Source organism: Parabacteroides leei (assembly GCF_023369805.1).
In the GTDB taxonomy this organism is placed as follows: Bacteria; Bacteroidota; Bacteroidia; order Bacteroidales; family Tannerellaceae; genus Parabacteroides; species Parabacteroides leei.
In genome coordinates, this window is sequence record NZ_JAMBQG010000022.1 from 1 (window position 1) to 57,671 (window position 57,671).

46 protein-coding genes and 2 pseudogenes (1 of these 48 running past the window's edge) are annotated in these 57,671 nt (G+C 45.7%); 39 read left to right on the top strand and 9 right to left on the bottom strand.

What is annotated here, in order from left to right; translation table 11 throughout:
• Positions 1-635: 635 nt before the first annotated feature.
• The 16 genes from M1P97_RS22140 to M1P97_RS22215 all read left to right on the top strand — a co-directional run bounded on the left by M1P97_RS22140 (position 636) and on the right by M1P97_RS22215 (position 17,032).
• Complete coding sequence (locus M1P97_RS22140; RefSeq protein ID WP_249390229.1) at positions 636-1,553, top strand: tyrosine-type recombinase/integrase; 918 nt, start codon at positions 636-638, stop codon at positions 1,551-1,553.
• Positions 1,554-2,024: 471 nt separating this feature from the next.
• The gene (locus tag M1P97_RS22145; RefSeq protein ID WP_249390230.1) at positions 2,025-3,392 is read left to right on the top strand and encodes a DUF3575 domain-containing protein; all 1,368 of its coding nucleotides are present in this window, start codon (positions 2,025-2,027) and stop codon (positions 3,390-3,392) included.
• Between the two features lie 16 nt (positions 3,393-3,408).
• Positions 3,409-4,329: a DUF5119 domain-containing protein gene (locus tag M1P97_RS22150; protein ID WP_249390231.1), complete on the top strand. Its 921-nt coding sequence runs from the start codon at positions 3,409-3,411 to the stop codon at positions 4,327-4,329.
• A 30-nt stretch (positions 4,330-4,359) separates the two neighbouring features.
• Positions 4,360-5,313: a fimbrillin family protein gene (locus tag M1P97_RS22155; RefSeq protein ID WP_249390232.1), complete on the top strand. Its 954-nt coding sequence runs from the start codon at positions 4,360-4,362 to the stop codon at positions 5,311-5,313.
• A gap of 36 nt (positions 5,314-5,349) precedes the next feature.
• The gene (locus M1P97_RS22160) at positions 5,350-6,306 is read left to right on the top strand and encodes a fimbrillin family protein (RefSeq protein WP_249390233.1); all 957 of its coding nucleotides are present in this window, start codon (positions 5,350-5,352) and stop codon (positions 6,304-6,306) included.
• A 60-nt stretch (positions 6,307-6,366) separates the two neighbouring features.
• Entirely contained in the window at positions 6,367-7,659 is a 1,293-nt protein-coding gene (locus tag M1P97_RS22165) for a fimbrillin family protein (RefSeq protein ID WP_249390234.1), read from the top strand.
• A gap of 22 nt (positions 7,660-7,681) precedes the next feature.
• Complete coding sequence (locus M1P97_RS22170) at positions 7,682-8,806, top strand: fimbrillin family protein (protein WP_249390235.1); 1,125 nt, start codon at positions 7,682-7,684, stop codon at positions 8,804-8,806.
• A gap of 31 nt (positions 8,807-8,837) precedes the next feature.
• Positions 8,838-10,010 (top strand): BF2992 family fimbrillin-A clan protein, encoded by a 1,173-nt coding sequence (locus M1P97_RS22175; RefSeq protein ID WP_249390236.1) that lies wholly within the window; start codon positions 8,838-8,840, stop codon positions 10,008-10,010.
• A 28-nt stretch (positions 10,011-10,038) separates the two neighbouring features.
• Positions 10,039-12,810, top strand: a complete 2,772-nt coding sequence (locus M1P97_RS22180; protein WP_249390237.1) for a BACON domain-containing protein — start codon at positions 10,039-10,041, stop codon at positions 12,808-12,810.
• A gap of 6 nt (positions 12,811-12,816) precedes the next feature.
• The gene (locus tag M1P97_RS22185; RefSeq protein ID WP_249390238.1) at positions 12,817-13,098 is read left to right on the top strand and encodes an HU family DNA-binding protein; all 282 of its coding nucleotides are present in this window, start codon (positions 12,817-12,819) and stop codon (positions 13,096-13,098) included.
• A 96-nt stretch (positions 13,099-13,194) separates the two neighbouring features.
• Positions 13,195-13,683 carry a hypothetical protein gene (locus tag M1P97_RS22190; protein ID WP_249390239.1) on the top strand — a complete coding sequence of 163 codons (489 nt, stop codon included), beginning with the start codon at positions 13,195-13,197 and terminating at the stop codon, positions 13,681-13,683.
• 228 nt (positions 13,684-13,911) lie between these two features.
• On the top strand, positions 13,912-15,015 hold the full coding sequence (locus tag M1P97_RS22195) for a Fic family protein (protein WP_249390240.1): 1,104 nt from the start codon (positions 13,912-13,914) through the stop codon (positions 15,013-15,015).
• A gap of 455 nt (positions 15,016-15,470) precedes the next feature.
• Positions 15,471-15,914, top strand: a complete 444-nt coding sequence (locus M1P97_RS22200; protein ID WP_007659352.1) for an HU family DNA-binding protein — start codon at positions 15,471-15,473, stop codon at positions 15,912-15,914.
• Positions 15,915-15,966: 52 nt separating this feature from the next.
• The gene (locus M1P97_RS22205) at positions 15,967-16,185 is read left to right on the top strand and encodes a hypothetical protein (protein ID WP_007659354.1); all 219 of its coding nucleotides are present in this window, start codon (positions 15,967-15,969) and stop codon (positions 16,183-16,185) included.
• Positions 16,166-16,576, top strand: coding sequence for a D-Ala-D-Ala carboxypeptidase family metallohydrolase (locus M1P97_RS22210; RefSeq protein WP_195372552.1), 411 nt, complete (start codon positions 16,166-16,168; stop codon positions 16,574-16,576). The genes M1P97_RS22205 and M1P97_RS22210 overlap by 20 nt, the downstream gene beginning before the upstream one ends.
• A gap of 12 nt (positions 16,577-16,588) precedes the next feature.
• Complete coding sequence (locus tag M1P97_RS22215) at positions 16,589-17,032, top strand: hypothetical protein (RefSeq protein ID WP_195372551.1); 444 nt, start codon at positions 16,589-16,591, stop codon at positions 17,030-17,032.
• Between the two features lie 22 nt (positions 17,033-17,054).
• On the opposite strand, the pseudogene M1P97_RS22220 reads toward M1P97_RS22215, so the two are convergent.
• Positions 17,055-17,240: pseudogene (locus M1P97_RS22220) on the bottom strand (YdeI/OmpD-associated family protein); the annotation flags it as partial.
• 512 nt (positions 17,241-17,752) lie between these two features.
• Here M1P97_RS22220 and M1P97_RS22225 point away from each other — a divergent pair.
• Together M1P97_RS22225 and M1P97_RS22230 are read left to right on the top strand one after the other, a co-directional pair.
• Positions 17,753-18,352 (top strand): DUF1062 domain-containing protein, encoded by a 600-nt coding sequence (locus M1P97_RS22225; protein ID WP_195373599.1) that lies wholly within the window; start codon positions 17,753-17,755, stop codon positions 18,350-18,352.
• A gap of 46 nt (positions 18,353-18,398) precedes the next feature.
• On the top strand, positions 18,399-19,127 hold the full coding sequence (locus tag M1P97_RS22230) for a nitroreductase family protein (protein WP_249390241.1): 729 nt from the start codon (positions 18,399-18,401) through the stop codon (positions 19,125-19,127).
• Positions 19,128-19,216: 89 nt separating this feature from the next.
• On the opposite strand, the pseudogene M1P97_RS22235 reads toward M1P97_RS22230, so the two are convergent.
• The 4 genes and pseudogenes from M1P97_RS22235 to M1P97_RS22250 all read right to left on the bottom strand — a co-directional run bounded on the left by M1P97_RS22235 (position 19,217) and on the right by M1P97_RS22250 (position 23,383).
• Positions 19,217-19,555, bottom strand: a pseudogene (locus M1P97_RS22235) (type II toxin-antitoxin system RelE/ParE family toxin).
• Positions 19,545-19,808, bottom strand: coding sequence for a hypothetical protein (locus tag M1P97_RS22240; protein WP_075559932.1), 264 nt, complete (start codon positions 19,806-19,808; stop codon positions 19,545-19,547). The pseudogene M1P97_RS22235 and the gene M1P97_RS22240 overlap by 11 nt, the downstream one beginning before the upstream one ends.
• Before the next feature lie 80 nt (positions 19,809-19,888).
• Positions 19,889-21,655, bottom strand: coding sequence for an ABC transporter ATP-binding protein (locus tag M1P97_RS22245; protein ID WP_249390242.1), 1,767 nt, complete (start codon positions 21,653-21,655; stop codon positions 19,889-19,891).
• 3 nt (positions 21,656-21,658) lie between these two features.
• The gene (locus M1P97_RS22250; protein WP_195373583.1) at positions 21,659-23,383 is read right to left on the bottom strand and encodes an ABC transporter ATP-binding protein; all 1,725 of its coding nucleotides are present in this window, start codon (positions 23,381-23,383) and stop codon (positions 21,659-21,661) included.
• Positions 23,384-23,538: 155 nt separating this feature from the next.
• Between M1P97_RS22250 and M1P97_RS22255 the strand changes: the two genes are divergently transcribed.
• The 5 genes from M1P97_RS22255 to M1P97_RS22275 are packed head-to-tail and all read left to right on the top strand — an operon-like array spanning position 23,539 to position 32,448.
• Positions 23,539-25,092, top strand: a complete 1,554-nt coding sequence (locus M1P97_RS22255; protein ID WP_317243436.1) for an alpha-N-arabinofuranosidase — start codon at positions 23,539-23,541, stop codon at positions 25,090-25,092.
• Positions 25,093-25,143: 51 nt separating this feature from the next.
• Positions 25,144-26,634, top strand: a complete 1,491-nt coding sequence (locus M1P97_RS22260) for an arabinan endo-1,5-alpha-L-arabinosidase (protein ID WP_249390278.1) — start codon at positions 25,144-25,146, stop codon at positions 26,632-26,634.
• A 20-nt stretch (positions 26,635-26,654) separates the two neighbouring features.
• Positions 26,655-29,819 (top strand): SusC/RagA family TonB-linked outer membrane protein, encoded by a 3,165-nt coding sequence (locus tag M1P97_RS22265; protein WP_249390243.1) that lies wholly within the window; start codon positions 26,655-26,657, stop codon positions 29,817-29,819.
• Between the two features lie 13 nt (positions 29,820-29,832).
• Positions 29,833-31,713, top strand: a complete 1,881-nt coding sequence (locus M1P97_RS22270; protein WP_195373577.1) for a RagB/SusD family nutrient uptake outer membrane protein — start codon at positions 29,833-29,835, stop codon at positions 31,711-31,713.
• 18 nt (positions 31,714-31,731) lie between these two features.
• Positions 31,732-32,448 (top strand): DUF3823 domain-containing protein, encoded by a 717-nt coding sequence (locus tag M1P97_RS22275; RefSeq protein WP_195373575.1) that lies wholly within the window; start codon positions 31,732-31,734, stop codon positions 32,446-32,448.
• 92 nt (positions 32,449-32,540) lie between these two features.
• Here the strand turns inward: M1P97_RS22275 and M1P97_RS22280 are convergent, their stop codons facing one another.
• The gene (locus tag M1P97_RS22280) at positions 32,541-35,939 is read right to left on the bottom strand and encodes an InlB B-repeat-containing protein (RefSeq protein ID WP_249390244.1); all 3,399 of its coding nucleotides are present in this window, start codon (positions 35,937-35,939) and stop codon (positions 32,541-32,543) included.
• A gap of 159 nt (positions 35,940-36,098) precedes the next feature.
• Positions 36,099-36,872 carry a DUF4469 domain-containing protein gene (locus M1P97_RS22285; RefSeq protein ID WP_249390245.1) on the bottom strand — a complete coding sequence of 258 codons (774 nt, stop codon included), beginning with the start codon at positions 36,870-36,872 and terminating at the stop codon, positions 36,099-36,101.
• A gap of 376 nt (positions 36,873-37,248) precedes the next feature.
• On the opposite strand from M1P97_RS22285, the gene M1P97_RS22290 reads away from it, so the two are divergent.
• The 5 genes from M1P97_RS22290 (at position 37,249) to M1P97_RS22310 (ending at position 44,986) form a co-directional block, all read left to right on the top strand.
• Positions 37,249-41,448 (top strand): hybrid sensor histidine kinase/response regulator transcription factor, encoded by a 4,200-nt coding sequence (locus M1P97_RS22290; RefSeq protein WP_249390246.1) that lies wholly within the window; start codon positions 37,249-37,251, stop codon positions 41,446-41,448.
• An 84-nt stretch (positions 41,449-41,532) separates the two neighbouring features.
• Complete coding sequence (gene gluP, locus M1P97_RS22295; protein WP_195373567.1) at positions 41,533-42,744, top strand: glucose/galactose MFS transporter; 1,212 nt, start codon at positions 41,533-41,535, stop codon at positions 42,742-42,744.
• A gap of 190 nt (positions 42,745-42,934) precedes the next feature.
• A complete protein-coding gene (locus tag M1P97_RS22300) occupies positions 42,935-43,690 on the top strand; it encodes a hypothetical protein (RefSeq protein ID WP_195373565.1) in 756 nt (251 codons plus the stop codon).
• Complete coding sequence (locus M1P97_RS22305) at positions 43,665-44,045, top strand: GtrA family protein (protein WP_195373563.1); 381 nt, start codon at positions 43,665-43,667, stop codon at positions 44,043-44,045. Before M1P97_RS22300 ends, M1P97_RS22305 begins: the two co-directional genes overlap by 26 nt.
• A gap of 5 nt (positions 44,046-44,050) precedes the next feature.
• Positions 44,051-44,986 (top strand): glycosyltransferase family 2 protein, encoded by a 936-nt coding sequence (locus M1P97_RS22310; RefSeq protein WP_249390247.1) that lies wholly within the window; start codon positions 44,051-44,053, stop codon positions 44,984-44,986.
• A 76-nt stretch (positions 44,987-45,062) separates the two neighbouring features.
• On the opposite strand, the gene msrA is transcribed toward M1P97_RS22310, so the two are convergent.
• Complete coding sequence (gene msrA, locus M1P97_RS22315) at positions 45,063-45,569, bottom strand: peptide-methionine (S)-S-oxide reductase MsrA (RefSeq protein WP_195373559.1); 507 nt, start codon at positions 45,567-45,569, stop codon at positions 45,063-45,065.
• A 64-nt stretch (positions 45,570-45,633) separates the two neighbouring features.
• Here msrA and M1P97_RS22320 point away from each other — a divergent pair, with 64 nt between their 5' ends.
• The 7 genes from M1P97_RS22320 (at position 45,634) to M1P97_RS22350 (ending at position 53,005) form a co-directional block, all read left to right on the top strand.
• The gene (locus M1P97_RS22320; RefSeq protein ID WP_195373555.1) at positions 45,634-46,824 is read left to right on the top strand and encodes a uracil-xanthine permease family protein; all 1,191 of its coding nucleotides are present in this window, start codon (positions 45,634-45,636) and stop codon (positions 46,822-46,824) included.
• A 139-nt stretch (positions 46,825-46,963) separates the two neighbouring features.
• The gene (gene potA / locus M1P97_RS22325) at positions 46,964-48,346 is read left to right on the top strand and encodes a polyamine ABC transporter ATP-binding protein (RefSeq protein WP_195373554.1); all 1,383 of its coding nucleotides are present in this window, start codon (positions 46,964-46,966) and stop codon (positions 48,344-48,346) included.
• 11 nt (positions 48,347-48,357) lie between these two features.
• Positions 48,358-49,158 (top strand): ABC transporter permease, encoded by an 801-nt coding sequence (locus M1P97_RS22330; protein WP_195373553.1) that lies wholly within the window; start codon positions 48,358-48,360, stop codon positions 49,156-49,158.
• Positions 49,155-49,943, top strand: coding sequence for an ABC transporter permease (locus tag M1P97_RS22335; RefSeq protein ID WP_195373552.1), 789 nt, complete (start codon positions 49,155-49,157; stop codon positions 49,941-49,943). Before M1P97_RS22330 ends, M1P97_RS22335 begins: the two co-directional genes overlap by 4 nt.
• A gap of 20 nt (positions 49,944-49,963) precedes the next feature.
• Entirely contained in the window at positions 49,964-51,292 is a 1,329-nt protein-coding gene (locus tag M1P97_RS22340; RefSeq protein WP_249390248.1) for an ABC transporter substrate-binding protein, read from the top strand.
• 11 nt (positions 51,293-51,303) lie between these two features.
• Positions 51,304-51,909, top strand: coding sequence for an HAD family hydrolase (locus M1P97_RS22345; RefSeq protein ID WP_195373550.1), 606 nt, complete (start codon positions 51,304-51,306; stop codon positions 51,907-51,909).
• A 103-nt stretch (positions 51,910-52,012) separates the two neighbouring features.
• Positions 52,013-53,005 carry a FimB/Mfa2 family fimbrial subunit gene (locus M1P97_RS22350; RefSeq protein WP_249390249.1) on the top strand — a complete coding sequence of 331 codons (993 nt, stop codon included), beginning with the start codon at positions 52,013-52,015 and terminating at the stop codon, positions 53,003-53,005.
• A gap of 114 nt (positions 53,006-53,119) precedes the next feature.
• Here M1P97_RS22350 and M1P97_RS22355 read toward each other — a convergent pair whose 3' ends face one another.
• The gene (locus M1P97_RS22355; RefSeq protein WP_195373548.1) at positions 53,120-53,803 is read right to left on the bottom strand and encodes a queuosine precursor transporter; all 684 of its coding nucleotides are present in this window, start codon (positions 53,801-53,803) and stop codon (positions 53,120-53,122) included.
• A gap of 329 nt (positions 53,804-54,132) precedes the next feature.
• Here M1P97_RS22355 and M1P97_RS22360 point away from each other — a divergent pair, with 329 nt between their 5' ends.
• The 4 genes in view from M1P97_RS22360 to M1P97_RS22375 are tightly spaced (at most 46 nt apart) and all read left to right on the top strand, a layout consistent with a single transcriptional unit that may run on beyond the window.
• Entirely contained in the window at positions 54,133-54,663 is a 531-nt protein-coding gene (locus M1P97_RS22360) for a DUF4255 domain-containing protein (protein ID WP_195373547.1), read from the top strand.
• 13 nt (positions 54,664-54,676) lie between these two features.
• Positions 54,677-55,480: a hypothetical protein gene (locus tag M1P97_RS22365; protein ID WP_249390250.1), complete on the top strand. Its 804-nt coding sequence runs from the start codon at positions 54,677-54,679 to the stop codon at positions 55,478-55,480.
• A 46-nt stretch (positions 55,481-55,526) separates the two neighbouring features.
• The gene (locus M1P97_RS22370; RefSeq protein ID WP_249390251.1) at positions 55,527-57,353 is read left to right on the top strand and encodes a phage tail sheath family protein; all 1,827 of its coding nucleotides are present in this window, start codon (positions 55,527-55,529) and stop codon (positions 57,351-57,353) included.
• A gap of 27 nt (positions 57,354-57,380) precedes the next feature.
• On the top strand, positions 57,381-57,671 hold the 5' end (the start) of the coding sequence (locus M1P97_RS22375) for a phage tail sheath family protein (RefSeq protein ID WP_195373544.1). 1,206 nt of this gene lie beyond the right edge of the window; 291 of the gene's 1,497 nt are visible here — the first part of the coding sequence; it begins with the start codon at positions 57,381-57,383; its stop codon lies off the right edge, out of view.

Genomic DNA, 57,671 nt, shown 5'->3' on the forward strand with positions numbered 1-57,671 from the left:
ATCGCCCAAGAGGAATACCATGCTGAATTTTCGTTACAATGTTTAGTTTCTCTTCAAAACTGTGATGTCTATACATAAAAAATGCACCCCTAAAGTTTTATGTCTAACTTTTGGGGTGCACTTCAAATGACGGATTGAGGGGATTTCTCTTTTTAGGGGAGACATTAGGATAGGTGAACAAGAAATCATCGTGATGATTTTAGAATAGATGATAGAGATAAAGCAAAATCTACAACAATTAGCCAATCAAAAATGATCTGTTCAAAGAGAGCTTCTAGCTTTTGGGAAGCTGTATCAACCCTGTTTTAGAGTATAATCCCGAAGATGATTCCCTAATATTTTGTAGTGTTAAAATTCTCATCACAATGATTGTCCCACTTCATTGTGATGAGTGCGTGAAGTCATTGTGATGACTCTGTCGGGACATTGTGATGATAGGGAAGAATCATTGCAATGATTTCCGAAAGGAGGGGTGATGAAGGGAGGAAAACAGAGTGATAAGGTGGATTTTTCTTCCGGAACAGCTGTTTGAGTGAAAACCGCTGTTAGCCTGATCTGTAAAAATCGAACATTCTGAAAGTAATGAATGTTTATCTTTATCTTTTTGATTAATCCGAATAAATGGAGGAAGAGTTATGAAGAAAAGAGATTTTTATGGACAGATGTTGTTGCAGGAAGAGGATAAACGTTCTTGTGGCGATGAAAGTACGGCTGATCTGTATCGGGCAGTGCGTAATCATTTTATATGTTTCTCGGGTGGTAAGGAATTGTACCTGAAAGATGTGACACCGGCTTTGGTTGAGGCGTTTCTGAAATGGTTGCGTGAGAAAGGGCTGCGTGTCAATACGGTGAACAGTTACATGAGTAACCTTCGGGCGATGTATAACCGAGCCCGTCGGGAGTCAAAGGAGAAAACGGGAGAGTCGCCTTTTGCCGGGATTCACCTCAGACGGGAAGAGACGCACAAACGTGCTGTGCCGGTGGAAGTGATAAAGGAAATAGCTGCTCTGGATTTGAAGAGTGAACCGAAGAAACAGCTTGCTATCGATCTGGCATTGTTTTCGTTTATGGCTTGCGGCATTCCTTTTGTGGATATCGTGCATCTGACGGGTGAGAATTTGGTGGAGAACGGTACGGTATTACAATACCACCGGCAGAAGACCGGGGCATTTGTCCAGATGGAAGTGACTTCGGGGATGCAGATGCTGATCGACCGGTATAAAGACGAAGAGAGGCGTTACCTTTTCCCTGTATTGCCGGAAGATGCGACCCACGAACAGTATAAAGCCTGTCTGGCGACGGAAAATCGTTACCTGAAAGAAATCAGTGTGATGCTGGATTTGCCGGAAACATTGACGACCTATTCGTTCCGCCATGCCTGGGCTTCGGAGGCGTACCGCTTGCATGTCGCTATCGGTGTGATCAGCCAGGCACTGGGCCATACGTCGGAGAAAACGACCCGTATCTATTTGCAGAAGTTTGACGTATCGGAAATAGCCAAAGCAAACCGGCAGGTTTCCGAAGCGGTCGGCAGCTGTTTACGGGTGGGGTAAACCTTATTTATATAATAAGGGAGAACATCCTCTTTTAGTCTTACAATCAGTGTTTTATAAATAAGAAAAATCCTGAATTGTAATGAAGTACGTGGCAAATGTAAGAAGAAAAAAATGAAAAAACAAGGAGTGTAGGGTGTTTTCTTAAAAAACGCATATTTATTTTACTAAATTTCACAAGTTAACCTATTTTTTAGCCATAGAATATGAATTTCATTACAAGATGGTATAAAACAGGCCCGGACTGCCATCGTTTTTTAATCTGTTAAGAGAAAACTGTTATTTCCGCAGTTCCGTTTCTTCCTCCAAAAAGACTCAAAAAGACATCAATCCTTCATTTTTTACCTCCAAAATTCCTTAAACGGACACTTTCGGAGAGGGCTTTTTTCACCCTCTACCCTTATTATATAAATAAGGTAACTTTTTAGAGGTAGATCAGAAAATCAAAGGCTGGTATTGATATAATTATATATGTATAGGATAAAAAGATCACAAAGAGAAGCGTTTTGCCTGTTGTTACTTTTCAGCCTGCTTTGGCGGGGAGTGACAGCCCAGACAACGACCTATCATAAGGCGGAGTCCTTTTTATTCTCTTTCAAAGAGAACAGCGACATGTTCCTTGCAGATTATGGTGATAACGCCTACCAGCTGGAGCGGATGGGACGACTTTTGGATGTTTCCCGCAACCGTCTGCAGAAAGGTGGCTCCCACCTTTTGATCGTTTCGCATGTGAATGCTTACGGCGGTGAAGAAGAGTCGGTGATAAATGAAGCTTCCCTTCGTGCGAACCGTATCCGTTCTTACTTGAAGACCCGTTTCGATATCCCTCATGAATGCGTAGCCTTTTATATCGACCGTAGCGGCAGTTATCGTGACCGGATACATGTCTATGAGGTGTATAAACCGCTTCCATGGTTTGCTAATACTTCGATCCATTACAGTGATAGCCGTTATCCGGTTGCGATGAAAGCGGCGGTCGACCGATATGGTGCCGTTCCTTATGTCGATTTGTACCGTCGTGGAGAGGCTGGTGGTTACGATCGTGAAGTGTATCGTATAGACGACCCGCTTTTCGACCGGACGGAACTGGAGGATTATCGGCTGGCATCGGTGGTCGACACCTTGAGAAAGGGGAAAGGTGAATCGGACCCCCCGGCTGTTTCTTTAGCAACGGCGGTGACGACACGTGAAGCAATGCGGATAAAAACAGAACAACCCGAACAACCAGTCGTTGCAAGGAAACCGGAACGCAAAGCTGCATATCTTGCCGTTAAAACCAACCTGCTCCCGTGGTGCACTATAGTCCCTTCGGTGCGTCTGGGAACCGGTGAAACAAAGATGGAAACCGGATCTTTTATGCCGAATCTGGCACTGGAATACTTTTTTGCCGACCGTTGGTCGATTGCCGTATCAGGCATGTATTCCGATTTCTCTTATAAGAATAAGGTGCGCGACCACTGGTCTGTCTCTTCTTTTTCCGTCGAGCCCCGCGTGTGGTCGTTGCGTCCCGGTGAGTTTATGTGGCTTAATACCGGGTTGTTTTGTGAATACGGTGACTTTGACATACAGGGCAGCGCGATTGATCCTGATAAGGATATTCTCTATGGGCGTACCGGTCGTTTCTGGACGGCAGGTGGCAGTTTAGGTTGCCTGATCCCTTTCGGGAAAGGTTTCTGTATGGAGGCAGGGCTACGGGTAGGTTATCGTTCGGTATCGGAGGGAAAGAAGTACCGTTACGATAAAGTAGATGACAAGAATTATCTGGAAACCCGTTTTTCATCGACAGGTTTTATGGTGGGTTTGAATATCAATCTGGTATATCGTTTTCAAATCAGATAAGGAAAGGAGTGTAAATATGGGAAAACAAAAAAAACGTAGAATAAGAAAATGGATGATATGCTTGGTATGCGGCGTATTCCTATCGGCATGTACTTACCATACGCCGGATGAAGATTGGGAGAAAAACGGAAGGGTGCGCCTGCTTCTCGATTGGCAAATCCGGGTACGACCTTCGGTTATGACTTATCATTTTTATAAAGATGGCACAGGCAGTCCCGTTGTGCGACGTGGAGACACTTGGGGATATGAAGGTACACTTCCGGTGGGACATTATAAAGTGGTAGTCTGTAATACCGACTGCGAGAATGTTTTGCTGGAAACAGAAAACGGATATGAGGAGGCTTGTGGGAGAGCCAGGCAGGTATCTTCCCTGAAATCGTCACAGGTCTTGATCGAACAACCCGGTAACCTGTACGGTACCGGTTGCGAAGAAATCGATGTCGGGGGCGAAAATTTTGTCGTACGGGAGTTGAGTCCTGTCAGTCTGGTGCGAAGGTTGGAGCTGAATATAAAGGTTACAAGCGGGGAGACGAGCGGAGTGGTTCAATGTGAGAAACTGACAGGCAGACTCAGCGGTCTGTCTCTAGGTGTATACCTGTCGAATGGTAAACCTTTTACCGGAACGCCTGCCTTTGTCGTATTTGAGCCTGAACGAACTCCTTCCGGAATATATACCACGACACAGAACCTGTTCAACCTGTCGGAAAAGGAAACCGGTGGCAGTTCGGTCAGTCTCCTGCTGGATATGGAATTGTCAGACGGAAAAGAAGTAGCCACGTCGGTCGATATCACGGAAGAGATTGGTAAAGCATTCATAGAGAACACGTTTTCGGTGATACTTGACCTGACTGTCAGGTACGACGAAATAAAGGGCTTGACTGTCCAGTTGGCGGAATGGAAAAAAGGAAATGAGGGTTCGGGTATTGTCGATCCCTGAAAAAGAATAACAATTAAACACTGGTATGATATGAGAACAAATGTATTTTTTGTAACAATTCTGTTGGCAGTCGCTTTTCTGGCGGGTTGTACCAACACCGAAGAGCCGGTGACGGCAAGTAGTGGGGAAGCGATCCGTATAACGGCGGGTATCGGAGGAACTACCCGTGCGGTAATAGACGCCGGTTATGGCACGGATCTGAATGTGTCGTTTGCCCGGATTGATAACCTGCCTGCCTGTATGAACTGGAATACCCCGTCGCTCGATGCTATCCGCACCGGCGGTACAGGTAATACGGCGATCACCTTCGAGCAAAAACAAAACTATCTGGCGGCAAATGGAGTCTCGGCCCTGATCGGCTACTATCCCCGCAAGAGTCCGGAAACAGGGACGGCCAATCCGCTGAGCGTTGTTTATACTATAACCGGAGATGAAGATATTATGGCAACGGAGATACGGACGGGCTGGTTGGCCGCCCCGTTTGAGGCATTCACCTTTAACCATCTGCTTACCCAGTTACAATTCATTTGCGTGGGTTCTGCCGAAGCCGTAGCCAAATGGATGGGAGTCACTTCCATAACGGTAAAAGATATAGCCACGGAATTGACACTTTCGCTCGATAAAACGACGGGCGCCGGTTTAAGGGCTACCGGTGCTGCCGACAAGAGCCTGCGTATAAAGAACTGTCCGGCGGTTGTCTCGGTAGTTGGTCAGGCAACTCCCCAAATCGGCTACCTGCTGCTTTATCCGGCAACAGATATGGGAACAGCCCAGGCAATTAACCTGGAAGTGACAGCAACTTACAACGGAGGGATAAAAACATTGCCTGTCCCTATAACGAATATTGATGGTGGAGTACAGGCGGGACAATCCCACCTGGTCACGCTCACTTTTGCGGAGGATGGCACGGTCATGGCGGAAGCAGGTATTGCCGTATGGCAGCCGGGTAATGGAGGAGGTGCCGTAATAACCCCCGGAGAATAAAGGAATTGTTTCAGACACCGAATTACATTGTTATCGATGAATAAATTAATGATAAAAGTATTTGCTTTCCTGCTTCCGGCAATAACTGGCTGTTCGGATGGTAGTGGCCGTGAGCCGCTGCCTGCTGCCGAAACGATGGTCAGTCTGGAAGGGGCGATCGGGCTGTCTACGCGTGTTGTGATCAATTCGGGTTATGAAGCGGATCTGGATATCTGTTTTGCGCGTCAGGACGAAATTGGCAATACCTATGGTAGGTGGAGCCTGCACAAAGCCGTCCGTAGCGGAGGAGGCGGGAACCGTCCGATTCAGTTTGATATCCCCCAGTTGTATCCGGCTGATGGAAGCCATATTCGCTTGCATGGTTATTACCCGGTGGAGAATGATGTCGATGCGTTGACGGGTAAGGTTACTTTTACTTTGGATGGTATGACGGATATCATGGCAACGGGATGCCTGTCGGCAACCGCTTATGCTCCTGTACGGACCTGCCTGTTCCGTCATTTGCTGACGCAGGTCGGATTGGTTTGTTATAGTGACTGTGCAGCGTTGTGGGGAGAGATCGTGAAGATCGAAGCTATGGGAGTCCATACACGTCAGGAGCTCGATTGTGCGGGTGGATCCCCCCTGTTGACAGATGTTTCTTCCGCTGAAGCGATAAAAAATGTGACCGTGCAGGGGATAGAGGAATTATCCGTTCCGCAGGTGGATGAAGGGGGAGAGGTGCCTGAGGCACAAGGGTATGTCCTGCTTCCCGTATCTCTGCCCGTAGGAACGGGCGGGAATCCGCTCCGGTTGGAGATAACCACGACGAAAGATGGAAAAGGAAATGGGATAGAAACGGTGACACCTGTATCTGTCACCGTAGAAAACGGTTTCCGGGCAGGTAAACGGCACGTCATTTCGCTTTTTTTCACTGCGGGCACCGGTATTCGAACTTCTTTTATTGGTGTGGAACCCTGGACGGATCAAGATGCCGGTGAACTGCCTATCTGAGAGGATGTCTAACGTAATTAAAAATGATTTTCTATAGTGTATAATTAAAAACAAACGAAAATGAAAACAACGACAATGTGGGTTATAGCTATAGCCCTTACGGCAACAACAGGTTGCTCTGAAACAGAAACAGAAGTGATCGACTCCGGCGACGACGATCAGGTCGCTTTAGGTATTTCACCTAATCTGAAGGTGGAAGCCGGAACCAGATCGGCCACAAAATCGGTCGTGAGCGGTGACCTTATTACCTATACCGATTATACGACTGAGGCACCTGGATTAGGCGTGTTAATAACGAATAAGACTGTAAATGGCTGGTATACACCTGATGGAACGGATTACACAGGCCACCATGTTTGGTATATGGGCGATGAAAGGGGAACTAACTGGATTTCCATACAAACCAAAGGGGGCATTTTTGCGGCAACGAACGAATCTCCCTATTATCTGACGAAAGATATAGGGAGAGTATATGCTTATTATCCGTATGACGCAACAGTGACCAATACGCTTATGACTGTAAATACGGAGTCCGACCTTAAAATACCGGTAACAGTTCTGGCCGTCGGAGAGATAGACGCTCAGAGAAACAATGCGAAGAAATATTGGAACATGGGTGCGTGGGCATCTACAGCGAGGGTTGACCAGGTCAACCTGTCCCTGGCGGCAGAAAAAGACTACCTGTATTTTGCGGCTGACGGCGGACGCAACGTAAATAACGGGCGCGCCGACGGGCATACACCTGTTACACCGGATGATGAACCTGATAATCTGGATACGGACAATCCCGGTTACAAGATCAACCTGGATATGAAACATGCGATGGCGATGGTCTCTTTCCGGGTGTACGATGGCGGCCGTCTGAGTGATAACGATGTGAATTTTACGAAGTTTACCATAAAGAATCATACCGGTGGATCCAATCTGTTCAAGACAGGCAACGGCAAAATGTCTTTGACGGACGGTACGATAACAGGAACAGTTACGACGGCGGAATTAAGCCGGACGATCGTCAATTACGTCCTGATGCGGCAAGTGGATGCTTCGGAAGGGCAGTATGCCTTTATACAGACCGGGACTACGACCGGCGGGATAAATGGTAAGACAGTCTCCAAATCGGTCAGTGCCATAGTGTATCCTGTTACTTTCGGAGAAGATGAAATCGACCTGGAGATTACGCTTCAAGAAGGTAGTAATCCTCCCGTTGTGTACCCCGTAACGCTGAGCGGTAATCAATGGGAACCCAACAACAATTACATCTATACACTTTCCGCAGGCCGTAACAAACTTACGGTGATGGATGTCAGTGTTGAAGCCTGGTCGGACAACGAACAGGACGAAATACCTCTGTAATCATATCCAAAAAATAAAGCCCGTGAAACAATTCATATATACATTTTCGACAGCCGTTTTCTTCCTGCTGGCTAACGCTTGTACGGAGGCCACGATCTTTATGGGCGACGGGGGAAACGAAGGCAAAGGCGATGTGGAGGAGGGTGTTCCCCTGAGCGTTAAGAATCTGGGCTTATCGGTTGAGATAGAATCGAGAAGCATTGCGACGGGAGGGGCTGTAGCTGGTGTGGCGAACCCCAATCCGCTTATGCAGGTGGGGCTTTCAGTCACAAAAGCGAACGGTTCCGCCTATGCCGGGGGCATTCATACACAGGTGTTTGTGTACAATGCGACTGCTGTTTCGCCCGGCTGGGAGTTGGCAGAGGGTGAGGAGAGACTTTTGTTGTTTTCGGAGAAAGGGACCGTATACGGGTATGCCCCGGCGGAGAAAAGCGTGTCTTTATCGGGAACACCGAAAGTACCCGTGATGAGTGGTGTAAAGGTGCTCGATAAGCAGAAGTTTTACTTCAGCGACACCCATGATCCGGTAGATGCATCGACCGATGTGCAGTGGGAAACCGACCAAGATGATTTCCTGTATTGTAAAGTGCCGACGGAGGTGGACCGCTGGCATCCCGAAGTTTCTTTGACGATGAACCATGCCTTGGCTAAAGTCAGTTTCCGTGTATTGGAAACGGATGGCGGTTCGGAGTTTGCCGACAGCCGGGTGAAGAAGGTCGTACTGAAAAGTAACGGCGGTTTTAAAAAGTCGACTTCCGCGAAGCTGAACCTGGCAACGGGGGAGCTGAACGGTACGATGCCGGCGGTGGGTGAGTTGTGGTTTACGGCTGATGGCGACCTGCGGAGAGTAGGGACGGAGGTTGGCGCTGATGAAGATGATATCCGGAAGGTTGCAATACAGGTTTTCGGAATGGTTATACCGGTGGTGGATGTCCCTGTGACGTTGGAACTGACGCTCGACAATGGTTCTGTTTTTACGATGGCTCCGGCGGCAGGAGGTGGTGGGGCAAGTACATTTATTGCCAACTGGCTGAAGGGAAACAATTACATCTATAACATCCGGCTATCTCCGCAGGGTATCAGCATAGACAATGTTGAAGTTGTCGGCTGGACGGAGGGCGGTACAACTGATGTGCCCGTGGAATAGTGAAACGAAATAATGCGAAAGACGAAATAAAATGGAACGGAATCGAGTACAGTTATATCTATTGTGGCTACTGGCCGGTATATTGCTGCTTGGGTGTACGGCGGGACCGGTAGAGGAGATCGTACCGGAAGAGAGTCGGCCGGTAGCCCTCAGTTTCGGCAGGCCCAGTCTGGGTGTGCCGGAACTCCTGACCCGTGCCGGAGAGGTTGCCACCCCACCTCCGACTCCTTTGCCAGCCGGGGCGACCGTACGTATCGGAGCTTACTTCACCGGTAGTGTAGGAGATACGCCGTCCGATGCTTCCTTCTCTACAATGGCCCCCTCGTTCGAAGCGACCTACGTGGTAGGGAATGACGGCAGTTTATCCCCTTGTTGCGTGAATGGGAACGGAGAGCAAACGGCGGGTACAGCCAAAGGTTTGACCGTCAGGGGAGGTATGTACGATTTTTATGCTATCTCCCCGGCACGGCCGCTATTGAAAGGAAATGACGGTTTTTATAAGATAACCGGTCTTCCTCACAAGGAAGATGTAATGACTTCTTTTGTCCGTGGTGTGGCTGTGACGAAGACTGCCAGGCGGGTGACACTCGGAACTTTTAGCCGGAAATGTGCGATGTTGGTATTCAACGTGGCTCCTTCACCCGATAATGCACTTCCTTTCGATCAGCTATACGGAACATCTCTTGTAATAAAAAAGATATCATCTTCGGGTACTGTCCTGTTGGCAGGTACGGATACGGGTATTCTTCCTACGGGAGGCGGTACGGGGGCGGATGCGGAAGTTACATTTGCAGCAGAAGAGTTTGAACCGGTCGATCCCGGTTCTGATCCGGATAATTGTGGTCTGAACAAAACAAAAGGCGTTGTCCTTCCTAAAGACGACCAACCTTTCGAGGTGGAAATAACCGTGGTAAGAGACGATGAGACAGCGATCCTCAGGGCCACTATCGACCGGAATATCTCTTTCGACGAAGGCAAGCGGTATATTTTTACCCTCGAAGTGAAAAACAATGAAAGTAGCCTGATAATGAAGGTGCTCGATTGGTATGATGAGATCGTATTTGAAGACGGGAGTGTGGGAGGTCCCGACACTCCTTATCCTCCCGATCCCGATATCAACGAAGGAATAGGCACAACCGTTACTGTTGCCCGATGGAAGGAAATACCCTGGAGCGGCAACGGAAATGTCGGTGGAGATAGTTGAACGAAATAGATTAAAAAAAAGAAATACAATGAAACGAGTAAATAAAACAAGGCTGTTTGCACTGTTGTTTCTGCTGGTTGCAGGCGGTTGTACGGAAACGGTTGTGGAAGAAGATGATATTCCGCTTCATGCTCAGAAAGAAGTAGATGCCGGGTTTGTCCTGAATGTGCTGACTAACCGGACTCCTGTTACCCGTAGCATCACTTTTACTCCGGACGGCACGATCGAGTCGGATACGCTGGCAGTAGGTGTAGGGGACTCGGTACGAACGAGAGCCACCGCTCCGTTGTCAGAAATGCAGGAAAGCCGGATCGCCAGCCTGTGGGTCGGGCAGTATGATGTGACAACCGGTACGCGTTTATTCAACCAGTATATCCCTTCTATGACCGGTACAACAGTCAACCTGAAACTGAAACAGAGTCAGAATGGCAGCAGGAGCCGTGTCTATTTCGTGTCGAATGCCGGTGACCTGGGGGCGATAGCTACTGAAGCGATCTTAAAAAAACATACGTTGACATATACTTCTACGGCTGAGGGATTGCCTGACGATAATTTATGTAAAATGATGGGATCTTGGGAAGGCGAAGTGTCGGACGTCGGTGTAAGAAATATAATGGTGGAACTAACCCGTCTTCTCGCTACGATTAAGTTTACTTATTCAACAAGTACAGATTTTACGTTTAGGCCTACTTCTGTAGTTTTGAAGAATGCCCCGACTGTATCGCAGGTGGAAGCACCAACGGAACAATTGACAACAGGGGATATCCGTTATAATACATATACGGGTACGGTCAGCCAGACAGGCGCTACCATTTATTGGTATCTGCCGGAGAATATGGCTGGTACTGTCGGTGGTGACAACGTCGTCAATTCGGAGAAAAAGAAGACTGGTCGGGGTGTCACGAATGCAACCTGTATCGAACTGACAGGTACAGCGGTACAGGGTGGCGTAACTTATGGGAATGTTACTTTCCGTTTTTATCCGGGTAGTAATGAGAACAATTACGATATTGTGCGTAACTCCCGTTACACGATGAATGTTACTTTGGTAGGTATAGATGTTTCCGACGAGCGTATAACCGTCGGTGAGATACCACCTATCGTGGTTGATCCGGAGGAAATGCCAGCTAAAAAAGGTGGTGAAAAAGAGATACAGATTACAGCCCGGCCGGGTCAGTCGTGGGTATTCGATATGCCTAGCTGGTTGTCAGCGTTGTTGGATGGCCGGAATATTCCTTCGGGTGCAACCATTACGCATCAGGGGCCTGCCAATGTGGTGTTTAAGGCTGAAGAGGCTAATCCGAAAGCAGAGAGTCGCAGTGTCTCCTTTGATATAGATATAAATGGCACGAATCAGTCTATAACAATCTCCCAAAGTGGTTCTACCTTGGTAAAAGGGGAGGATATTTCATTGAATGCGGAAGCTGGCTCTGATGGTGTTTCCTCTTTTACAGCCACCGAGGGTTTGCAGTGGTTAGCGACTTTAGAAGGAGATGGCTGGCTGAACTGGGCGGCTACAAATCCGGGGATATCGGGTAGTGAAGCATCTGCAAGTGCACAACCGTTAAAGGTAGAAGCTACTACCAGTAACCCGCTGTCACGGACACGTACCGGTAGAATAATTGTCAAAGCCGGGGCTTCGGTGGGTTATGCCGGTTATACGGATCTGAAACAGGAAATAACTGTTGAGCAGGCGGGGGCTATTGTAACCGGATCAACCGTGAATATAAATGCGGAAGCTGTAAATAATCAGGCATCAACCTTTACTGCCACAGCAGGTTTGGACTGGGTAGCTAATGTCACGAATGGTAATTGGATCACACTCACCGGAACAACGTCGGGTTATCCGACCACCGGAAATTTACAGAACATAACTTTTGATGTTTCTGTTAACCCGTCTTCAACTCAACGAAGTGGTGAAGTTGTTGTTCGTGCGGGGGATGTGGCTGGTGGTCCGACGGGAACAATTACGGTAAATCAATTAGGCTCTAACTTTAGCGTATCTGATACAGAGTTAATGTTGGCGTATGTTGCTACTTCTGGTTCTGTAATAGTAAAAGGAACAAACGGTTTACTTTGGACAGTAAGTCCGTCTGAGAGTATAAATGGTATCACACCTGCTACTATCTCTCAAATAGCAGATGGTAATGCGCAGGTATTAAACTTTGATGTTACTGAAAATATTGGTACTGTAGTTCGTGAAGCTATTTTCACTGTCGCTGTAACAAATGGAGATCATTCTAAGCGAGTAAGAGTGAGACAGAAGGCCCGTGTTACTGTAACAATAGATCAGAGTGTGTTGCAAAGCTATTCTGCTCGATTATTATTTGGTTATAATTGGTTAAGTCATCCGCCATTTGATGCTGATGGAACAAATAAAGCCGCATCTCATGGTATTACTAATGTGAATTTATCATCATCTCCTCCTACAATGACAGGGTCTTATACTATACAGATACAGGAAGGACAAAATAGAGCCTCTGCCAGTTATTCAGATATGCGACATTATTGTGATACTTTAACTGAAGATGTTTTTAATGATTGGCGTTTACCAACTCAAATAGAGTTGCATGGCATATATCAAAAAGTTGCACAAGAAGGTTCTATAGGTGCTAGTGCTAGCGCGTTTATCAGCAATTGGTATTGGAGCAGTTCGGTTTATCTTGAGGCTCCTGCCGATTATCGTTGTGTATTGACTTTTGGTGGTGTTGATGGTATTCCTGCCGGTGCTTTTGGTGCTCTTGGTTTGGGTACCAATTCTTATGTACGTTGTGTAAGAGATATTCAATCTATAAGATAAGAAATTATGAATAAAAAAGATTTAATTAGTGCATTAGCTGTCAAAATGAATGTTACGCGACAACAATCATGCAAGTTTATCAACTGCTTTCAAGATGTATTAACTGAGGCATTAAAACAAGATTCGTCTGTGATGCTCCAAGGGTTTGGAACTTTTTCTGCTTGGAAACAAAAGAAACGGGAAGGACGTAATCCTCGTACAGGTATTTCTTGTGTAATCGCTCCACGTAAAAGTGTTAAATTCAAACCCGGAAAGTATTTGCTTAGAGATTTGAACTCGTACGAATAGAGGTGCCTGGTGGGAGACAGGGGGACTTTATAGGAAAACTCTGTGTCTCCTTCTTTTGTCTTTGATTTTTTCCTTTAATTATTAATGCCTATCAAAATGAAAAAACAAAACAAATTAGAGGCTCTGTTTCCCAATGGAAAAGTGCCTAATGTGAAGGATTTTAACCGTAGTCTTGATAAAATGTCGAAGGATGGTCGTAACCATTTACTTGAAAAGATTTACAAAATTGCATTTACCGTATGGTCTACCTTGCCTAAAAAACATCAGAAGTTTATCGAAGAGGTAATTGTCCATGATCGTCAGTCATACGTAGACTTTATACAACAAAGGACAGTTATGGTTTGTCTTCGCTGTCCGCTCAGGTTTCCTGTTTTGTTTATTCGGATGTTGCATTTGACTGAAGTTGTTGAACGGACTGCGCAAACTTCTATAAATCATATTGCAATGTCCGTCCTGATTTGTTTTCAGATTTGTGGTAAGATAGGTACGGTTGCCGGGCATATCAGTAAAGGGGGGATTACAAGTGGGGAGGTGCTGGTGTTGGCAGGGAAGGTGAGGGTGGGGGATTATTCTGCTTTTTTTTAGTAAACTGGAATGTAAGTTGATAAAATCAAGAACTACAAATGAAAATTATTACGATTTAGTATTTGCATCATACAGTGAAAGGGTTAGATGAATAAATAACGAATTTTGTTTATTGAAATAGGGACTATCTACAATTTTGTGTAAACTCGAAACTACAGCATTTATTTCTGGTGCCATAGCTTTGTTCATTGGAAAATCACTATATTTACCGCAAAATATACGGAGAATATGAATGCTATCTACATTTGGCAACGGACAGACTGGCCTAATTTTACCTGGGATGATGCAAAGCTATCCTATAAATTAGGTAAGGTACGAGGGCTACAAGGTAAACTTGTAGGTAAAATGAGTGCGTTAGGCTTTGATCTGAAAAATAGTGCAATACTTGATACATTGACGGCTGATATCACCAAATCTTCAGAAATTGAGGGAGAAATATTAAATAGTGATCAGGTACGTTCTTCTGTAGCTCGTCATTTGGGTATAGAAACTGAAGGGCTACCTGAAGCTGATCGTTATGTCGATGGAGTAGTGCAGCTAATGATGGATGCGACTCAAAATTATATGGAGCCGTTAACGGATGAACGTCTTTTTAACTGGCACGCAGCGTTGTTTCCAACAGGTAGAAGTGGTATGTATAAAATTACGGTTGCAGATTGGAGACGAGGTGTAGAACCTAAGCAGGTTATATCGGGTGCGATGGGAAAAGAGAAAGTTCATTATCAAGCTCCTGATTCGGATAATATACCTTTCCAAATGAAGTTGTTTTTGGATTGGGTGAATGATGATCAGAAGATAGATCCGGTTTTAAAAGCTGCTATTGCTCATTTGTGGTTTGTGACTATCCATCCGTTCGATGACGGGAATGGACGTATAGCTCGTACTATAATGGATTTATTCTTAGCCCGTGCCGATGAAATGCCACATCGTTTTTATAGTATGTCGGCAGAGATACGTAAGCAGCGTAAAGGCTATTATGAGATATTGGAGAAAACACAAAAAGGTGGTGTCGATATAACGGGGTGGCTTGAATGGTTTCTTGATTGTTTGGAAGTGGCATTAGTCAAGACTGAAAAATCAATCAGTACGGTTTTACAGAAAGCAGCTTTCTGGGATAGGTATCGGTTAGTCTCCATGAATGAACGGCAAATAAAAATGGTGAATTTGTTTTGGGATGGTTTTGATGGAAAATTAACCTCTTCTAAATGGGCTAAGATTGCAAAATGTTCTGCTGATACGGCTTTACGTGATATACAGGATTTGATGACAAAAGGTGTGTTGCGTAAAATGGATGAAGGTGGAAGAAGTACCAATTATGAACTTGTAATGTGATTGTTTGCGGAGATTAACGTCTGTATTTGCCGTATAATATGCGGAGAATATAAGAGCTAATCTCCGCATACAGTATACTGGCATCACTTGTTTTCTATGAATGACTTATATTCTGTTATTCGATACCCTCTCGGGTATTTATTACGTGATTATATTAAAAAAGAGTACCCGAAAGGATATCAAATTTGTTACGAGAAGTCATTAAATAACCTAAATCTGTCCCTAAGAATCTCACATAATAATCATTATTTTCCTGATAAACGTTAAATAAGAATCTAAATCTATCGGTGTGATGGTTCGTGAAAAATGGTATTTTAAGATTTTGGTTGTTCCTAAAGTCTTATTATATACTGTTTTATACGATACTCTCGCGCCGATCTTTGCATATATTCCTACCTGTACCTTTGTATCGTTCCCCTGGAAGCAGTAGTATTAATCATTAAAATAGAAAAGCTATGACACTGAAATTTAGAAAGGTGCAGCGCAAGGTTCTTAGCGGTGACGATAAGGATAAGGTGAAGACTTATGCGATGGCGCGGTCGTCGAACTATTGCGATATGGATAAGTTGTGTGAATTGATCTCCAGCCGCTCGGCTATGTCGAGTGCTGATGTGAAGGCGATACTCGATTCGTTAAATTGGGCGATGAGCCTGGAGCTTCGTTCGGGTAGTATTGTACAGGTGGGTGAGTTCGGTAGTTTTCGTCTTTCGATTCGTTCGAAAGGTGCGGAGACGGCGGATGCTTTCAATGCTTCCCTGATAAAAAAGGCACGGGTGATATTCTCGCCGGGTACCAGTCTGCGCTGGATGAGTGAGATCGTGAAGTTTGAAGAGGATGAAGATACGAAACCTAAAAAAGAAGAAGGTTCCGGTGGAGATGACAGACCGGAGATTGAATAATTAAAAATGGTAAATTGAAGATTACTTGATTGAAAGAGGAAAGGGGGAACGTATGAAAAAAAGACTGACTATTCAATTGGTAATGGCAATCCTGCTCGTAATGAGTGGGATTGTTCTTCTTTTCTCCGGTTTCTGGATTGCTCCGAAAGGGGAGATTCATAATAGTGTGCTGGTGGCTTTCGGGGAAACCTGCACATTTGCCGGGGCTTTGTTTGGGGTGGATTATTCGTATAAAATTAAATCGGTACAAAATGAAAGAGAGGATAAGTAGGGATTTTACCTGGGAAGAAATGACGTATAGCCGGGTGGCGGTAGAGAACGGGTTGCTGAATGAGCCGCCGTTTGAGGTGAAGCAGGCTATGATGGAGTTGGTGAAACGGTTGTTACAGCCGTTGCGGCTGGTTTATGGGAAGCCGGTTGCGATCACAAGCGGTTACCGGAGTCCGGAGGTGAACAGGTTGGTGGGTGGCGTGCCTTCGAGCCAGCATGTGAAAGGGGAGGCTGCGGATTGTTATGTGCCTGATCCGAAGGAATTACTGGATGTATTGCTTTATTGTAAGTTACCTTTCGATCAGGCGATTCTTTATAAACGAAAGAAGTTCCTGCATTTGTCGTTTCGGGTAAATGGAGAGAATCGTTATCAGGTGATTATTAATAAATGAAGGGGGATAGGTATGGATATGTGGGGTAGAAGTTTGCTTGTTTCGGTTGGTTTGTTGGTTGTTTTGCTGCCCGGCTGTAGTGCCGGGCGGCGTAGTGTGCAACATCGGGAGATAAGGAAAGAGGTGCATAACATTCATAGTGATAGTCTGTTGTTGAGAAGTCTGTATCAGGCTTCCCGCAATAAGGTGATCAATATAGAGCATATCGTGTTTGATAGCTGCCGGTTGAATGGGGTACAGTCTGTTACTCATGTCGCCATTAAGGAAAAGGGGGAGGAAGTTGTTGAATCGGTTGTTAGTTCTGGTTCTGTAGATGAGAACTGTTTTGCCGGTTCTGATTCTTTTCAGAAAAGTAGTACTGTGGAGTTTTCTCATCCCAAGTGGATATTGGTGATTGGGGTGTTGTTGTTGGTTTGTTCGTTATATATAGGTATAGCATTTAGAAAACAGAAGTAAAATTCGTACCAGTATTTGGGGATTAATAGTATTTTCCAATCCCCCCGAATCCAGTTATAATTTTATTTTCTTTCGTTTTATTGATAAAGTTGTTTAATCGCTTTTCAAATTTTTCAGATCGTTTTCTTGCTGCTTCAACGTATGCAATTCGGATACGTTTATATGGATCGGAAAAATGTTGATAGTTTTTCCATGCTATTTTATCTTCTGTCGTCATAGGGTTATTTCTTTGTAAACTCAATCGGCTCGATGTTATAATTTAGGGTTCTGATGTCGCAGTCTTCGTAATCTATTCCATAACGCATTCCGCTGACGGATGGACGGAAGATGGAGATGTTTAGCACTGTTTTCAACAGTCGTATTTAAAATAATACATAGTTGATTATCACTGCTAGAGTAAAGTTATATCTTTTGCTTATTGACTAAAATAAGCAATAAATTATTATCTTTGTCTCGAAATTATAAATATTCACGTTTTGGGAGCAATTCTTAAATTTATACTGGTTTAATATTAGCCTCATAAACCGCAGGCTGATAATTCTTTCGTTTGAGTAGTCCTACTTGAACAGGTTTCTTATTTAATTTTTTCATTCACAGCATTGAACTTTAAGGGTATAGGCCTTTGATGTGGTTGTTTATGGCGACTTCTGAGTTTGCTATAACTGTAATGCTGTGGATTATAATCAAATATTTCAAAGAATATCAAGCACAGTATAAAGAATGGAAACTGAATATATATGGGAGATAAAGCCTAAAAATACTCCTGCCTTAAAAAGAAAATGTAATCATTGTAATTGCGACCGGTTTTATTGTAGTAACAAATTCAGAATGAATGCGCAAAAAAGGAATATCGATGTCTGGCTGATTTATAGATGCGTAGAATGTGATAGTACATATAACCTAACGATTTTGTCACGAACAAAACCTGAACAGATAAAGAAAGAGTTGTTTCGTAAGTTTTCGGAAAACGATGAAGAACTTGCATGGGAATATGCTTTTTCTTCCGAAATAGGGCGAAAAAATAGTGTCGAGTTAGATTATAGCAGTGTCGAATATGAGATATTGTATGACGATATTTCGATAAATGACATTTTGAATGCAGATGATGAGTTTGTAATATTCAAGATTCAAACTCGTTTTGAGTTCGGGGTAAAGTTGTCTTCTGTCATTCGAATTTGTTTAGGGTTGTCTGCAAATCAGTTAAATCGGCTGATAGAGGCAAAAGCGATATTCAGTCCTGAGGGTTATTCGCTAAAGAAACATAAAGTAAAGGATGGAGATGTCGTGCTGGTAAACAAACATATTGCGAGAATGTTCTAATTTTGTAGTGATATAGAAAAGTGTTTTAATTAAATAAATCAGCATTATGAATTTAGAAGAAGTTCTCAATTACCGCCGTTCGGTACGGGCATATGATAAAGAAAAACCGATAGATCCGGAAAGGGTGAAGCATTGTCTGGAACTGGCGACATTGGCTCCCAATAGTTCGAATATGCAGTTGTGGGAGTTTTACCATATTACGGAGCCCGAATTGTTGGCGGAAGTTTCAAGAGCTTGTCTTGACCAGAAAGCGGCTTCGACTGCTTCGCAAATAGTTGTTTTCGTTGTACGGCGAGACTTGTACAAGAAACATGCTCGGTTCGTTCTCGATTTTGAACGGGAGAATATTCGCAGGAACAGTCCGAAAGAACGTCAGGATAAACGTATCAAAGACCGGGAATTATACTACGGGAAATTGATGCCGTTTGTTTATGCCCGGTTCTTCGGAATTTTAGGGTTGTTCAGGAAACTGCTGGCTAATACCATCAGTATCTTCCGCCCGATGATGCTCGAAGTATCTGAAAATGATGTGCGTGTGGTTGCCCATAAATCGTGTGCACTTGCTGCCCAGACGTTTATGATTGCGATGGCAAACGAAGGGTATGATACTTGTCCTTTAGAAGGGCTGGACAGCCGACGGTTGAAAAAGGCACTGAAGTTACCTCACGGGGCTGAAATAAATATGGCTATTCCCTGCGGAATACGAGACGGAAATAAAGGTATTTGGGGGGAACGGTGCAGGCTGCCGTTTGAGGATGTTTATCGGAGGGTTTGAGGTTGCTCGTTTACTGATTAACCTTTTTGTTTCTAAATAAAAACTTGATGGAGACTGTCTTATTCGTTGAATGGATAGTCTTCGTCTTGTCATAACAAAAAACGCTTCATAAGATCTATTAATTCTTTATCTGATATAGTATCCTGATCGGCTTTATCGTAAATATAGAGTAAAGTGATTACTCCGTCTTCTACACTGACAATTGCTGTGTGGGTAATCACTCTGGCTCCATGACTTTAACCTTTTCCTTTGGAGGCAATAGACATACGGACTTTGTGAAGTCCGTTTCCTAAGTCGGCACCGAGGGTGGGATTTTGCTCAAGCTCTTTTACTAGTGCTGCTAGATCGCTTTTTAGTGAATGGTATTTTTTACTCAAGCGTTTGAACTCTTTGTCAAACTCTATATATGTGTCTATCCTATATTTCATTGAGTAATTCATTTACATCTTTGAACATACCCTTAGTCTCTTTTCCATCCTTGCGAGCTTTAATGGCTAATAATCCATTTTTTATACTATCCAGCATCTCTTCCTTGGTTGGCTCCCGGTCTTCTTGGTCAACATTGGAGGCCGCTTGTTTCATACGGCGGATAGAAGTTAAAGCTTTTTTGACGAGTGCTTCATCATCGAGGATAGTGGCAATTTCCTGTAAGAGGGTAAGTCTTAATTCTACTGCTGTCATATATAACTCCTTTCTATTAAATAAATCTTCTCGCAAAGATATACTTTTTTAAGGATGATATATAGGTAAATACAATTAAATTACTTGAACTGCTCCTGATTTAGCGAGTAATATTTCCCTTTTAAGCGGAGAAGTTCTTCATGATTTCCCCGTTCTACGATCTGTCCGTGTTCGAGTACCAGGATCACGTCTGCGTTTCTGATGGTAGAGAGGCGGTGGGCGATGATCAGGCTGGTGCGTCCCTGCATCAGTTGGTCGAGACCTTTCTGGATGAGTATCTCGCTACGGGTATCGATATTGCTAGTTGCTTCGTCCAATAATAGGATAGGAGGGTCGGCAATAGCGGCACGGGCGATGTTGAGCAACTGACGTTGTCCCTGGCTGAGGTTGGCACCGTCGTTTTCCAGCAAGGTGTTGTATCCCTGGGGCAGACGTTTGATGAAAGAATGGGCGGCAGTCAGTTTAGCTGCTTGTACAACTTCTTCATCGGTCGCGTCCAGATGTCCGAAACGGATATTTTCGCGGACAGTTCCTGTGAACAGGTGAGTGTCCTGCAAAACGATCGCCATGGATTGGCGCAGGCTGTTTCGTTTGATTTGTTGTATCGGGTGACCGTCTATGGCGATTTCGCCCGACTGGATATCGAAGAAACGGGGGAGCATGTTTAATATGGTTGTCTTCCCAGCTCCGGTGGCACCGACCAATGCTATTTTACAACCGGCAGAGGCATGGAGCGAAATACCTTTCAGAATTGTTTTCTCCGGTTTGTATCCGAAATAAACGTCTTTCATAGAAACATCTCCCTGTACCTGTTGTAAGGCGATGGCTTCGGGGGCGTCCGGTGTTTCCGGTGCTTCGTCGATCACTTCGAAGATACGTTCGGCTCCGGCGATGGCTGCCTGGATACTGTTGTAAAGGCTGGCCAATTCATTGATCGGACGCCCGAACTGGCGGGAATATTGCAGAAAGGCTGCAAGACCACCGACATCGAAACCACGAAAGATGGCGAGTAGGGCACCTACAATCGTGATAAAGACGTAATTCAATGTGTTCAGGTTCTGCATGACGGGCATCATCATACCGGAATAGAACTGAGCTTTCTCCGATTTACCTTTCAGGTCGTCGTTGAGCATGTCGAAATCGGACTGTACTTTCTTTTCGTGTCCGAATACTTTGATCACCTTCTGGCCGCTTATCATTTCTTCGATATACCCGTTCAGAGTGCCGATAGACTCCTGCTGGGCTTTGAAGTATTTGCGGCTTCGCTGAACGATCCCTTTGGCAAATAGGAACATCAGCGGGACGGTGATCAGAGTTACCAGAGTAAGTATCGGACTGATATATAACATCAGACAGAAGATACCGATCAGGGTAAGAGCACTCGACAACATATCCGACAGGCTGTCGGTCAGTGCATCGCTGATCTTGTCTATGTCATTCGTGTAACGGCTCATCAGGTCGCCGTGCTGGTGTGTGTCGAAATATTTGACAGGCAAATGTTCCATTTTCTGGAAAAGATCGGCACGCATACGGGTAACGGTGCGCTGGCCTATTTTATTCAGCAGGATATATTGAATATAGACAGCGGCAACTCCTGTCAGGTAAATGGCGGCAAGGATAGCTAATACCCTGATCAATCCGTGAAAGTCTCCGGGAAGGATATAATCATTGATAATCGGGCGCAACATGTATGACCCCAACAGATTAGCCACGATACTGACAATGATCAGGAAGCCGATCACGAACAATAGACGCTTGTCGCAGGACAGGTACGAAATCAGCCGGAAGAAAGTTTTCTTTCCTTCCCGGGGCTTTGCATTCTCTTTTAAATGATCTCCGTGTGCCATATCCTATAATAATACTTGTTGTGAATGATAGATTTCCTGATAAACGGTAGATGTTTCGATCAATTCATCCGGAGTTCCTATGGCGTTGATCTCGCCGTCTTCAAGTACGATCACCCGGTCGGCCGATTGCATCGTATTGATCCGCTGGGTGATGATAAATACAGTCGTGTCGTGTAACAACGCATTCAGGTTGTTCCGTATTTTCAGTTCTGTTTCCGTATCGACAGCACTCGTACTGTCATCCAGGATCAGTATCTTGGGTTTACGGAGCAAGGCACGCGCGATGCAGATACGCTGTTTTTGTCCGCCGGAAAGATTGATGCCTCCGCGTCCCAGCAATGTATTGTAACCGTCCGTGAAGGACTGGATAAAATCGTGTGCTTCGGCGGCACGGGTGGCTTCTTCTATCTCTTCCATCGATGCGTCGGGTTTTCCCCATTTGAGGTTTTCGACGATCGTTCCGGTGAATAGTTCGTTTTTTTGAAGGACCATGCCGATCCCCTGGTGAAGCTCATCCAGGTTATAGTCTTTTATCGGGATGTTGTCGATCCGGATTTCTCCGGCAGTAACATCGTACAACCGTGGTATCAGTTGTACCAGGGAGCTTTTGGCAGAGCCGGTAGCACCGACCAGCGCAATCGTTTCGCCGGGTTCGGCCCGGAAGCTGATATGCTGTAGAATGTCATTTTCTCCACCGATGTAACGGAAACTGACGTCATTAAATGTAACTTCTCCTTTCTCTACCCGGTGTTTGTTTTGAAGTCCTTCCCGGGTGTTTGTCAGGGAGGGTTCCGTATCGAGCACTTCCATGATCCGTTTAGAGGATGCGGAAGCACGGGCGTACGACATGATGATCATGGAAAGCATCATCAGAGACATCAGTACCTGAAAGACGTAATTGACGAATGAGATCAGTTCGCCCACCTTCAGTTCGCCGTCCATCACCTTTTGTCCGCCCAACCAGAGGATGGACAGGATGGATAAATTCATGACTAACTGCATGACCGGAAAGATGGAAACGACGATGTTGGAGGCACGGATCACCATATCGCGCAGTTCTTCACTGCTTTTGACGAATTTATCCGTCTCAAAATCTTCTCTGACAAAAGATTTGACGACACGGATATTGATGAGGTTTTCCCTGACCACTCCATTCAGTTGGTCTACTTTCTGTTGTACTTTCAGGAAATAAGGAAAACCTTTGCTCAGGATCAGGTAAACACTTCCTCCGAGGATCGGGATAGCTGCTATCAGGACCAATGCCAGTTGTTTATTGATGCTGACGACAAAGAAAACGGCCATGACGAGCATCAGTGGAGAGCGTAATAAAAGTCTCATCGACATCAGAACGATCTGCTGTATGCGGGATATATCGCTAGTAAGTCTTGTGACAAGCGAAGCCGAACTGAATTTATCGATATCGAAAAAGGATAGTTGCTGTATTTTATTGAAGAGTGTTCCCCGTAGATCTGTACCGAAGCCGATTCCGATGCGGGAAGAAATGTAAGTATTCACAATACTGACCAATAATCCTCCGACGGATACCAACACCATATAGGTCCCAATTCGGGTAATAACCGACAGGTCGCGCGGCATGACCCCGTTGTCAATGATTTCAGCCATGAACATCGGCTGAATTGTTTCACACAGCACAGTGATCAGTACAAGAAGCGGGCTGATCAACAATCCCACTTTATATCGTTTAAGAATTTGCCAGTATTTTCCCATATCTTTGTTACAAAGATAGAACATAATTGGGAAATGATATGTTCAACGTGTTAAATACACTTTTATCCACCACAAAAAGCAATATATCCACCTCGTTGTAAAGTGTTCGTTCTACATTTGCTCTCGTTAAACACGATACCAATAATTTAATAGACATGAATACACAACGAAGTTTGTTAGCCGGGTTATTGCTTTTTGCGGCAATCCCATTTATCTCCGCACAGGAGAAAGCTCAGATGGTTGTTAATGCCGATCTGGGAACTGAGACGATCAGCCGACATATCTACGGACAGTTTTCCGAACATTTGGGAAGATGTATCTATGATGGCCTTTGGGTAGGGGAAGACTCTAAGATTCCTAATACGAACGGAGTGAGGAATGATATCATCGCCGCCCTTAAACATATTAATATACCTAATCTGCGCTGGCCGGGCGGTTGCTTTGCCGACGAATACCACTGGCGTGACGGTATCGGTCCACGTAGCCAACGTCCGAAGATGATCAATACTCATTGGGGAGGCGTTACGGAGGATAACAGTTTCGGAACACACGAATTCCTGAATCTTTGTGAGGAACTGGGAACGGAGCCTTATATCTGTGGAAACATGGGTAGCGGTTCCGTAGAGGAAATGTCGAAATGGGTAGAATATATCACTTTCGACGGGGAAAGTCCGATGGCGAACCTGCGTAAACAAAACGGACGTGAGAAACCGTGGAAGGTACAGTTCTGGGGTGTGGGAAACGAAAACTGGGGCTGTGGTGGAAATATGTCCCCCGAAGGATATGCCGAAAATTACCGTCGTTATGCCACTTATTGCCGTAATTACGGAACCAATCATCTGTTTAAGATTGCCGGTGGCCCGAATGTGGACGACTATAACTGGACAAGTACTTTAATGAAGAATATCCCGGGTCATATGATGAACGGTATCTCATTACATTATTATACGTTCGCCGATAGTTGGACCAACAAAGGGAATGCCACCGGATTTGATGATAACGAATATTTCCGTACAATCGAAAATGCTGTACATATCGAAGAATTGATCGAACGCCATACCGTTATTATGGACCAGTACGATCCGGAAAAACGCTTAGGTCTAGTCATCGACGAATGGGGTGCCTGGTATAATGTAGAACCGGGAACAAACCCGGGTTTCCTTTATCAGCAAAACACATTGCGTGATGCCTTGTTGGCCGGCGTTTCCCTGAATATCTTCCATAAACATTGCGACCGGGTGAAGATGGCGAATATCGCCCAGATGGTAAACGTATTGCAGGCTATGATCCTGACAGGAGGAGAAAAGATGGTCTTGACACCGACATACCATGTCTTCGATATGTATAAAGTACATCAGGATGCCACCTTGCTTCCTATCGAAGTAAAATGCAACGAATATGAACGCCTTGGACGTAGCCTTCCGGCAGTCAGCGCATCCGCTTCAAAGGATAAAAACGGAGCGATCCATATTTCACTCGTTAATATAGACCCGGCAAACGATATCGAACTGTCTTGTGCTGTACGTGGAACGAATGCCGCAAATGTAAGTAATGCACAGATCATTACAGGAGAGAATGTACGTGCGTGCAATACATTCGATAAACCGGAGAATGTGCGTTTGGTAAACTTCAAAGGGGCAAAATACAAAAACGGGGAACTGACCGTGACGATCCCTGCCAAATCGCTGGTAACTATCGAATTGAAATAATTTAAACACGTATAATTTATGTGTAAGGCAATCATTAAGGCAACCATTTTAATGGCTGCTGCAACCCTTGTTGTCTCCGGATGCAGCTTCGGCAGGCAGCCGATAACACCGGAAAAGAACCCTAATCCGTGGAAAGACGATTACACATCCGTCTCCGCCATGAAGGATTACCGTTCGTGGGGTACTTATAACGTACACGATCCGGCAGGTCGAAAGATAGGGGATACGTTCTATCTCTATTCGACTGATGCCATTTTCCGGGAGAACAAAGAAGAGACCAAAGAGGCAGGTGTTTCGCTCGGATACATTCAGGTGCGTAAGTCGACAGACCTGGTGAACTGGGAATTCGTCGGTTGGGCTTTCCCGGAAATTCCGGCAGAAGCGGTAGAACATGTCAGAAGTAATGCCGGGGGAGATGGGGCAACCAATATCTGGGCGCCTTACCTGGTTGAGTATAAAGATAAGTTTCGACTGTATTACTGTGTCTCGGCTTTTGCCAAATCGGTGTCCTATCTGGGGATGGCAGAGGCATCTTCGCCGGAAGGTCCCTGGGAACTGAAAGGCTGTGTAGTGAAAACAGACTCCACTTCCGTTATGAATGCGATCGACCCAAGCGTCATCATAACTGAGAATGGGGAACACTGGATGGTATACGGCTCCTATTTCGGAGGCCTTTATGAATTGCAGCTGGATCCGGAAACCGGACTGGCCATGCGTAGCGGAGATCAGGGACATTGTATCGCCCGTCGGGCAAATGGCAAAAAGGATAATATCGAAGCCCCGGAAATAATCTATAACCCGGAGCTGAAAAAGTATTACCTGTTCGTCTCCTACGACCCGTTGATGACAACCTATAATATCCGTGTCGGACGTTCGGATAAGCCGGAAGGCCCTTTCTTCGACCTGTTTGGCAAAGAGATGAGTGAAGAAACCAATAACTATCCGGTTCTGACGCACCCATATCGTTTCGATAACCATCCGGGATGGGCAGGTACGGCACATTGCGGCGTCATTAATGATAACGGCCGTTATTTCCTGATGCACCAGGGACGCCTTAGCCCGGCTAACCAGTTGATGGATCTCCACGTTCGTGAAATATTCTGGACCAAAGACGGCTGGCCTGTTGTATCGCCGGAAAGATATGCCGGTATCCCGCAGCAGGATTTCATAAAGGATGATTTCGTGGGCGAGTGGGAAATGATCCTGATCCGCGACAGCAAATACGAACGCCGGCTCTGGGCCGGGCAGATCCTGTGGGGGGAAGGGGAACTGCACGATAATGAAGTGAATGTCTCTGTCCATTATACTTTTACGCCGGATGGGAAAATTACCGGCGAGCAGGAGGGACGTTGGACATACACGCCGGGAACCGATCTGAATATCCGCCTGGGAGAAGAAGAAATGCAAGGACTCATTCCACATATGGGACAAGACTGGGAGAATGAAATGAAAACGATCCTGTTTACGGGATTAGATTCCCACGGCTTCTCTATCTGGGGGAAACGAGTCGTATCAAATCAGAATGAGTTAAGTATGAAGTAACCTTAAAACAAAAAGTTTTTATGAATTATCAATTTATTAAGAGCAAACAGCTATCCAAGTTACCGGTAGTCCTCTTGTTTTTATTGGCCTTTAGCTTCCGGCTTATGGCGCAGACAAATGTGGTAACAGGAACCGTGACCGATCCGACCGGGGAGCCGTTGATCGGTGTGAATGTGGTCGTAAAAGACAATCCGAATGTCGGTACGATTACGGATATGGACGGTGCATTCTCTTTGGAAGTAGGGAATGGTAAAGTCCTTGTATTTTCTTATATCGGTTATGCGCCGCAGGAAGTATCCATTACAGGAAAGAAAAATATCCGGGTACAATTGAAAGAAGACAGCGAAGCGCTGGAAGAGGTGGTCGTTGTCGGTTACGGTACCCAGAAAAAGGGCTCGTTGACCGGGGCTATCAGCAGTGTTAGATCGGAAGAACTGACACGTACCACGACTCCTACGACGGCCGGTGCACTGGTCGGTAAGACACCGGGTATCTCCGCCCGCCAGGCCGACGGTCGCCCGGGTGCGAGTGCAGCTATCCAGATACGTAACATGGGTACACCGTTGTATGTGATCGACGGGATACAATGTGAAGAAGCGCAGTTCAACAATATCGACGTGAACGATATCGAAAGTATTACGATCCTGAAGGATGCCTCCGCCGCTATCTACGGTTTGCGTGCAGCCAACGGAGTTGTATTGGTGACAACCAAATCCGGAAAACGGGGTGAAAAGAACCAGATATCAGCCAATGCCTATTACGGTATCCAGAACTTCATGCGTTATCCGGAGGTGGCCAACGCCTCCCAATTCTACGAAGGACGCATGCAGGCCGACCTGAATACCTACGGATCGACCGCCCGCACCATGGAAGAACTTAACTTGTGGCGTCAGGGACAAGGTGAATATTCCAGCTTCGACTGGCAGAAGTTCATCACCAATAAAAACGCTCCGGTGTGGTATGGTAACGTAAGTGCTACCGGTGGTTCCGAAAAAATTAATTACCACTTCGGTGTTTCCCACCTCGACCAGAAAGCTATGATCAACGGGTTTAATTTTGCCCGTACCAACCTTCAGAGTAATATTGAAGCGAGCATCACCAAGTCGCTGAAGATCGGTGCTCACCTGAGTGGTCGTATCGAAGAACGCCATAACGTAGGTGTGCCGGGACTGGACGATTACTGGCAGCCATATTACGCCATGTTCCAGAACTGGCCGACACAACATGCTTATGCCAACGACAATCCGGATTACGTAAACGCGACCCGTAACAACGCTACCGGAGCCGCTATCTTCGACAGAGGTATTACCGGTTATACGGACGATATCTGGAAATCGGCTACCGCCAACGTCTATGCAGAATGGCAGAGCCCGATCGAAGGACTGAAAGCCCGCGTAGCCTATAACTATTGGATTGCCCGCAACGACCAGGAACAGTTCGAGTATACCTATAAAGTATATACTTATGATAAAACGAATGATAGCTACAACGAACAATGGGGAAACCAAAACCCCTGGCGTCGGCGTCTGAAAGATGAAAAGGTGGAACAAACCTTCCAGGCCCAGATGAACTACGACCATACCTTTAACCAGAAACATCATGTATCCGGGGTGTTAGGTATAGAAACATTTGAAAAGACAAGAGACTGGTTGCAATATAACACATTGCCGACCAATAACTATATCCCTCTGACGAACGGTATCGCCGATATGCAGTCGATGGAAACAAAGATAACCACCGCCCGCCGTGCCGGTATGGTGTTTCGTGCCGCTTACGACTATTCAAGCACGTATTTCGCTGAGTTCAGTGGCCGTTACGACGGTTCTTACCTGTTCCAGGAAGGCAATCGCTGGGGGTTCTTCCCGGCTGTATCTGCCGGCTGGAGGCTTTCGGAAGAGTCGTTCTTGGCTGGAGTAAAAGATAAGATCAAATTGTCTAACCTAAAGATCCGTGCTTCCTGGGGACAGATGGGAGACGATAAACTCGACGTTGATGATGATAACGACGGCTATCTGGACGATATCGTATCCCCTTATTCTTATTTAAACGGATATACTTACGGTTCGGGTAACGCCGTGATGAATGGTAATGCCATGAGCGGTGTCGTATACCGTGGTATCCCTATCACTACTCTGTCCTGGATCAAATCGACTCTTATCAATATCGGTGTGGATTATGGCTTCCTGGATGACCATTTGAGCGGTACTTTCGAAGTCTTCCAACGTAAACGTACCGGTCTGCCGGCCCTGCGTTACGACGTATTGATTCCAACGGAAGTTGGTTTCTCGCTGGCCAAGGAAAACCTGAATTCGGATTACCATAAAGGATTGGAACTGGGTATCACCTGGCGCGATAAGTTCAGGGAACTGACTTATTCAGTAGGCGGTAACTTCACCCTGGCCCGTAAAATGTCGGGCGACTCTTACAAACCGCGTTTCGGTTCGAGCTGGGACGAATATCGTAACTCTACGGAAAACCGTTGGGCCAATACCAACTGGGGATATGAAGTGACCGGCCGTTTCCAAAGCTACGAAGATATCCAGGGCTATCAGGTGGATAATGACGGCCAGGGAAATACGACCATGCTCCCGGGCGACCTGATCTTTAAAGACCAGAACGGCGACGGCGTTATCAACGAACTTGACGAACGTCCTATCGGTTACGGCCTGAGTCAGCTGCCTTACATCAACTTCGGTATCAATACCTCTTTCGAATGGAAAGGTATCGACCTGAAAGCCGACTTTGCCGGTGCGGCAGGACAGTCCTACCACATGAGTTGGGAAGTTGCTTACCCGTTCCAGGGAGATGGCAACTCGACTGCTTATCTATTGACAGACTCCTGGCACCGTGCCGATCCGACAGATGCTAACAGCGAATGGATCGCCGGAAAATTCCCTGCTACCCGCTATGCCGGAGCTAATGTGAGCTTCAACAAATACTCCAGTTTCTGGATGCATAATACTTATTATATCAAGCTCCGTACTCTGGAACTGGGTTATACCCTGCCGAAGTCTATCTCCAGCAAGTTCTTTGTAGATCGTCTGCGTATCTATGCAAATGCTTACAACTTGTTCAGTATCGACAACCTGAGTAAATATCAGCTCGATCCGGAAATTCAATCCAACAGTGCATTGGTTACACCCAACCTGCGTACGTTCTCATTCGGTTTTAATCTTAACTTCTAATTAATTAAATCATATGAAAAAGAATTTATTATATATCCTCGGTTCCGCTATACTGACGTGCTCGCTGGCAAGTTGCGACGAATGGCTGGGCAATACGGAACCTTCCGACTTCCTGACCGGCGACCAGGTATGGAACGACAACACGATGGTGCAGGGTGTTTTGGCTAATCTGTACAACGAAGTGCCTAACAACGGTACGCTCGACGATGACGTTAACTTCTCCCTCTACGACGATTTTATGTGGTGCGGATTGATGAATCAGGACGTGGAAACGGCCCGTAACCAGATGGTAGCTTATGCTTACGATGTTTTCCGTTATTATAATTACGAATACATTTATAAGATCAACCAGGCGATCGAATCGTTGAAAACATCTACGTTGCCGGAAGCCGATGTGGCTGTGTACGACGGGGAATTCCGCTTCCTGCGTGCCTATACTTATTTCCAGATGTGTATCCGCATGGGTGGTGTGCCTTTGGTTACATCTACGCAGGTGTATACGCCGGGCATGGATATTGCTGAACTTCAAACGCCGCGTTCCACCGAAGCGGAAGTATACGATTATGTATATAACGAATGTATGGCAATTAAAGAAGTTCTGGCAGCCAACAATGGTATCAAGTATGTTTCACGTGCCAACAAATACACGGCTTTGGCTCTAGCCAGTCGTTCTATGTTGTACGCCGGTTCTATTGCTAAGTATAATGCAGCCATGAGTAATCCGGTTCGTTCGGATTTGCAGGACGGCGTGGTTGGTATGAGTGGGCAGAATGCAAGCGGATTTTATGAAAAGGCGTTAGCTTGTGCGGAAGAGATCATCACCGGTGGCGTGTTCCGTCTGCAAGGAGTGGATAATCCTTCTGCGGATGAATTTTATAAGGCTGTCAGTATCAAGGATGGCAACACGGAAGTGCTTTGGAGCAAGGATTATTCAGCCAGCAAGTTCCATACCTTTTCATTTGCCAATATTGCGCAGTCGATGAATGAAGACAATGACAATGGATCGGATCTTTGCCCGACTTTGCAGTTGGTGGAGTCATACTATAGACTGGACGGAGCCACTGCTCGCCTGGCCGATAAGGATGCCAACGGTAACTATATAGCTTACGATAACCGTTCCGATATCTTTACCGGTCGCGACTATCGTTTGCAAGGAACCTGCCTGCTTCCCGAACAAGAATTTAAAGGGGCACACTTAGATGTTCAGGCCGGTGTAGCTGTTTATCAGAATGGATCGTATCTGTTTGTCGACGGTTCGGAACCTAACTCCACTTATGAAGCTGCCGATAACCATCCGAATGCGGACGGCGGTACTTTCATTGGTAAAGACGGCCCGCTGAACCGTGCCACTTATACCAATACCGGTTTCAACCTGCGTAAATATGTGGATGCAACCGTCGGTTCATCCGCCCGTGGTCAGGGTTCGTATATCTGGTGGGCGTATTTCCGGATGGGAGAGGTCTATCTGAATGCGGCTGAAGCGGCGATGGAACTGGGACAGACAGGCAAGGCGCTGCAATATGCGAACGCCATACGCCAGCGTGCCGGTTTTGGTGCCGACTCATGGACGACAGCCGACCTGACGATCGACAACCTGTTGCACGAACGCCGTTGCGAACTGGCTCTCGAAGATCACCGCTGGTGGGATATGAAACGTCTGCGTAAAGCACATACCTTATGGAACGGTGTGCAGTCCGAGAACACGATGTTGTATGCCCTTTATCCTTACCGGGTGATCGGTGGTGCGAACGACGGCAAGTATATCTTCGTACGTAAGATAGCCCCGCGCTTCAAGGCTCCGCGTAACTTCCGCGTGGGTAACTACTATACTTCATTTGAACAGGATGTCTTGAACAAGAATCTGAAACTGGTACAAAATCCGAACTACAACTAATTAAAGATGACAATACATATGAAAAAGATAGCTTTATTCCTATTCGCAGCCTTGGCTGCCGTATTCACCTCCTGCGAATACGACAACTTCGATGCCCCGAACACAACGCTGACCGGACGAGTGGTTTACGACGGACAGCCTGTCAACGTAAAGAACAACCAGGTGAGTTTCCGCCTCTACGAACCGGGTTGGGAACTGTCGGCCAGCACTTATCTGACGGTGCAGGTGGCACAGGACGGTACGTTCAGTGCCAGCGTTTACACCGGCAAAACGTATAAATTGATCCGTGTCGAGAATGTCGGCCCGTGGACGAACCCGACGGCTTCCGACACCATCACGGTGGAGAATTGCCGTAGCGGGGAGACGGTAGATATTCCGGTCACTCCTTATTATCTGTTGGAGAATACTGCTATAACCTGCAACAACAAGGTGGTTTCGGCTACTTGCAACGTACATGAAATCACCGGGGGTAAGACGATCGAGTTCGTTGGCCTTTACGCCGGCCGCAATGTGATTGTGGACGACACCTACAATTTCGGATCGGGTACCGGCTCGGTTACTACACCGGCCCAGGCTGGTAATCCGGTTTCACTGAGTCTCGACTTAAGTAGTTTGTCTGTCAACTCGACATCCGGCTCTTTGCCTTCAAGCGGATTTATCTATGCCCGTATGGGGTTGAAGATAGAGGGGATCGATGCGATGGTTTATACGGAACCGTTTAAGGTTTCGATTTAAGCAATTGGGAGATTAGCAATTGCCCCCATAAGGTTCGTCAGAAAAAGACACCTTATGGGGGCAATACTTATTTGAATAAAACCTTTACCTATTTACAATCTTACTTTGAATCGTTCGTTGCCAATCAGAACAAAATAGATACCAGCTGGAAGTTGAACACTGTAATTTTCACCGGCGTTGAGGTTACGTAATGTTTGCAGCTTTCCTTCAGCCGAATAAACATATATTTTTCCTGTAACAGTCGTTTGAATATGCAAAATACCATTCTCCGCCCATACTTTGGACTGGCTTGTTTCAATTGTTTCATTGCTTACCGGATCGGGATTTTTCACAACATCGTTGATAAATATCTCAAGAGACTGACGCACATACTTTATAATATAAGCACCATCGCTATCGCGGGGCGTGATAGTTTCACCCTGGTCAGTCGTTACAACCGGAGTAGACAGGTTATAGTCTTTACTTAGTGTGAGATAGAAACGAAAACTCCCCCATGCCTCTACTTCATATTCTCCGGCGACAGGATCGGTCGTTGCCCCTTCTACTGTCGGTAGGGTAACATTGTAATAGACTGTTGCAGGAGGTGTCGGAGGTGTTATTCCCTTGAATGTGGCAGCAAAGGTGACTTCGCTTTCCGGCATCGTATATGTGCTGTTGTTGCTGAGCGTTGCTGTCTGACCTCCTTTTGGGCTGACAGTGATCGACTCCAGTGTGTAGCCGGAAGCCGGAACTCCGCTGACTGTGAGCACCGTTTTGTCTGCAACCTTATCCTGATCGCTGACGGTGATGTCGGCACCAGCTTTAAGAACCAGCTTGTTGCCGTTGCCTGGGTTGGATACGGTCACAAGATAGGTTTTTTGAAGTGCGGTTCCTGCGCTTGTCTCGGCTGTTGCACCTTCTTTCACGACAACGGTTCCTGTGTTTGCCATGCCGGAGGTGATCAGTTTTGTGTCTGTTTCAGAAACCAGGGAGGCAGTGGCATTCACTTTGATACCTTTGTCGCTGTCGGAGGTGGTGTTGGTTGCTGTGATTTCGGTAGAGGCTCCGGTGATTGTCAGGCTACCGTTATTCACGATACCATACTGGTTGGCTTCTCCGGTTTTCACCTCTAAGCTTCCACTGAAAGAAACTCTTGCTCCGCTGTTGATTGTCAGGGCTGGGGCGGTCGTTGTTGTAGAATTAATCTTTACGCTCTCGAACGTCAATGCGCCCTGTGCTGTGGCATCGATTAATACACGTTTTGTATCAGCCAGCGTATTTTGAATCGTGCCATTGAAAGAGATCGGAGTGGCAGGGGCTCTTGTTAGAATTTCTTTGGTGTATTTCCAGATATCACCTTCTTTCGAGATGGTGATATCTGCATCTTTACCATTTAAGTCTAACGGCAGTATCTCAAACTCACCATGAAAGGAGGCGTTGGCCGAGAGGGTGAGTGCTGATCCGCTTGTAATGGTTGTTTCGCCGTTTTTAAGGGTTGCAGTGATACCTTCATCGTTTGGTGTAATTTCCGGAGTAATAGACGCATTAGTCGGAACCTGGTCGCCATCTTCCAGCATCACGTCCTTTGAGTCATATTGATCCCACTTTACGGAAACAGTTCCTACACCTTCTGTTTTAGGAGCAGTAATGTTTACAGTATAGAGTGTTTCATCATCTTTCTTCAGGCGGTAAGTGTGACCAGCTTTGTAAATAGGAATAGTGACGGGACTGTTGTTTTCCATTTTCACATAACCTGCGAAAGTTGTTGTTGGCTGTGTTTCAGTTACTATAAGAGGCTTGTTTGGCGATAAAGCACCAGAAGATAGAGAATGAACGAATATATTAGTTCCTACCAGTTTTCCGCTACCACTAATATTTATAGGATGATCCTCCATAATTGTAAATCCATATAGATTATAAACAAACGGCTCTACAAACTTCGGCTCATTGAATTTTACGATTGAGTTTTCGAGAACAAGGTTTGATACTGCATATATACCAGGCAATGTATACGGATCATTTTCGCTACCCAGGTTTTTAACTGTCAATGTGCAAGCCTTATATTCGCTTCCGAAACTTTCGTTTCCGGATCTGATGAAATTTTTTACAACTCCACCTTCTATCGTAATGTTCATTGTTCCGGTAACAGCAATAGAACCATTTTGATCTTGCCCTCTGGCAGCACCAACGGCTTGAATTGTTCCACCTTTAATAAGTAGATTTACGTTTCCTCCGACTAAACCTGTAGCCATATTATAATTGTAACCGCTGGCATATACATATTGTATATCTCCACCTTCGATTGTTACATCCGTGTTGCCTGTTACTTTAGAGTAAAGCCCTCCTCCATAGATATTTGCGTTTTTACTACCTGAAGCGACACTTTTTATTACTACTTTGGTAGAACCAACTTTACCTTTGTCTCCATTATCTTTGTCCTGGCCAAATCCACCTCCATAGATGCTACCACCGCTATAGGTACCTGGTTCAAGTTCGTCAGGATCTATTTTTGCGTTATTCACCACAATGGAGGAAAGACTGGTTACGATACCTGTAAAACCTCCTGCAAATATGTTTTCTTTGAATGTACCTCCGTTAAGGATAACTTCTGTGCTGCCACAAGTTCCGCTGTCGGAACCTCCGAAAAGATTATGATTGATCATCGTGTTTTCACCGGAAATAGTCAGCTTGGCAGTGTTGGTAACGTTGCTAGCTTCGCCTCCTCCGTAAATCCATCCGGTTGTTCCTCCTGACATATTTACTATGGTGTTGCCGCATGTTCCTTCATAACCACCTCCAAAGATGGAACCATTAATTGTTCCTCCGGTTACTGTTATTGTTGATGTGCCGATGACGTTGCCAGTACTTCCACTTCCTCCTGTTACCCAGCCGAACTGACCGCTTTTGATGGTGATGTTTGTATTCTCTACATCGCTAGTATTGTCCGTACCACCCCAGATATTTCGGATACCGGTAAATTCGTTATTATTACCATATTTAGTAATACACTCTACTCCTTCATCAAATGTCAGTGCATATCCATTCGCTGCAATCTGCGATATCTGAAGCGTAATATTCTTAAAAGTCATTGGTGCTAACATCTGAATTCGTGTGAGATTACCCTCGTCATTGACATAGGCAAAATTAACGCCTGCTGTAGTACCGCTAATTGTGCAAGGCTTGTCTGGCATTGTTTTAGCATCTATTACATGATTCAGTAATACGATATCAAAGTTTGCCTCCGATGATTGGTTGATCGCTGTTACTGCATCCGCCCAAGTTGCATATTCTGTTTCATTAACAGAAACGGCATTCCCTGTGCCTCTTGTCATAAGGGGCATAGTTGGTTTTTGAGGAGAGCTGACATGTGTGGCGGAGCTACTACTAGAGGGTGCTCCTCCTCCCATATTTCGGTTCTGTGCTCCAACCGTCTGATGTCCGGTCAGGCATAATGCAGACAGTATCACCATGATTGCGTGTGCCGTCATACTCTTTAAGTACTTCTTTTTCATACGTTGTTATAATTAAATTGATAATAAAAGATTCCTGTTTTTGTTACGATGATCGTTACAGCGGCTTTATGATGATCGTAACAGAGGGGTTACGATGGTCGTAAGTTACCTATTACGATGTCCGTAACCTCTCGTTTATGGTTGTCGTAAATGTAGAGGCTATTCTATCACCGGACGATCGTCTTCATTGTCCACTGTCAACTTATAGGGGAAGCGATTGCGGCGTACCTCTTTGAGCACTGTTTTGCTGTTGCCTCCATATTGGGAGGCTATCTCCAGATAGTAGCTGCCATTTGCCAATGTGGGGATAGTGAAGGAGAAGAACGACGGGTCATTGCGAGAAACAGCTGTTTTGGATACGGCCGTTTCAGTGTCATTATCTGCATTAATGAAAAAGAAGCCGACGGTTTTACCTTCGGTTCCTACTATTTTGATGCGTTTGCCTTCACCGTTGAGGTTGCCACCCGGGGTGATTTGTGAGTTTACCTTTTCGGTCACTATGTCGATCACGCGGGTGATTGTCGGTAGATTTTCTTCTACGCCGGAGACGATTACATTGATCTTTTTCAAGTCTTCGCGAAACTCGGCACGCTGTGAGCTACGGATGTTTACACTGTTCTCTTCGGGATTGAATGCGGCTTTCGGACCGATAAAGGGACCATCTACACCGAGGGAGTTGTTCGTAAAACCAAATTCTACAGTAGAAGCTGAGTATAATTCTGTCTTTGCCTGATCCAGTAAATCGTTGTAAGCACTCTCAAGTTCGGAGGCGGAGAACTTGCTTCCTGATTGGGCAGCAAGTTTACAAAGGTCTTTTACGGTGCGATTCGCTAAATAGGTTACGTTGAAAGTGAAGTCGTCTTCTCGTTCCGTCAGATAGTTCGGTACTAATAGGCCGGCTATGCTGCGCATTTTTGGGGTTGTTGTTGCCATGATTATTAATTTTAGTTTAGTTCGTTTAGAACTATGGTGTTTTCTGGGAAATCAAGGGGTAGAAATGTTTGCCTAATAGAGTATGGTATGAATTAAAAACAAAAGATGTACTTGATTGTATCTCTTATTGCTACCAAGATGGAAGATAAGTGATTTAATTAGATGGTAAAAAGTATATGAAATCTTGTTTGTTAAGTGATAGTGATTATCTTTGCACTGTTTAAACCATAGTTCTAAACGAACTCCATACAGTCTTTTCCATTCATTAGACCATCATTCATAAGACATGTTTTATAACTATCATTTTTTCATTCCCGACAGGTGGTAATCTCTTATGTATAGTGTATATTTGTCATTTAAAAGAATCCTGACGAATATGAACCACATTCATACATCTAAAAACGTATATCTGCTACTGTTTCTTTTCTTTCTTCTGTGTGTCAAGGGGCATGCCGAGTTAAATCCCGAAGCCTATAATTTCTCCTACCTGACGTCCGACAACGGCCTGGCCCAGAATACGGTCGATTATATTTATAAAGACACCCGCGGCTTCATGTGGTTCGCCACTTGGAACGGGCTGAACCGTTTCGACGGTTACGAATTTGTCCGCTACGATACCCGTTCGGGGAAAAATTCCCTCAACAGTCTTTTCGTCCGCACCCTTATCGAGGACGATCGCCATAACCTTTGGGTCGGCACCGAAGAAGGTGTCAATGTGATCGACCTCAATACCGGCGAAGTTCGCAATTACGATTACTCCCGTTTCGCCTCCAATCCCCTGTTTTCATCCGCTATCAATGCCTTTGCGAAGGATGATGACGGCCGGATATGGGTCGGTTTCAACAAAGGCCTGGCCATCGTCACGCTGAATGAACTGGGTGATCCGGAGGCCATCGAAATGATCCGAGAAGGACAAGGTGAAGACGTGAAAGCCCTCTGCCGCGATGATGAAGGCACCGTCTGGGTCGGCTACGGGAACGGCACGGTCTGCATGGTAAAGAAACTGTCGGAAAACTCTTTCCAACTGGCCCCTGTCTCTTTCCGGCAACCCGCTTCGCCTGTCGAAGAGATTCTGTCCCTCTGTCCCGACGGCGACACGATATGGGTGGGGACTGCAACCGGCCTGCTTTGCTACAATAAAAAAACGGCCCGGAGTCGTTTCTACACCAACGACCCTTCCGACCCTCGCTCGCTTATCCAGGATTATGTCATGGACCTCATTCCTGACAAGGACAATAACATCATCATAGCCACCTACAAAGGCCTTTGTATCTATCAAAAGTCGACCGACGATTTCCTGCAAATAGCCAGCGACCCGGAAAGGGTCAACGGGCTGAACAATAATTTCATCAATTCCCTTTTCCTCGACCCCGGCGGAATCCTCTGGATCGGAACCGAAAAAGGGGGAGTGAATAAGATGATCCGTAAAGAGGTCATGTTCGAACTCTACCACCACGACCGCAAACAGCCAGCCTCGCTTTCCGCCAACCCCGTCAACGCCATCTACGAAGACAGCCGTCATACCCTCTGGGTCGGCACCGTCGAAGGGGGATTGAACAAACGGAACCCGGATAAAAAGACCTTCACCCATTTCCGGCACGAACGCGGCCGTGCGTCCTCCCTGTCGCACGATGCCGTCTGCTTCATCACCGAGGGTGACGGATATCTCTGGATCGCCACTTGGGGAGGAGGTGTCAACCGGATGAAACTGACCGACGAAGGACGTTTCGACCCGGCCGCTGCCTTTGTCGACGAGGGCACGTTCGCCAGCGCCTTTATCTCCTGGATAGAGTACGACGATGTCCTGAACGGCCTGTGGGTAGCCACGCCGAAAGGCCTCGACTATTACGATATTGCCGGCCGCAAGGTGATAAACGTATTAAGCTCCTTCGAACCCGACGGCCGGCCGACTCCCGTGTCGGGCATCTGCCTCGACAGTTCCCGCCGCCTGTGGATCGGGACTGAACGCGGCCTCCACTGTTTCGATCTCAACCGCTCGGACGTCAAGCTGGGTCGCATGGTCTCGGAACGTTGCCGCGTGATGTCCTCCGAACGCAAACTTCCCTGCAACGAAAAGGTGAACTGCATCTTCGAAGCCGCCGACCAAACCATCTGGATCGGGACCTACGGCAACGGCCTTTTCCGTCTGGCCGGCCGCGAAGACAATCGTTACGTCTTCCGCAATTACGACACCGATACGGGCCTGTCGGACAACGTAATTTATGGCATAGAAGAAGACCGGCAGGGAACGCTCTGGCTGAGTACCAACCGCGGCCTGTCGAGTTTCAGCCCGGAGAAGGAGCGTGCCACGGCCTATTACGTCACCGACGGCCTGCCGAATAACCAGTTCTATTGGGTCGCTTCGGAGCATACCTCGGAGGGGAAGATAATGTTCGGTAATGTAGGCGGTGTCGTGGCATTCGACCCGGTGGTCAGCCAGCCCGACACCTCCGGTCTGGCAGTCACGATCGTGGGCGGACGTCTCTACAACGAGCCGGTCAATCCGCGTGCCCTGTCCGATGTCTGGCGACTGCGCGAACAGGATAAGTCCATCTCCGTTGAGTTCGCTTCCTTATATTATATCTCGTCCGAAAAGATACGCTACGCTTACCGCCTGGAAGGTTTCGATACGGACTGGATCGAGGTGGAGGCAAACCGCCGCTTTGCCAGTTATACGAACCTTCCTGCCGGGAAATATGTCTTTCAGGTGAAATGTACGAATCCTGCCGGCGAATGGTCCGATAAAATAACGGAAATGAAAATCCAGGTCGTCCCGCCTTTCTATAAAGAGAAGTGGTTTCTGGCCGCCATGCTGGTCATCGTGACCCTGTTGGTCTACTACTTCAACGAAATGCGCATCAACAACCTTCGCCGTCAGAAAGACGAACTCGAACAGAAGGTGGAAGAAAGAACCCGGCAGATCGCTGCCCAGAAAGATGAGATACTCGCCCGTACAAAAGACCTGGAAGAGTCGGACCGCCAACTTCAACAGGCCACGCAGGACAAGATCAACTTCTTTACCAACATCACCCACGAATTCCGTACCCCGTTGACCCTGATTCTCGGCCCCATCGAACAGGCCTTGACCCTGAGCCGGAACCCGAAGGTGATCGACCAGCTGACCCTGGTACGGAAGAACTCGAAATACCTGCTCTCCCTCGTCAACCAGCTGATGGATTTTCGTAAAGCGGACGCCGGAAGTATGAAGGTGAACAAGACGCCGGGCAACTTCACTGACTTTATCGAGTCGATCGTCCTGCCTTTCAAGCCTCTCGCTCAATCACGCAACATACGGATCGACGAAGGATACCGGATCGCGCAGCCCTGTTTCAGTTTCGATCCCGACTTGATACAAAAGATCCTGGTCAATCTCCTGTCGAACGCCGTCAAGTTCACTCCTGACAACGGATATATCCGTTTATCGGCTGCTTTACTCGACAATAAAGCAGCCGATAAACGGCAACCGGTCTGCAAATATCTTTATATCTCGGTAGGGGATACCGGAGCCGGCATTCCGGATGACGTAAAGGAGCTGGTTTTCGAACGTTTCTATCAGGCGGACAACCGGAACACATACCCGGTCTACGGTCAAAGCGATACGGGTATCGGCCTCTTCCTCTGTAAGCAGATCGTGGAGCTACTGAACGGTTCCATCCGGATAAAAGACAACCCGTTGGGCGGAACGACCTTCCGCATCTTATTGCCTCTGTCGGCCGAAGAGATGGATGTAGAGATCAACAGTGAATATTACGTATCCCCGGAAGTCTACGACCGCTCCGTCGAAACCGAAGAAGAGTCCGACCCTGTCGACCGGGACAAGCCTCTGCTCCTGGTTGCCGAGGACAATCCCGATATGCGTGCTTTCATCAAGTCGATCCTGGACGACCGGTTTACCGTCATCGAAGCCTCCAACGGCGAATCGGCCCTGAAAAAGACGCTCAAATATCTGCCCGATTTCATCCTGTCCGATATAATGATGCCTGTTATGGATGGCCTTGAATTCTGTAAAAAGGTGAAGAACAACTTTACCACTTCCCACATCCCGGTCTTGCTGCTTACGGCTAAGACCTCGACGGATGTCCGTATCGAAGGATACAAAGTGGGAGCGGACGGTTATATCGCCAAGCCTTTTGATGCGGAGTTGCTCGTCGCCCGTATCAACAACATGCTCGAAAGCAAGAACCGCCTGCATAAGGCTTTCGGAAGCAGCCTCGACGTAAAGACGCTCGATATCCGGGAAGAGTCGCAAGACCGTAAATTCCTCGACAAGCTGATGGAAGTGATACAGGAAAACTACCAGGATGCCACCTTCGATGTGGCGGAACTGATAGAGAAGATGCACGTAAGCAAAAGCCTGCTTCATAAAAAACTGCAATCGCTGGTCGGGCAGTCTGCCGTAAAAGTCATTCGTTCCTACCGTCTTACGAAAGCGAAAGAACTGATGGAGTCGAAAGAGAGTGTGCAGGTTTCTATCTCTGAAGTGGCTTACGAGGTTGGCTTCAATGATCCGAAATACTTCACCCGTTGCTTTACCAGGCATTACGGTATGCCCCCGAGCGAGTTTTTGGGGAACTGATTGTTTCAGGCAGCTTTTGTATGGTGATAAGGAAAATATCCTTACATTTGTCTTCGAAATATTATGAACGTTAATTAAAATAACATGCAAAACACAAACTCTTCTTCTAAGGGGTATCTATTTCCCCTGGTGGTAATCGGCATCCTGTTCTTTATGATCGGATTCGCCCTCGGTATTAACGGATTGATCATTCCGTTCCTGCGTACAGCCTTGGATCTGACAACAGCAGAATCTTATCTGGTATTGGCTGCAACCTTCTCTACCTTTATTATCTTCGGATATCCAAGTGGATTGGTGATTAAAGCGATCGGATATAAGAAGACGATGATCCTTTCTTTCCTGTTCTTTGCTGTGGGATTGTATTTGTTTATTCCTTCGGCAGAAAACCAGAGCTTCGCCATGTTCCTGTTGGCCTCTTTCATTAGTGGTATCGGTAATACCATGTTGCAGGCAGCAGTAAATCCCTACATCACGATCTTAGGCCCGTTGGATAGCGCGGCTACCCGTATGAGTATGATGGGGATCGCCAATAAGGCAGCCTGGGCGATCGCTCCGATCTTCCTGGGTATCTTCCTGAACCTGGGTGATGTGAAATTGGAAGATATCAAACTTCCGTTCTACTTCATTTCCGGTATCTTTGTATTGCTGGGTATTCTGGTCGCTTTCGTTCCGCTGCCTGAAGTAAAAGCCGAAGGTGAAGACGAAAACGATGAGGCTGCAGCTTCCTCGTATGCCGCTAATAAGACAAGCATCTGGCAGTTCCCGCACTTACTTCTTGGCTTGGTTTCACTCCTGTTTTACGTGGGTGTAGAAACTTTGGCGATGGCTAGTATTGTAGACTATGCTACCTCTTTAAACTTGCCCGATCCGCAGGTGTATACTTCTTACACGGTGATTGGTATGGTGATCGGTTATCTGGTCGGCGTATTCTTTATCCCTAAATATATTTCACAGGAACGGGCGATGTTTATCTGCGCGATTATCGGTCTGATCAGTTCTTTACTGATCGTTCTGACTCCGATGAATATATCGATCTGGTTCGTGGCTGTTTTAGGTTTGGCCAACTCGTTGATGTGGCCGGCTTTGTGGCCGATGGCAATGAAAGACCTGGGTAAATTTACCAAGACGGGTTCTTCTTTGTTGGTTATGGCAATCGTGGGTGGAGCCGTATTCCCGCTGTTGTTCGGTTGGCTGGCTGACGAATTTGGAAATATGCAGCAGGCTTACTGGATCTGTTTCCCGGCTTACCTGATGATTTTCTATTATGCTTTGAGTGGACACAAGATCCGCGTTTAAGCCGAATAAGATACCTTATTTACGCGGGGCTTGATTTATTCTACCCGTGAATACAGAGGGGATAAAGGAGGTTTTTACAGCCCCTTTATCCCCTTTTTATTAAGGAATACAGAAAATTTCAGGAAAAAGCCGTACATTTGTCTTAGTTTCTTGTTTATTGGGTATAGTATATAACTAAAAAAACAGGTCTATGAAAGAAGAAGGTGATGTATTTAAGAAATTCCGGGAGTCTTTTAGTAAGATGGACGGACATTTCCATATATTAGAACAGCGTGTACCGGTCGAACTTCAGATGGAGTATTTCAAATATTCCGAACAGGTTCGAAAAGGCAAAGTGAAGCAGGATTTGGATGATATGGATTATACAGCCTTCCGCGAAAGTCTGTCTGATCCTGAGTCGACAACCGACCATAAGAGATACGTATTATCCATGTTGGCAACTTCCCGCGAGGTAAAAGCATACCGGATGCTGGAAGATTATGTGCAACATCCGGATGAAGATGTAAGCAACTGGGCTTATATGGCTTTAATGGAAAGTCGTATTTCGTTGGAGTCGGAGTTATCGGATGAGAAACAAATATATATTTCTACCGGCTTGGGTGGAAAAGGTGAGAAACTACGGTTTTATGTTTTGATACTCTCGAAGGACAGGATGCCCTTCCTCGATTATCAGCGTAAAGTGATAGAGCGTGAATTTGCCTATTTCTTACCAAAAGAAGATTGTGAGATCGAACGTCTGACAATCGGCGAACAATATGTTGAACTGGTGTTTTTAATACCGGTACGTGCAGACATCAAGTTAACTCTCGACAGGGTTATCAATGAATGTAATCAGTACGGTGATTTTCTTTCGGATATATTTACGATCACAAACGTAAAAGAACTGACGCATCAGGAAATTACTGATATTATAAATAAGAATGGAAACAGTAAAACAAGCCATTAAGTATGGTGTGGTAGGGGTGAGTAATACCTTGATAACAATGGCCGTTATCTGGGTGATGATGAAACTCTTCGGATGTAGGGAAGGACTTTCTAATTTAACGGGATATGTAGCGGGGTTGCTGAATAGTTTTATCTGGAACAAGCAATGGACTTTCAAGGGAAGTTCTACCGGATGGACCAAAGGTGCAATCCGCTTTGGTATTGCGTTTGTAGTATGTTATGTCCTGCAATACGGACTGGTACTTATATTAAATTCCCAGTTAACGATCGACCATTATTATAACCATTTAATAGGAATGGTTTTCTATACAGCGATCAATTTTTTAATAAACAAGTTTTATACCTTTAAGGCTTAACGGAAATGAAGAAGCTCGCAGTCATAGTTCCCTGCTACAACGAGGAGTTGGTTATCGGTGAATCGTATCGTCGTACGAGAGACGCTTTACAGTCGCTCCCTATCGCAACTGAGATTATATATATAAATGATGGAAGCCGGGATAGAACCCGTGAGTTGCTGGATGAGATAGCAGCTTCCGATCCGCAGGTCAAAGTGATCCATTTTTCCCGTAATTTCGGTCACCAACCGGCAGTGACGGCAGGTATAAACCATTGTGATGCAGATCTTGCAGTTATTTTGGATGCCGATATGCAGGACCCTCCAGAGTTGATTGCCGAGATATTAGAGTTGCAGGAAAAGGAGAATGCGAACGTAGTCTATTGTGTCCGTAAGTCACGCGAAGGCGAAAGCTTTTTCAAGAAAGTTACCTCGAAGGCTTTCTACCGTTTGCTGAATTACATGAGCGACGTTAGTTTCCCATTGGATACAGGAGACTTCCGTATGATCGACCGTAAGATCATGGACCAGTTCGACCGTTTTCAGGAAAGAGGTAAATATATCCGCGGATTGATCAGCTGGCTGGGTTATAAGCAAGTTCCGTTCTATTACGAACGGGAGGCTCGTATAGCCGGTGAAACCAAATATCCTTTCAGCAAGATGTGGAAGTTTGCATCGACTGCCATGCTCTATTTTTCTAAAAAGCCGCTTCGACTGGCAACCAGCCTGGGATTTATAGCAGTGGTAGTCGGAATTGTTCTGGCGGCGTGGTTTACTTTAGGTAAGCTATATGGTTTCAGCAATGCCGAAAGCGGTTGGACCTCTATTATGACTTCTGTTATTTTCTTTGGAGGAGTGCAGTTGCTGACAGTAGGCGTATTGGGACAATATGTAGGTATCTTGTTTGACGAGATCAAGGCGCGTCCCGAATATATTATTGACGAAAAGAAAAACTTCAGATAGATGCTTTAAGATTCCCTTCGGATGTAATTCTGTTTTCATCCGAAGGAAATTTTATTTTCTCCCGGAAGGGTTGAAATCAGTCCATAAAAACTTTCCGGTAAATATGGCAATAAGGGGTTTCACCTTTCTTGTCGTAATAATGCTGATGATAATCTTCCCCGATCCAGAATTTCTCGGCAGGCTCCAGTGCTGTCGCAACCTTATAACCCATACCGGATAATTTCCCGATGTATTTATCAGCCATCTCTTTTTGTTCATCGCTGCAATAGAAGATAACAGAACGATACTGGCTTCCTATGTCCGGGCCCTGGCCGCCGACCTGGGTGAAATCATGTGTCTCGAAATAGAGGCGGAGCAGTTGCTCGAAGCTGGTCTGTGCAGGATCGAAAATTACTTCAACCGTTTCTACATGTCCGGTAGTTCCGGTTTTCACTTCCGGGTAGGAAGGATTATTCAGTGTCCCACCCATATAACCCACGTGGGTGCTTTCTACGCCTTTTGCTTTTCCTAGATGATATTGTGTTCCCCAGAAACAGCCGGAAGCAAAATAGGCTGTTTCTTTATGGAATTTATTCTCTAACATAATTCTTACTTTAGGTTTAAATTATTCTGTTTATATTTGTGCAAATATAATCTTTTATTTTGCAATGGATAGCAAGAAACCGCTGAGCCCCGCGCAAAAAACCGTAGTGGGCGTTCAATTCCTCTTTGTGGCCTTTGGTGCAACAGTTCTGGTTCCTCTACTGGTCGGCATGGATCCTTCTACTGCCCTTTTTACTGCCGGACTGGGTACATTGATCTTTCATTTGGTGACTAAAGGGAAAGTCCCGATCTTCTTAGGAAGTAGTTTTGCATTCGTTGCTCCGATTATTAAAGCGACCGAACTTTACGGATTGCCGGGGACCATGTCCGGCCTGGTAGCTGTCGGTGCTGTTTATGGACTTATGAGCCTGTTGGTCAAATGGAGAGGAATCGGGTTTATAAAGACTCTTTTTCCTCCTGTTGTGATCGGACCTGTTATTATCCTGATAGGTTTGTCACTGGCCGGTTCCGGTGTCGATATGGCGAAAGAGCATTGGCCGTTGGCGTTGATCGCCTTGTTTACGGCTGTCCTGGCGTCATTGTTGGGACGGGGGATGATCAAATTGATACCTATCTTTTGTGGAATAATTGTCGGATATATTGCTGCCTGCCTTTTCAAGGTGGTCGACTTTGAACCGATCATCGCTGCTCCCTGGTTTGCTTTACCACAATTCGTAAAGCCGGAGTTGTCGTGGGAAGCAGTGATTTTTATGATACCGGTAACAATCGCTCCGATCATAGAACATATAGGTGACGTATATGCCATCAACGAAGTAACCGGTAAAGACTTTGTAAAAGATCCCGGCTTGCATAAAACAATGCTTGGCGACGGATTAGCCTGTATTGCTGCCGGTTTGATCGGTGGCCCACCGGTAACTACCTATTCGGAAGTAACCGGTGCTATCTCGCTGACGAAAATAACAGATCCGACCGTTATCCGTATTGCGGCAGTGGCGGGAATTGTGTTTTCTGTATTTGGAAAGGTTAGTGCATTTCTTAAGTCGATCCCACCGGCAGTATTGGGGGGTATCATGTTGCTTTTATTTGGGACGATTGCGGCTGTCGGTATAAACAGTCTGATACAGAACCGGATCAATCTGGGAGATACACGCAACCTGATACTTGTTTCCCTGATATTGACATTCGGGATAGGAGGTGCAGTATTTGAGTTTGGTGGATTTACAATGGCCGGGATCGGTTTGTCGGCTTTATTGGGTGTAGTTTTGAATTTGGTCTTACCCGGCAGGAGTAAATAAAGTAGGTGGACTTCCTTATTATATCCATCTCTTAACGCTTCAAACTCTTTGAATCTTCTTTAAAATGTATACCTTTGTGCCGCTTTTTATGTAAGGAAGCGGTTATATGTTTAACTTGTAAGGAATAAGGGAAAAGTCTATGCAAAAGTCCGACTGCATCATAAGCGTGGAGCATGTGTCTAAATTCTTCGGAGACAAGGCTGTGCTGAATGATGTGAATTTGTTTGTCCGCAAGGGCGAGTTTGTAACTATATTGGGACCTTCCGGATGTGGTAAGACCACTTTATTGCGTCTGATTGCCGGATTTCAGACTGCTTCAGAGGGAGAGATCTCAATAGCAGGAAAAGAGATTACACAAACACCGCCGCATAAACGTCCGGTAAATACCGTGTTTCAGAAATATGCGCTGTTCCCTCACCTGAACGTTTTTAATAATATCGCTTTCGGCCTGAAACTGAAAAAGCTGCCTGCCGCAGTGATTGAAAAGAAAGTAAAACAAGCTCTTAAGATGGTAGGCATGACCGATTACGAATATCGCGATGTAGACTCTCTTTCCGGAGGCCAGCAGCAACGTGTTGCCATTGCCCGCGCCATTGTAAACGAGCCTGAAGTATTGCTGCTTGACGAACCCCTGGCTGCCCTTGACCTGAAAATGCGTAAGGACATGCAGATGGAGTTGAAGGAGATGCATAAATCCCTCGGTATAACCTTCGTCTATGTTACCCACGACCAGGAAGAGGCTTTGACATTGAGCGATACCATTGTTGTTATGAGTGAGGGCCGCATCCAGCAGATCGGAACTCCTATCGATATCTATAACGAACCTATCAATTCGTTCGTAGCCGACTTCATCGGTGAAAGTAATATTCTGAACGGATTGATGATCAAAGATAAACAAGTATCCTTTGCCGGTCACGATTTTGAATGTGTCGACGAAGGTTTCGGTGAACAAACCCCGGTCGACGTCGTGATCCGTCCTGAAGATATTTATATTTTTGACCCTTCGGATGCGGCTATGCTGACCGGAACAGTTACTTCCTCTATCTTTAAAGGCGTCCATTATGAAATGATGGTTCAGACTCCTGAAGGGTATGAATTCATGGTGCAGGATTACCACTGCTTCGACGCTGGCCAGGAAGTAGGTCTACTGGTGAAGCCTTTCGATATCCACGTCATGAAGAAAGAACGTGTATGCAATACCTTCGAAGGAAAGCTGGTCGATCCGACCCATGTGGAGTTTTTAGGTAGTACTTTCGAATGCAAGGAAGTTACCGGTATTGATTCCGATACGCCGGTAAAGGTTGAAGTCGATTTCCGTCATATTATACTGGAAGATAATGAGGAAGACGGTAAACTGACCGGTGAAGTGAAATTTATCCTCTATAAAGGCAACCATTATCATCTGACCGTGTTTACAGACTGGGACGAAGATATTTTTGTCGATACGACAGACGTCTGGGATGACGGCGACCGCGTCGGTATCCGGATTGCCCCCGAGAACATTCGTATTATTCACAACTAAAAGGAAGGGAAGTGATAAATAAAATCTCCGTATTCTTTTTGCGTCGCAGGAACTGGACAATTCCTTACGCATTATTTCTGGCAGTATTCGTAGTTATGCCGTTGCTCCTGATCGTCCTGTATGCTTTTACTAATGCCGAAGGAGCATTTACTTTCGCTAATTTCCGTAAATTCATGATGCATCCCGAAGCGTTGAATACCTTCGTTTATTCTATTGGGATCGCTATTATTACCACTTTGGTTTGCCTGATACTGGGTTATCCGGCAGCCTATATACTTAGTCAGGCACGCTTCAATACCTCCCGTACGATGGTGGTATTGTTTATCCTGCCGATGTGGGTGAACATCCTGATCCGTACGCTGGCAACAGTCGCCCTGTTCGACTTCCTGAACCTTCCGCTCGGCGAAGGGGCGTTGATCTTCGGTATGGTGTATAACTTCCTGCCTTTTATGATCTATCCGATTTACAATACTTTGCAGAAGATGGATCGCAGCCTGATTGAAGCCGCCCAGGATTTAGGGGCAAATCCTTTTCAGGTCTTTATGAAAACAATCTTTCCTTTGTCTATGCCCGGTGTGATGAGTGGTATCGTGATGGTGTTTATGCCGACCGTATCGACTTTCGCTATCGCAGAGTTGCTGACAATGAACAATATCAAACTGTTCGGTTCGACCGTACAGGAAAGTATCAACAACGGAATGTGGAACTATGGAGCCGCCCTTTCTCTCATCATGCTCTTATTGATCGGAGTTACCATCCTGTTTACCAACGAGGAGGACAATGCTTCTAATGAAGGGGGAGGTGTGATATGATGACGAAAATAATGGCTAAGGCCTATCTGTGGTTACTTCTTTTGCTCCTTTATTCCCCGATCCTGATCATTATGATCTTCTCTTTTACCGAGGCAAAAGTATTGGGTAACTGGACGGGATTTTCAACAAAGTTGTATAGTTCGTTGTTTACCGGAGGTGTGCAACGTTCGCTGGTTGGTGCCTTGTGGAATACATTCGCCATAGCCATGCTGGCCGCGTCTATCTCCACTATATTGGGAAGCGTTGCAGCAATAGGTATCTTTAATTTGAGAAGCCGCCCGCGTCAGGTTATGAACTTCACCAATGCCATACCGATGATGAATGCGGATATCATAACCGGGGTTTCCCTTTTCCTGTTGTTCGTCAGCTTCGGTGTATCGCAGGGATTTACTACGGTGGTATTGGCACATATCACGTTCTGTACTCCTTATGTGGTATTGAGTGTGATGCCCCGTCTCAAAAAAATGAACCAGAATGTCTATGAGGCAGCCCTTGATCTGGGAGCAACCCCGTTCCAGGCCTTGCGTAAGGTGATCCTGCCGGAGATCCGTCCGGGAATGATCAGCGGATTTATCCTGGCATTCACGCTTTCGATCGACGATTTTGCCGTTACGATCTTTACTATTGGTAACGAAGGACTCGAAACGCTGTCTACTTTCATTTATGCGGATGCTCGGAAGGGAGGTCTTACACCGGAGTTACGACCGCTTTCCACCATTATCTTCATCACCGTACTGGTGCTATTGATTGTGATTAACAAGCGTGCCGATAAAGCCGGTAAGTAACATCAAAGAGGAATAGAAGAATGAAAAGACTGATTAAAATAGTATGTGTGCTGGTTGCTTTTCTGGGTATCTTATTTTCTTGTGCACGGACAGATAAGGAACGCAGTAAGATATTAAAGATATACAACTGGGCCGATTATATCGACGAAGAAGTACTGGTCGAATTTCCTGAGTGGTATAAGGAGCAGACCGGAGAAGATATCCGGATCATCTACCAGGTGTTCGATATCAACGAGATCATGCTCACCAAGATAGAGCGTGGTCACGAAGATTTTGACCTTATATGCCCTTCTGAATACATCATCGAACGTATGTTGAAAAAGAAGTTGTTGCTTCCTATCGACCGGAGCTTTGGTAAAACGCCGGATTATCTGGACAACATATCTCCTTATATCCAGGAACAGTTGAATAAGCTGAGCCAGCCGGGTATGGAAACTACCGATTATGTGGTTCCTTATATGTGGGGTACGGCCGGTTTGCTGTATAACAAAAAGTTTGTTACTCAGGATGAGGTGATGACCTGGGATTGCCTCTGGAATCCGAAGTATAAGAACAAGATCCTGATGAAAGACAGTTACCGCGATGCCTACGGTACTGCCATCATTTATGCCCATGCCAAAGAACTGGCTGATGGAATTATTACGGTAGAGCAACTGATGAACGATAACTCACCCGAAGCGATCGCTATCGCCGAGGAGTGGTTGAAACGTATGAAACCCAATATCGCTGGGTGGGAAGCTGACTTTGGAAAGGAAATGATGACCAAGAACAAAGCTTGGCTTAACCTGACCTGGAGCGGTGATGCTGTATGGGCTATGGAAGAAGCCGAAGCGGTAGGAGTGGAGCTGGGCTATGAAGTCCCGCTGGAAGGTAGCAATATTTGGTACGATGGTTGGGCGATCCCCAAGTATGCGCGCAATGTGAAAGCGGCAAGCTATTTCCTCGATTTCCTCTGCCGTTCCGATATAGCCTTGCGTAATATGGATGCCAACGGGTATGTAAGTGCCGTTGCAACTCCTGAAATACTGGAAGCGAAAATAGATACGACGATCGAAGAGTTCTCCGATCTGAGTTATTTCTTCGGTCCCGGCAACGATAGTATTCAGATCAACCAGGTACAATATCCGGACCGTAAGGTGGTGGAACGTTGTGCCATGATCCGCGATTTCGGTGATGAAACTGAACTTGTACTTGAGATGTGGAGCCGTGTGAAAGGCGATAACCTGAATACGGGTATTGTCTTATTGATTTTTGCGGTATTCGGACTCCTGTTTGTCTGGGTTGTCTACCGCAGGATACGTGATTATAAACAAAAACAGCGTCACCGTAGACGTCGCCGGCGCTGGTAATATTACTGAGTATGGAAGGAATAAAAAACCTGATTATAGACTTTGGAGGGGTGATTATCAATCTGACCCGCAACCGTTGTGTAGAGGCATTCGAGAACTTTGGCGTGCCTGATGTCCGCGACCGGATATTGAACAGCAAAGACCTCTTTATGCAGATAGAGATGGGAACAATTTCTTCGGCCGAGTTCCGGGATGGTATTCGCCATCTTACCAGTCAGCATCTTACCGACGAACAGATCGATGCCGCCTGGATTGCCATGCTCGACGATGTACCTGCTTATAAGCTGGATCTACTGATGGAACTCCGCTCTAAATACAATACGATGCTACTTAGTAATACGAACGAGATCCATTGGCTCTGGGCTGAGAAAAACAGTTTTGCCTGTAACGGACATCATGCCAAAGATTTTTTCAATAAGATCTATCTTTCATACGAACTGAATATGGTCAAACCCAATGCCGATATTTTCGAATATGTATTAAAGGATGCCGGTATCGATCCGGCAGAAACCCTGTTCATAGACGACGCTACAGCCAATTGCCGTACAGCCGAGTCGTTAGGTATCCGCACTTATGCTCCCCAGCCCCGGGAAGACTGGTCGCATCTTTTTAAGTAAATAATTCCTTCCGGACAGTAAAAGTTAATTAACCCGATTCAGAAAACCAAATGATTTTTGTGCTGTTTCTATAAGCATAAATCTAAACAAAAATTTGGTGAGTATGAATAAGTTAGTTTTTTCAACACTGTTAGTGGCTGTTTTTCTGTGCAGTTGCTCGAAAGACGATGATTGCGATTGCGGAACGAACGGAAAAGAAGAGGAACTGATAACGCCTGAACTGGCAGAGGTAGATGTTTCATCGGACGCTTCGACAAGTGCTTTTACCGGAGCCTTGATGGTGTATCCTTGTCTGGAAGATACGACTCTTTATTATGGCAATTATAATAAGAAAGGGACTTTGACTGTTATAAATGCCATGTATGCGATAAAGAATGGCTCCATAGCCACTGCCCCCCTTCCTGTCAGACTTCCTTTGGGTGATTATAATTTCCTGTACTGGGCTATTCCTAAAAACAGCCAGACCGATTCGACCTATGATGCTTCATCGATGATTAACGAGCCGGGCCTGCGCTTGGGTACAAACCTGTCTGACCTCTCTTTGTCTTTAAGAAAAACATCTTATTCCGATACGACCTATAGTCCGGTTTATGATTATCTGCATGCTGTAAATCCTATAAAGGTGGGAACAGAAAAGATGCAGGCAACCCTGAAACGGGCGGTATCTGGCCTGAAGGTCACGCTGACGAATAAGGATGGAGATAAAATGAATGAAAGTATCGCATCTGCCCGTATCCTGATCGGTACTATCGCTTCACAGCTGAATTATTATACAGCAATCCCCAGCGATTTTACAAAAACGGTAATGTTCCCCCTGAGTATGTCTGCCGATAGCATGTCGATGTCGGCTAATTCAACAGTAATGGTTTTTCCGTCTGCGGCAAATCCTCCGTTGACGATAGAATTGACATTGAAGAACGGGCAGGTAAAACGTTATCAGAAACCCTTGGCTAATGCACTGGCTGCCGGGAACAGATTGACACTGAATATAACCTTGGGTGATCTGTATTCGGAAGAAACATCCTCAGATGGTTTTGAAGTGGTGAACTGGACGGAAAGTTCCGAAACGATTGATTTTCCCGGGGGAGTAGTCTGATGTCGTTGTTTGTTTGTAATTGTATTTTGGCATAGTAGTGATAAGTTACCGGCACTATTGTATCGGTTGGCTACCATAACTAAGGTAGTAACCTGACACAATAGTGCCGGTGTTTTATATATCCTTTACTTTCAGGATATTGTATGATGTCCCTATATCATACACATCTGTTCCGTCTACCTTCTTGATATATTTCACTACGCGGATAGTGACAGGCAGGATCAGTACTTCATAGAGTGATTTCAGTACGGCCTGTGTCCCTATCATAATAAATAATTCAGCCGGGGGGATCAGTCCGAGGAAAGCTATCGGGAAGAAAATCAGCGAGTCGGCACTCTCTCCGACCAGTGTCGAAACGATAGCGCGTAACGAGAAATTTTTCCCTTTTGAAGCTATTTTCATCTTACTCATCACATACGCATTCAGGAACGAACCGACCAGGAAAGCGATCAGGCTTGCAATAGCGATACGCGGTGCCATCCCGAAAACGAAGTTGAAGCCTTCTTCTCCTTCCCAGAACGGGGCGGCAGGCAACATAACGGCCAGTTGTGCAAATCCAATAACGAGGAAGTTGGATGCGAAACCACTCCAGATAATAAGGCGTGCCTTCTTAAAGCCCCAGACTTCCGCAATACAGTCGTTGATGATGTAGGAAATCGGGAACACGATCAATCCGGCTGTGGCGGTGATGCCAAATACCTGAACAACTTTGGTCTCCAAAAGATTGGAAGCAACCAGGCATATATTAAACAAGATGCCCAGTAGCATGAAGGGGATTGAAACAGTCGTCTTCTGCATAATTCTTGTTTTTTACGAGGTTTATCAAGCACTCGGGAAAGCCTAAGCTTTCTTTATCATGTCTCTTTATTATTTCGGCTGCAAAGATAAAGAGAATATTTGAAAGATCGGTGGAAAGCTTTCTTTTGGTGACAAAAATATGACAGAACGTGTTATGAAGAGGGTGACATCACTCTTGTCACCTTATTTTCCAAGAGTTGTCACTTCTACGATCCTATTTTGTTTGTCTTTTAATAAATTAAATGTTTCATTTGCGATTAGACAACTAAGCTAACTCCTAAAGAGGTAGTAAAGATCCATGAAATAATAAACACTCTCATGTAATGCTTATGATAAAGAAAGTTCTGACATATTATGCAGCCTGCATGGACGAATATCTTCGTCGCCTGCACCACCAACCCGAAGGTATGGCGGAAGTCGGCTTCATAGGAAACAGTACCGAAATGAAACCCAATAAAATGTTCGTGTCGCTGATTAGTGTCGAACGGGAGACTGCCGGCGGTATCTCAGCTCCTATACAACGAGAGGACAAAGGGTATGTCCGCATGACTCCACCGCTTTTATTGAACCTCAACATTATGTTGGCAGCCGTTTACGACGAGAAACAGTACACAGAATCACTTTCTGTACTTTCCGATGCCTTGAAATTTGTTCAGTCCGTATCCAAATTTGAAGTAGATGGGGTGGGGTATACTATAGAAATCGTCACATTATCATCGCAAGAGTTAAACAATGTGTGGACTACACTCGGCGGTCAGTACTATCCGTCGGTGATGTGCAGGATACGCCGGCTCATTATAGATGCGGAAGAAATTTTTTTCAGTGGAAGCGTTGCCGATCAAACAATTATAGGAATGTAAAATAGATATAGAAATGGAAATCTACAAACCTTTATATCGTATCACTATAGAGCATGATTATTTCAACAATAGAGCGTGCCCGGCCCTGTCGCTTCGTATCACTTCTCAAGGCTTACAGTTGGCAAGGCAACGGACCTTACTTTTCCGGCAAACGGCTGTAAACGAATGGACGCTACTTTATGACTCCACAGACCCAGGGGTGGATACGGAGAGAGATATGTTGGAATTTTCGCTGAACATCACCGATCCCATTTTTACACTCTATACGGAATGGGATGGTTTACATCCTGCAGGTACTTATCTGTTGCAACTTCCCGCAAAGGAGGAAGAAATGGAGAAAAAGAATAAGGTGAGCGTCATGTCTGCCATTCGTCCTTTGAATGAAAAATTAAAATTCCGTGCTTCGTTCTGTACTGTTCGTCTCCGGCTGACGAAAGAGTTGCTGGAGGCGGCAGAAGCCGATGATCCGAAACAGGAAGTATTGCATTTTTCAGCTCCGGAAGTTCAGTGGGAATACTTCTTCCTGTCGCGTAGCAAAGAGCATATCTCCCCCGATGATCTTTTGCTGGAAGATGCCATTGGCAAGTTGAAGTTTTCTGATTTTAAGGAATGTGAGGTATTTGGAAAAACAGCAGTATACACTATTACCAAAGATAGTTTCCCGTTGTTGGAGAATCTCGGAAGCCATCTGCGTCTCATAGCCCTGAAAGGTGAAAGGAAGCAGAGGCGGGTCTTGCTGTCGCAGGTTCCTCTTCCTGACCTCGGGCGTTTCCAAAGCGGACAGAGCGGAATCATCCGTCAGATATGTTATTATTGAAAGTAGAAAGAGACAAATACATTGTTAAATTAAAATTCGAAAGACTATGGGCGAATACAAAACCCCCGGCGTTTATATCAAAGAGAAGAACGCTTTTGGCAATTCAGTGGTAGAGGCTGCCACTGCCATTCCCGCCTTTATCGGTTATACCGAGAAAGCCCTGAACGGAAATGATGACCTGACGAATGTACCCTGGAAAATATCGTCGATGACGGAGTTTATACAATATTTCGGTGGAGCACCTAAATTGGAATTCGATGTGGATATAGTAAAGTATCATCCGGAGGCAAAGAAGGATGGTCAGGATATTAAACCTACCGGAGCGATATTAAAACCGTCATCTCCCTTGTTTCAATTTGATCTGGAAACAACAGAAAAAGAAGAACTGGTGTATGATTCTAATAATTCGAAAAAACCGTATCAGGTGAATTATGCGTTTTGTATTAGCGGAGATCGTACGTATACATTATATTATAATATGCTGTTGTTTTTTGCCAATGGTGGTAGTACTTGTTATATTGTTTCGGTAGGTAACTACAAAAAGAAGCCGGAAGTTTTAAAAAAGGATTTTGAAGGAGCCTTTAGTAAACTAAGACTGGAACAAGAGATTACCCTGGTAGTAATACCCGAAGCGGTTTGTTTGTCGGATACTGAATTCAAAGATGTACAGCAGCAAATGCTATCTCATTGCGGATATGATATGAAAAACCGCTTTGCCCTGCTCGATATTTATCCCAAAACTGATGAGAATATGCGCATCGACACTCAAGTGAACGTATTCTGGGAGAATATCGGTTCAAACTTCCTGTCTTACGGTGCAGCCTATTTCCCATGGCTGAATACATCTATATTGGGGGATCGCGATTTGGACGGGGATATGTTCACATGGGATGATGAAAGTTATATTTACTGGAACAAGTTCTCCCGTATCGACCCAGGCTTTTCCAATGTCATAAATACATATTATAGTGATGAGTTTGAGTTGAAACCAGCTGGTGAAATCACAGTAAAGAATCATCTTTTTGAGTTTGGCGGGATTAAAGAAGGCGATGATATTAAATTACTTGAAGGAGAGAAAGAAAAGGTCATTGGTAAAATAGAAAAAGTAGAAGAGATAAAGAAAATAGTAAAGGATGCAGAAGGAGAAGAAAAAGAAGAAATTGTAGCCAAAAAGTTGAGAGTGATTTGGAAACCCTCATTTATAAAGATCAAAGACAAACAATCTTTCCATCTGGCATTGTTTAATGCTTCTTCTGTTTACAAGCAGAGCATAAAAGGTCTACTGAAGAGCCTGAACCTGCTTCCTCCATCCGCTGCTATGGCCGGTATCTACGCGATGGTAGACAGTAGCCGGGGCGTATGGAAAGCTCCTGCCAATGTAACGTTGAACTATGTGAACAGCCCGGCAGAAGACATCGACGATGAACAGCAGGCAGGCCTGAATGCACCGATGAACGGAAAAGCGATCAATGTGATACGTACGTTCCGCGGTGAAGGTGTCAAGGTATGGGGCGCACGTACACTGGACGGCAATTCGCTGGACTGGCGCTACATCAACGTACGCCGCACCCTGCTTTTCCTCGAAGAGTCAGTAAAGAATGCTGCACGTGCTTACGTGTTCGAGCCGAACGATGCCGGCACATGGATGAATATGAAGTGCATGATCGAGAATTTCCTACGCAGTGTTTGGAAGCGTGGCGGACTGGCCGGTGCAACCCCTGAAGATGCTTTCGAGGTACATGTAGGCTTGGGTGACACGATGACAGGCGAAGACATACTGGAGGGCATCATGCGTATTACTGTGCTCGTTGCCGTCACGCATCCGGCGGAATTTATAGAGATCACCTTCCAGCAGCAGATGCAGAAGAGTTAAAAATATTCATCATTAAAATAAGATATTATGGGAGAATACAAGACCCCCGGCGTTTATATCAAAGAAAAGAACGCTTTCGGTAATTCAATCGTAGAAGCCGAGACTGCCATACCGGTCTTTATCGGCCTCACCAAGACTGCGCAGGATGGAAATACATCGCTATTGAATAAACCCGTACGGATTTCATCGATGACAGAGTACTATAATTATTTTGGTGGTGCGCCTACTCCAGAGTTTAGTGTGTCTGTTACCAATGAAAATAAAGACGATACTGACATCTCTCTTTACGTGTATGATAAAGACAAGGAATCAGGATTG

Excerpts from the sequence above, each read along its gene's own strand:
- M1P97_RS22140 (WP_249390229.1), top strand. The coding sequence starts at position 636 with ATGAAGAAAAGAGATTTTTATGGACAGATGTTGTTGCAGGAAGAGGAT.
- M1P97_RS22145 (WP_249390230.1), top strand. The coding sequence starts at position 2,025 with ATGTATAGGATAAAAAGATCACAAAGAGAAGCGTTTTGCCTGTTGTTA.
- M1P97_RS22150 (WP_249390231.1), top strand. The coding sequence starts at position 3,409 with ATGGGAAAACAAAAAAAACGTAGAATAAGAAAATGGATGATATGCTTG.
- M1P97_RS22155 (WP_249390232.1), top strand. The coding sequence starts at position 4,360 with ATGAGAACAAATGTATTTTTTGTAACAATTCTGTTGGCAGTCGCTTTT.
- M1P97_RS22160 (WP_249390233.1), top strand. The coding sequence starts at position 5,350 with ATGAATAAATTAATGATAAAAGTATTTGCTTTCCTGCTTCCGGCAATA.
- M1P97_RS22165 (WP_249390234.1), top strand. The coding sequence starts at position 6,367 with ATGAAAACAACGACAATGTGGGTTATAGCTATAGCCCTTACGGCAACA.
- M1P97_RS22175 (WP_249390236.1), top strand. The coding sequence starts at position 8,838 with ATGGAACGGAATCGAGTACAGTTATATCTATTGTGGCTACTGGCCGGT.
- M1P97_RS22180 (WP_249390237.1), top strand. The coding sequence starts at position 10,039 with ATGAAACGAGTAAATAAAACAAGGCTGTTTGCACTGTTGTTTCTGCTG.
- M1P97_RS22185 (WP_249390238.1), top strand. The coding sequence starts at position 12,817 with ATGAATAAAAAAGATTTAATTAGTGCATTAGCTGTCAAAATGAATGTT.
- M1P97_RS22190 (WP_249390239.1), top strand. The coding sequence starts at position 13,195 with ATGAAAAAACAAAACAAATTAGAGGCTCTGTTTCCCAATGGAAAAGTG.
- M1P97_RS22195 (WP_249390240.1), top strand. The coding sequence starts at position 13,912 with ATGAATGCTATCTACATTTGGCAACGGACAGACTGGCCTAATTTTACC.
- M1P97_RS22200 (WP_007659352.1), top strand. The coding sequence starts at position 15,471 with ATGACACTGAAATTTAGAAAGGTGCAGCGCAAGGTTCTTAGCGGTGAC.
- M1P97_RS22205 (WP_007659354.1), top strand. The coding sequence starts at position 15,967 with ATGAAAAAAAGACTGACTATTCAATTGGTAATGGCAATCCTGCTCGTA.
- M1P97_RS22210 (WP_195372552.1), top strand. The coding sequence starts at position 16,166 with ATGAAAGAGAGGATAAGTAGGGATTTTACCTGGGAAGAAATGACGTAT.
- M1P97_RS22215 (WP_195372551.1), top strand. The coding sequence starts at position 16,589 with ATGGATATGTGGGGTAGAAGTTTGCTTGTTTCGGTTGGTTTGTTGGTT.
- M1P97_RS22225 (WP_195373599.1), top strand. The coding sequence starts at position 17,753 with ATGGAAACTGAATATATATGGGAGATAAAGCCTAAAAATACTCCTGCC.
- M1P97_RS22230 (WP_249390241.1), top strand. The coding sequence starts at position 18,399 with ATGAATTTAGAAGAAGTTCTCAATTACCGCCGTTCGGTACGGGCATAT.
- M1P97_RS22240 (WP_075559932.1), bottom strand. The coding sequence starts at position 19,808 with ATGACAGCAGTAGAATTAAGACTTACCCTCTTACAGGAAATTGCCACT.
- M1P97_RS22245 (WP_249390242.1), bottom strand. The coding sequence starts at position 21,655 with ATGGCACACGGAGATCATTTAAAAGAGAATGCAAAGCCCCGGGAAGGA.
- M1P97_RS22250 (WP_195373583.1), bottom strand. The coding sequence starts at position 23,383 with ATGGGAAAATACTGGCAAATTCTTAAACGATATAAAGTGGGATTGTTG.
- M1P97_RS22255 (WP_317243436.1), top strand. The coding sequence starts at position 23,539 with ATGAATACACAACGAAGTTTGTTAGCCGGGTTATTGCTTTTTGCGGCA.
- M1P97_RS22260 (WP_249390278.1), top strand. The coding sequence starts at position 25,144 with ATGGCTGCTGCAACCCTTGTTGTCTCCGGATGCAGCTTCGGCAGGCAG.
- M1P97_RS22265 (WP_249390243.1), top strand. The coding sequence starts at position 26,655 with ATGAATTATCAATTTATTAAGAGCAAACAGCTATCCAAGTTACCGGTA.
- M1P97_RS22270 (WP_195373577.1), top strand. The coding sequence starts at position 29,833 with ATGAAAAAGAATTTATTATATATCCTCGGTTCCGCTATACTGACGTGC.
- M1P97_RS22275 (WP_195373575.1), top strand. The coding sequence starts at position 31,732 with ATGAAAAAGATAGCTTTATTCCTATTCGCAGCCTTGGCTGCCGTATTC.
- M1P97_RS22280 (WP_249390244.1), bottom strand. The coding sequence starts at position 35,939 with ATGAAAAAGAAGTACTTAAAGAGTATGACGGCACACGCAATCATGGTG.
- M1P97_RS22285 (WP_249390245.1), bottom strand. The coding sequence starts at position 36,872 with ATGGCAACAACAACCCCAAAAATGCGCAGCATAGCCGGCCTATTAGTA.
- M1P97_RS22290 (WP_249390246.1), top strand. The coding sequence starts at position 37,249 with ATGAACCACATTCATACATCTAAAAACGTATATCTGCTACTGTTTCTT.
- gluP (WP_195373567.1), top strand. The coding sequence starts at position 41,533 with ATGCAAAACACAAACTCTTCTTCTAAGGGGTATCTATTTCCCCTGGTG.
- M1P97_RS22300 (WP_195373565.1), top strand. The coding sequence starts at position 42,935 with ATGAAAGAAGAAGGTGATGTATTTAAGAAATTCCGGGAGTCTTTTAGT.
- M1P97_RS22305 (WP_195373563.1), top strand. The coding sequence starts at position 43,665 with ATGGAAACAGTAAAACAAGCCATTAAGTATGGTGTGGTAGGGGTGAGT.
- M1P97_RS22310 (WP_249390247.1), top strand. The coding sequence starts at position 44,051 with ATGAAGAAGCTCGCAGTCATAGTTCCCTGCTACAACGAGGAGTTGGTT.
- msrA (WP_195373559.1), bottom strand. The coding sequence starts at position 45,569 with ATGTTAGAGAATAAATTCCATAAAGAAACAGCCTATTTTGCTTCCGGC.
- M1P97_RS22320 (WP_195373555.1), top strand. The coding sequence starts at position 45,634 with ATGGATAGCAAGAAACCGCTGAGCCCCGCGCAAAAAACCGTAGTGGGC.
- potA (WP_195373554.1), top strand. The coding sequence starts at position 46,964 with ATGCAAAAGTCCGACTGCATCATAAGCGTGGAGCATGTGTCTAAATTC.
- M1P97_RS22335 (WP_195373552.1), top strand. The coding sequence starts at position 49,155 with ATGATGACGAAAATAATGGCTAAGGCCTATCTGTGGTTACTTCTTTTG.
- M1P97_RS22340 (WP_249390248.1), top strand. The coding sequence starts at position 49,964 with ATGAAAAGACTGATTAAAATAGTATGTGTGCTGGTTGCTTTTCTGGGT.
- M1P97_RS22345 (WP_195373550.1), top strand. The coding sequence starts at position 51,304 with ATGGAAGGAATAAAAAACCTGATTATAGACTTTGGAGGGGTGATTATC.
- M1P97_RS22350 (WP_249390249.1), top strand. The coding sequence starts at position 52,013 with ATGAATAAGTTAGTTTTTTCAACACTGTTAGTGGCTGTTTTTCTGTGC.
- M1P97_RS22355 (WP_195373548.1), bottom strand. The coding sequence starts at position 53,803 with ATGCAGAAGACGACTGTTTCAATCCCCTTCATGCTACTGGGCATCTTG.
- M1P97_RS22360 (WP_195373547.1), top strand. The coding sequence starts at position 54,133 with ATGATAAAGAAAGTTCTGACATATTATGCAGCCTGCATGGACGAATAT.
- M1P97_RS22365 (WP_249390250.1), top strand. The coding sequence starts at position 54,677 with ATGGAAATCTACAAACCTTTATATCGTATCACTATAGAGCATGATTAT.
- M1P97_RS22370 (WP_249390251.1), top strand. The coding sequence starts at position 55,527 with ATGGGCGAATACAAAACCCCCGGCGTTTATATCAAAGAGAAGAACGCT.